This is a genomic window from Chromobacterium amazonense (genome assembly GCF_001855565.1).
Taxonomy (GTDB): domain Bacteria; phylum Pseudomonadota; class Gammaproteobacteria; order Burkholderiales; family Chromobacteriaceae; genus Chromobacterium; species Chromobacterium amazonense.
This window is the reverse complement of the sequence record NZ_MKCR01000011.1, coordinates 1-57671: the sequence shown is the minus strand read 5'-3', so window position 1 is coordinate 57671 and position 57671 is coordinate 1. Positions and strand designations below refer to the sequence as shown.

Annotated in this window: 45 protein-coding genes, 1 tRNA gene, 3 rRNA genes and 1 pseudogene (1 of these 50 running past the window's edge); 17 read left to right on the top strand and 33 right to left on the bottom strand. The window is 63.3% G+C overall.

Translation table 11 applies throughout. The features are described from left to right. The 3 genes in view from BI343_RS07305 to BI343_RS07295 are tightly spaced (at most 55 nt apart) and all read left to right on the top strand, a layout consistent with a single transcriptional unit that may run on beyond the window. On the top strand, window positions 1-993 hold the 3' portion of the coding sequence (locus tag BI343_RS07305) for a glycosyltransferase family 2 protein (RefSeq protein ID WP_071109224.1). 18 nt of this gene lie to the left of the window's left edge; the window shows 993 of its 1011 coding nt (coding positions 19-1011); its start codon lies beyond the left edge, outside the window; it ends in the stop codon at window positions 991-993. Next, the gene (locus BI343_RS07300) at window positions 990-1379 is read left to right on the top strand and encodes a GtrA family protein (RefSeq protein ID WP_043620637.1); all 390 of its coding nucleotides are present in this window, start codon (window positions 990-992) and stop codon (window positions 1377-1379) included. Before BI343_RS07305 ends, BI343_RS07300 begins: the two co-directional genes overlap by 4 nt. A gap of 55 nt (window positions 1380-1434) precedes the next feature. Further along, window positions 1435-2244: a ChbG/HpnK family deacetylase gene (locus BI343_RS07295; RefSeq protein ID WP_071109223.1), complete on the top strand. Its 810-nt coding sequence runs from the start codon at window positions 1435-1437 to the stop codon at window positions 2242-2244. 9 nt (window positions 2245-2253) lie between these two features. On the opposite strand, the gene BI343_RS07290 is transcribed toward BI343_RS07295, so the two are convergent. After that, window positions 2254-2928 carry a TIGR01621 family pseudouridine synthase gene (locus tag BI343_RS07290; protein ID WP_071109235.1) on the bottom strand — a complete coding sequence of 225 codons (675 nt, stop codon included), beginning with the start codon at window positions 2926-2928 and terminating at the stop codon, window positions 2254-2256. Between the two features lie 235 nt (window positions 2929-3163). Here BI343_RS07290 and BI343_RS07285 point away from each other — a divergent pair, with 235 nt between their 5' ends. Then, window positions 3164-3631: a pilin gene (locus tag BI343_RS07285; protein ID WP_083340858.1), complete on the top strand. Its 468-nt coding sequence runs from the start codon at window positions 3164-3166 to the stop codon at window positions 3629-3631. A gap of 73 nt (window positions 3632-3704) precedes the next feature. Here the strand turns inward: BI343_RS07285 and BI343_RS07280 are convergent, their stop codons facing one another. Next, complete coding sequence (locus BI343_RS07280) at window positions 3705-4178, bottom strand: acyl-CoA thioesterase (protein ID WP_071109222.1); 474 nt, start codon at window positions 4176-4178, stop codon at window positions 3705-3707. A gap of 96 nt (window positions 4179-4274) precedes the next feature. Between BI343_RS07280 and BI343_RS07275 the strand changes: the two genes are divergently transcribed. Further along, window positions 4275-4997 carry a putative metalloprotease CJM1_0395 family protein gene (locus BI343_RS07275; protein WP_083340860.1) on the top strand — a complete coding sequence of 241 codons (723 nt, stop codon included), beginning with the start codon at window positions 4275-4277 and terminating at the stop codon, window positions 4995-4997. A gap of 1 nt (window position 4998) precedes the next feature. Here the strand turns inward: BI343_RS07275 and BI343_RS07270 are convergent, their stop codons facing one another. After that, window positions 4999-7365: a heavy metal translocating P-type ATPase gene (locus BI343_RS07270; protein WP_083340857.1), complete on the bottom strand. Its 2367-nt coding sequence runs from the start codon at window positions 7363-7365 to the stop codon at window positions 4999-5001. 80 nt (window positions 7366-7445) lie between these two features. On the opposite strand from BI343_RS07270, the gene BI343_RS07265 reads away from it, so the two are divergent. Beyond that, entirely contained in the window at window positions 7446-7952 is a 507-nt protein-coding gene (locus tag BI343_RS07265) for a Cd(II)/Pb(II)-responsive transcriptional regulator (protein WP_043620648.1), read from the top strand. Between the two features lie 76 nt (window positions 7953-8028). Here BI343_RS07265 and BI343_RS07260 read toward each other — a convergent pair whose 3' ends face one another. Next, complete coding sequence (locus tag BI343_RS07260) at window positions 8029-8694, bottom strand: LrgB family protein (protein ID WP_106076092.1); 666 nt, start codon at window positions 8692-8694, stop codon at window positions 8029-8031. 7 nt (window positions 8695-8701) lie between these two features. Beyond that, window positions 8702-9145: a CidA/LrgA family protein gene (locus tag BI343_RS07255; RefSeq protein ID WP_071109220.1), complete on the bottom strand. Its 444-nt coding sequence runs from the start codon at window positions 9143-9145 to the stop codon at window positions 8702-8704. A 104-nt stretch (window positions 9146-9249) separates the two neighbouring features. Here BI343_RS07255 and BI343_RS07250 point away from each other — a divergent pair, with 104 nt between their 5' ends. Continuing rightward, entirely contained in the window at window positions 9250-10140 is an 891-nt protein-coding gene (locus BI343_RS07250) for a LysR family transcriptional regulator (RefSeq protein ID WP_071109219.1), read from the top strand. Between the two features lie 42 nt (window positions 10141-10182). On the opposite strand, the gene rlmB is transcribed toward BI343_RS07250, so the two are convergent. Together rlmB and BI343_RS07240 are read right to left on the bottom strand one after the other, a co-directional pair. Further along, the gene (rlmB, locus tag BI343_RS07245) at window positions 10183-10932 is read right to left on the bottom strand and encodes a 23S rRNA (guanosine(2251)-2'-O)-methyltransferase RlmB (RefSeq protein ID WP_071109218.1); all 750 of its coding nucleotides are present in this window, start codon (window positions 10930-10932) and stop codon (window positions 10183-10185) included. Window positions 10933-10995: 63 nt separating this feature from the next. Further along, window positions 10996-14265 (bottom strand): bifunctional diguanylate cyclase/phosphodiesterase, encoded by a 3270-nt coding sequence (locus tag BI343_RS07240; protein ID WP_071109232.1) that lies wholly within the window; start codon window positions 14263-14265, stop codon window positions 10996-10998. A 287-nt stretch (window positions 14266-14552) separates the two neighbouring features. Here BI343_RS07240 and mfd point away from each other — a divergent pair, with 287 nt between their 5' ends. Together mfd and BI343_RS19270 are read left to right on the top strand one after the other, a co-directional pair. Further along, complete coding sequence (mfd, locus tag BI343_RS07235; RefSeq protein WP_071109217.1) at window positions 14553-17942, top strand: transcription-repair coupling factor; 3390 nt, start codon at window positions 14553-14555, stop codon at window positions 17940-17942. A 224-nt stretch (window positions 17943-18166) separates the two neighbouring features. Then, window positions 18167-18334, top strand: a pseudogene (locus tag BI343_RS19270) (DinB family protein); the annotation flags it as partial. Here BI343_RS19270 and BI343_RS07230 read toward each other — a convergent pair. Together BI343_RS07230 and BI343_RS07225 are read right to left on the bottom strand one after the other, a co-directional pair. Next, window positions 18331-19533 (bottom strand): GGDEF domain-containing protein, encoded by a 1203-nt coding sequence (locus BI343_RS07230; protein WP_052246587.1) that lies wholly within the window; start codon window positions 19531-19533, stop codon window positions 18331-18333. The pseudogene BI343_RS19270 and the gene BI343_RS07230 sit on opposite strands and share 4 nt — an antisense overlap. 322 nt (window positions 19534-19855) lie before the next feature. After that, on the bottom strand, window positions 19856-21247 hold the full coding sequence (locus BI343_RS07225) for an amino acid permease (RefSeq protein ID WP_071109216.1): 1392 nt from the start codon (window positions 21245-21247) through the stop codon (window positions 19856-19858). A gap of 231 nt (window positions 21248-21478) precedes the next feature. Between BI343_RS07225 and BI343_RS07220 the strand changes: the two genes are divergently transcribed. Beyond that, a complete protein-coding gene (locus tag BI343_RS07220) occupies window positions 21479-22291 on the top strand; it encodes a substrate-binding periplasmic protein (protein WP_071109215.1) in 813 nt (270 codons plus the stop codon). 36 nt (window positions 22292-22327) lie between these two features. Here BI343_RS07220 and adhE read toward each other — a convergent pair whose 3' ends face one another. From adhE to BI343_RS20570, 5 genes are all read right to left on the bottom strand, one after another. Then, window positions 22328-24991 carry a bifunctional acetaldehyde-CoA/alcohol dehydrogenase gene (adhE, locus tag BI343_RS07215; RefSeq protein WP_043620667.1) on the bottom strand — a complete coding sequence of 888 codons (2664 nt, stop codon included), beginning with the start codon at window positions 24989-24991 and terminating at the stop codon, window positions 22328-22330. A gap of 364 nt (window positions 24992-25355) precedes the next feature. After that, window positions 25356-26402, bottom strand: coding sequence for a carbonic anhydrase (locus BI343_RS07210; protein WP_052246589.1), 1047 nt, complete (start codon window positions 26400-26402; stop codon window positions 25356-25358). A 100-nt stretch (window positions 26403-26502) separates the two neighbouring features. Then, a complete protein-coding gene (locus BI343_RS07205; RefSeq protein ID WP_083340856.1) occupies window positions 26503-27366 on the bottom strand; it encodes a DMT family transporter in 864 nt (287 codons plus the stop codon). An 87-nt stretch (window positions 27367-27453) separates the two neighbouring features. Continuing rightward, window positions 27454-27870: an ester cyclase gene (locus tag BI343_RS07200; protein WP_043620670.1), complete on the bottom strand. Its 417-nt coding sequence runs from the start codon at window positions 27868-27870 to the stop codon at window positions 27454-27456. Next, window positions 27867-27998 carry a hypothetical protein gene (locus tag BI343_RS20570; protein WP_261172768.1) on the bottom strand — a complete coding sequence of 44 codons (132 nt, stop codon included), beginning with the start codon at window positions 27996-27998 and terminating at the stop codon, window positions 27867-27869. Before BI343_RS20570 ends, BI343_RS07200 begins: the two co-directional genes overlap by 4 nt. Window positions 27999-28250: 252 nt before the next feature. Here BI343_RS20570 and BI343_RS07195 point away from each other — a divergent pair, with 252 nt between their 5' ends. From BI343_RS07195 to BI343_RS07185, 3 genes are read left to right on the top strand one after another with little or no spacing between them, the layout of a single operon-like run. Then, a complete protein-coding gene (locus BI343_RS07195; RefSeq protein ID WP_071109214.1) occupies window positions 28251-29216 on the top strand; it encodes a LysR family transcriptional regulator in 966 nt (321 codons plus the stop codon). Window positions 29217-29257: 41 nt separating this feature from the next. Then, window positions 29258-30439 carry an FAD-dependent oxidoreductase gene (locus BI343_RS07190; protein ID WP_071109213.1) on the top strand — a complete coding sequence of 394 codons (1182 nt, stop codon included), beginning with the start codon at window positions 29258-29260 and terminating at the stop codon, window positions 30437-30439. Between the two features lie 55 nt (window positions 30440-30494). After that, on the top strand, window positions 30495-32219 hold the full coding sequence (locus tag BI343_RS07185) for a DUF4153 domain-containing protein (RefSeq protein ID WP_139165674.1): 1725 nt from the start codon (window positions 30495-30497) through the stop codon (window positions 32217-32219). Between the two features lie 183 nt (window positions 32220-32402). Here BI343_RS07185 and BI343_RS07180 read toward each other — a convergent pair whose 3' ends face one another. The 7 genes from BI343_RS07180 to hemE form a co-directional block, all read right to left on the bottom strand. Continuing rightward, window positions 32403-33407: an NAD(P)H-dependent glycerol-3-phosphate dehydrogenase gene (locus tag BI343_RS07180; RefSeq protein WP_071109211.1), complete on the bottom strand. Its 1005-nt coding sequence runs from the start codon at window positions 33405-33407 to the stop codon at window positions 32403-32405. A 9-nt stretch (window positions 33408-33416) separates the two neighbouring features. After that, window positions 33417-33857 (bottom strand): SH3 domain-containing protein, encoded by a 441-nt coding sequence (locus tag BI343_RS07175; protein WP_071109210.1) that lies wholly within the window; start codon window positions 33855-33857, stop codon window positions 33417-33419. Between the two features lie 10 nt (window positions 33858-33867). Further along, a complete protein-coding gene (gene secB, locus BI343_RS07170) occupies window positions 33868-34320 on the bottom strand; it encodes a protein-export chaperone SecB (protein WP_071109209.1) in 453 nt (150 codons plus the stop codon). A 110-nt stretch (window positions 34321-34430) separates the two neighbouring features. Then, window positions 34431-34688: a glutaredoxin 3 gene (gene grxC, locus BI343_RS07165; RefSeq protein ID WP_043620686.1), complete on the bottom strand. Its 258-nt coding sequence runs from the start codon at window positions 34686-34688 to the stop codon at window positions 34431-34433. A 55-nt stretch (window positions 34689-34743) separates the two neighbouring features. After that, window positions 34744-36138, bottom strand: a complete 1395-nt coding sequence (dacB, locus tag BI343_RS07160) for a D-alanyl-D-alanine carboxypeptidase/D-alanyl-D-alanine endopeptidase (RefSeq protein WP_244886595.1) — start codon at window positions 36136-36138, stop codon at window positions 34744-34746. A gap of 10 nt (window positions 36139-36148) precedes the next feature. Continuing rightward, window positions 36149-38332 (bottom strand): primosomal protein N', encoded by a 2184-nt coding sequence (locus BI343_RS07155; protein WP_071109207.1) that lies wholly within the window; start codon window positions 38330-38332, stop codon window positions 36149-36151. A gap of 554 nt (window positions 38333-38886) precedes the next feature. After that, window positions 38887-39951, bottom strand: a complete 1065-nt coding sequence (gene hemE / locus BI343_RS07150) for a uroporphyrinogen decarboxylase (RefSeq protein ID WP_071109206.1) — start codon at window positions 39949-39951, stop codon at window positions 38887-38889. A 355-nt stretch (window positions 39952-40306) separates the two neighbouring features. Here hemE and fumC point away from each other — a divergent pair, with 355 nt between their 5' ends. After that, the gene (gene fumC / locus BI343_RS07145) at window positions 40307-41680 is read left to right on the top strand and encodes a class II fumarate hydratase (protein ID WP_071109230.1); all 1374 of its coding nucleotides are present in this window, start codon (window positions 40307-40309) and stop codon (window positions 41678-41680) included. Between the two features lie 6 nt (window positions 41681-41686). Here the strand turns inward: fumC and BI343_RS07140 are convergent, their stop codons facing one another. From BI343_RS07140 to BI343_RS07125, 4 genes are all read right to left on the bottom strand, one after another. Continuing rightward, window positions 41687-42532: a type 2 periplasmic-binding domain-containing protein gene (locus tag BI343_RS07140; RefSeq protein ID WP_071109205.1), complete on the bottom strand. Its 846-nt coding sequence runs from the start codon at window positions 42530-42532 to the stop codon at window positions 41687-41689. Window positions 42533-42574: 42 nt separating this feature from the next. Beyond that, window positions 42575-43090, bottom strand: coding sequence for a chromate transporter (locus tag BI343_RS07135; RefSeq protein ID WP_071109204.1), 516 nt, complete (start codon window positions 43088-43090; stop codon window positions 42575-42577). After that, window positions 43087-43644, bottom strand: a complete 558-nt coding sequence (locus BI343_RS07130) for a chromate transporter (RefSeq protein ID WP_071109203.1) — start codon at window positions 43642-43644, stop codon at window positions 43087-43089. Before BI343_RS07130 ends, BI343_RS07135 begins: the two co-directional genes overlap by 4 nt. A 68-nt stretch (window positions 43645-43712) precedes the next feature. Beyond that, complete coding sequence (locus BI343_RS07125; RefSeq protein ID WP_043628975.1) at window positions 43713-44597, bottom strand: LysR family transcriptional regulator; 885 nt, start codon at window positions 44595-44597, stop codon at window positions 43713-43715. Window positions 44598-44701: 104 nt separating this feature from the next. On the opposite strand from BI343_RS07125, the gene BI343_RS07120 reads away from it, so the two are divergent. Continuing rightward, the gene (locus BI343_RS07120; protein WP_071109202.1) at window positions 44702-45298 is read left to right on the top strand and encodes a short chain dehydrogenase; all 597 of its coding nucleotides are present in this window, start codon (window positions 44702-44704) and stop codon (window positions 45296-45298) included. Window positions 45299-45302: 4 nt separating this feature from the next. Here the strand turns inward: BI343_RS07120 and BI343_RS07115 are convergent, their stop codons facing one another. Beyond that, window positions 45303-45764: a GNAT family N-acetyltransferase gene (locus BI343_RS07115; RefSeq protein ID WP_071109201.1), complete on the bottom strand. Its 462-nt coding sequence runs from the start codon at window positions 45762-45764 to the stop codon at window positions 45303-45305. A 134-nt stretch (window positions 45765-45898) separates the two neighbouring features. Between BI343_RS07115 and BI343_RS07110 the strand changes: the two genes are divergently transcribed. After that, complete coding sequence (locus BI343_RS07110) at window positions 45899-46612, top strand: substrate-binding periplasmic protein (protein ID WP_139165673.1); 714 nt, start codon at window positions 45899-45901, stop codon at window positions 46610-46612. Window positions 46613-46749: 137 nt separating this feature from the next. On the opposite strand, the gene parE is transcribed toward BI343_RS07110, so the two are convergent. Further along, window positions 46750-48714 carry a DNA topoisomerase IV subunit B gene (parE, locus tag BI343_RS07105; protein WP_071109199.1) on the bottom strand — a complete coding sequence of 655 codons (1965 nt, stop codon included), beginning with the start codon at window positions 48712-48714 and terminating at the stop codon, window positions 46750-46752. 113 nt (window positions 48715-48827) lie between these two features. Beyond that, complete coding sequence (locus BI343_RS07100; protein ID WP_189338848.1) at window positions 48828-49355, bottom strand: RNA pyrophosphohydrolase; 528 nt, start codon at window positions 49353-49355, stop codon at window positions 48828-48830. Window positions 49356-49541: 186 nt separating this feature from the next. Between BI343_RS07100 and pssA the strand changes: the two genes are divergently transcribed. Next, the gene (pssA, locus tag BI343_RS07095) at window positions 49542-50885 is read left to right on the top strand and encodes a CDP-diacylglycerol--serine O-phosphatidyltransferase (RefSeq protein WP_071109198.1); all 1344 of its coding nucleotides are present in this window, start codon (window positions 49542-49544) and stop codon (window positions 50883-50885) included. 155 nt (window positions 50886-51040) lie between these two features. Here pssA and BI343_RS07090 read toward each other — a convergent pair whose 3' ends face one another. The 5 genes from BI343_RS07090 to BI343_RS07065 all read right to left on the bottom strand — a co-directional run bounded on the left by BI343_RS07090 (window position 51041) and on the right by BI343_RS07065 (window position 57529). After that, window positions 51041-52003 (bottom strand): ion channel, encoded by a 963-nt coding sequence (locus tag BI343_RS07090; RefSeq protein ID WP_244886594.1) that lies wholly within the window; start codon window positions 52001-52003, stop codon window positions 51041-51043. A gap of 97 nt (window positions 52004-52100) precedes the next feature. After that, a 5S ribosomal RNA gene (gene rrf, locus BI343_RS07085) occupies window positions 52101-52215 on the bottom strand. A gap of 123 nt (window positions 52216-52338) precedes the next feature. After that, window positions 52339-55326 (bottom strand): 23S ribosomal RNA (locus BI343_RS07080). 411 nt (window positions 55327-55737) lie between these two features. Continuing rightward, window positions 55738-55814 (bottom strand) — tRNA-Ile (locus tag BI343_RS07070). Window positions 55815-55995: 181 nt separating this feature from the next. Then, window positions 55996-57529 (bottom strand): 16S ribosomal RNA (locus BI343_RS07065). Together the 16S, 23S and 5S rRNA genes with 1 tRNA gene alongside form the textbook arrangement of a ribosomal RNA operon. Window positions 57530-57671: the final 142 nt, after the last annotated feature.

Below are 57671 nucleotides of genomic sequence, written 5' to 3'. Positions count from 1 at the left end.
CACGGCTTCACTCCGCCCTATCTGCTGGCGCTGCGCGCCGCCGAGCGCCCGGCCGACCCGCTGGTCAGCTGCATCATCCCGGCTTACAACGAATCCGAAAACATCGTGCCTATGCTGGAGACGCTGCACCGCTTGCTGACGCAGCAAGGCCTGCGCCATGAGCTGGTGGTGGTGGACGATGGCAGCCGCGACGACACCGTGCCCAAGGTGCTGCAGGCCAGCCAGCGCTTGCCGGTGACGCTGATCCAGCTGTCGCGCAACTTCGGCAAGGAGATCGCGCTGACCGCCGGCATCGACCACATCCAGGGCGACGTGGCGGTGCTGATTGACGGCGACTTCCAGCATCCGCCGGAAATGGTGCCGGTGTTTCTGGACAAATGGCGCGAAGGCTACGACATGGTGTACAGCGTGCGCGCCAACCGCGACAACGAAACCCTGGCCAAGCGCGCCTTCACCCGCGTGTTCTACGCGCTCTTGAACACCGGCGCGCCGCTTAAGATCCCGGAGAACACCCAGGACTTCCGCGTGCTGGACCGCTGCATTCTGGACGCGCTGCGCCAGATGCCGGAACGCAATCGCTTCATGAAGGGCCTGTACAACTGGGTGGGCTTCACCCAGTTGGCGCTGGAAACGCAAACGCAGGAGCGCCGCGCCGGCAAAAGCAGCTTCAATTTCCGCAATTTGCTGGGCCTGGGCCTGACCGGCCTGACCGCCTTCTCCAATATGCCGCTGCGCATCTGGACGCTGGTCGGCTTCTTCATCTCGCTGCTGTCCATAGGCTACGCGCTGTGGGAACTCTTGCACACGCTGCTGTTCGGCAACCCGGTCAGCGGCTGGCCGACCCTGGCCGTCGCCGTCACCTTCCTGGGCGGCGTGCAGCTGCTGTCCATCGGCATCCTGGGCGAGTACGTCGGCCGCATCTTCAATGAAGTGAAGGGCCGTCCCACCTACCTGATCAGCCGGGTCCACAAACGGGAAGACGATCAGGCATGACGCGGCAACTGTTCTGGTTCGGGGTGGTGGGGGTCTCCGCCATGCTGCTGCATTTCGCCCTGGTGACGCTGGCGCTGGTGCCGCTGGGCGTGGCGCCGCTCGTCGCCAATGTGCTGGGCTTCCTCGGCGCGTTCCAGATCAGCTACTGGGGCCATCGCCGCTTCACTTTCGAAGCGGGCCATGTGCCGCATCGCCAGGCGTTGCCGCGCTTCTTCGGCGTGTCCTGCCTCAGCTTCTGCGTCAACGAGGCGCTGTACTTCCTGCTGCTGCGCTACGCGCCGCTGGATTACCGCGCCTCGCTGGCCATCGTGCTGTTCGCGGTGGCGGTATTGACTTTCGCGCTGGGCAAACTGTGGGCTTTCGCTGCGGCGCCACATACAAATTAATGCCGTGACAAAATTGCTTCGTAAACTTTTGTCAAAGCCGCAAGTCATACCGTCCATGACGAAACGATTGACTCTCTGCGCCGATGACTTCGCCCAGTCCGGCAGCATCAGCGCCGGCATCCTGCAACTGATCGACGCCGGGCGCCTGTCCGCCACCAGCGTGCTCAGCCAGTCGCCGCACTGGCCGGAACTTGCTGGCGAGCTCAAGGCGCGGGCGGACCGGATCGATGTCGGCCTGCATTTCAACCTCACGCATGCGTTTGGCGCGCCGGCCAAGCCGCTGTCGCATTGGCTGATGAAAAGCCAGCTGCGCCAGCTGTCGCAACCAGCGCTGCGCGATGAGATGCTGGCCCAGATCGACCGCTTTGCCGAGCACTTCGGCCGTCTGCCGGACTTCGTCGACGGCCATCAGCATGTGCATGCGCTGCCGGTCATCCGCGACGCGCTGTTCGACGCCATACAGCACCGCTGGCCGGAAGACAAGCTGCCGTATCTGCGCGCCCCGGACAAGCTGGGCCATCCCGGCGACAACCGGCTCAAGTCATTGATTTTACGCAGCGTCTGCACCAATTTCGACGAACAGGCGCAACAGCGAGGCTTCGCCACCACGCCGTGGTTTGGCGGCATGTATTCGCTGACGCCGCAGGCCGACTTTGCCGGTCTGATGCAATCCTGGCTGGCGCGCAGCCCCAATCACGCCCTGATCATGTGCCACCCGGGCCTGCCGGGCCATGACGCCGACGATCCGATCGCCGCCTGCCGCAGCCGTGAATACGATTGTCTAGCCAGCGATGCCTTCGCCGAGCTATGCCAGCGCAATCGGATCAGCCTGACCCGCTTTCAGCCGGAAACCGTCGCCCCCTGATCCGGGTGTTTACGCGCCCGGCCAAGGTTGCGACCACGGCTCGCCCAGCTGCGCCAGCAAGGCGCGGCAGGCATCGCCGGTGAACCATTCGCCGCAGCCAGGCGGCTGGATAAAGGCAAAACGTTCCCCATCCAGCTCAAAGCGCAAGGCGTAGGCATGCAGATAGCCGCGGTCGGCCGGCGTCCCGCCGTACAATTCATCGCCGAGTATCGGCGCGCCTAGCGATTTCATCGCCACCCTCAGCTGGTGCGTCTTTCCCGTGCGCGGCCGCAGCAAAAACAGCCGGACCCCTGGCTGCAGGGAGTGGCTGAAGCACTGCGTCACCGCCGGATTGGCCTGCGTCGGCGCCAGGCGCCACGCGCCGCCGCGCCCCTTGACCATATCCCCGCTGATCCTCCCCTGCTTCTTGGCCGGCTTGCGGTCCGACAAGGCCAGGTAGTACTTCTCCACCTCCCGCTCCGCCAGCGCCTCGCCCAGCGCGCGCGCCACTTCCGCGGAACGCGCCACCAGGATCAGCCCCGACGTGATGCGATCCAGCCGGTGCACCGGCCACAGCGCCTCGTCGCCCAGCCCGGCCCGCAGCGCCTCCATCAGCCCCGGCGCATCGCCATCGCGATGGAAGCTGACGCCGGGATGCTTGTCCAGCAGGTAGAAACGAGAATCGGTATGGATCAGGGTGTACATGGCAACGCCCAGGCGCATGAAAGCGCGCATTCTATACCAGACTTGCCCGCTGTCATTAGCTCAGCCAACGCTCCACCTGTTGATGAATGACAAAAAAATTATGAAAAGGTTGATTTGTCCCGTATTGCATCTTGCCAATGATCAATAAATAAATATCATGTCATAACAAGCAGAAAATGCCCTTCCTTGGCAGAGGAGAGGCATGTTATGACAACAATCCACTAAGGAACCTTCCGTGAAACACTCCAAACAACAAGGCTTCACCCTGATCGAACTCATGATAGTCGTCGCCATTCTTGGCATTTTGGCAACCATTGCGATTCCGGCCTACCAGGACTACACCAAACGCGCCCATGTCACCGAGGGGCTGCAACTAGCCACCTCTGCCAAAAGTGCAGTCACTACCTATTACTCTGTAAACGGAAAACATGCGGTTGGCAATGACAGCAAGGCCATCCATGACGCGCTTGGCCTGGCGGAAGCAGAAAAGATCAAAGGTAATGCCGTCACATCCATTACTGTTGAAAACCAAGGACTGATCACCGTCGCCTACAATGATAAAGTTGAAAATGGCAAAAAACTGCAATTAAAACCTAATGTTGATGCCAACTCTGGTAGCTTTGTCTGGGATTGCCAAATACCGAAAATCGACGGCATCAATCCGAAGCACGCGCCAAGCAACTGCAAGCCTGAAGAGGCATAAGGTCTACCACTGTATCTGGTCACAATAAAGTTTTTCCACCCTACAGGGCCTCATTATGAGGCCCTGTAATATTTCAACTACCCTTGCGCTGCTGCATCTCAATGCGCAACTGCTTGCGCATCTCCGCCGCGCGGAAGCGCTGGCGTTGCTCCTCGATCTCCAGCACCAGCGTCGGCACCGTCATCGGCTTGCCGTCCTGGTAGGCCACCATGGTGAAATAGCAGCTGTTGGTGTGGCGCTGGGCGCGAGTCTGAATGTTCTCCGCCACCACCTTGATGCCCACCTCCATCGAGGTGCGGCCAACGTGGTTGACGCTGGCCAGGAAGGTCACCAGCTCGCCCACATGAATGGGCTGCTTGAACAGCACCTGGTCCACCGACAGCGTGACCACATAGCAGCCGGCGTAACGGCTGGCGCAGGCATAGGCCACCTGATCCAGCAGCTTCAGCAGCACGCCGCCGTGCACATTGCCGGAAAAGTTGGCCATATCCGGCGTCATCAGCACCGACATCGTCAACTCGCGCTGCCCCTGGCTCTGTTCGCTCATCCTTGTCTCCCTCGTTTCAATACCCGATATTCTGCCACGTAGATTGGAATAAACAGCGACGGCTTCTATACTGGAATGCTAGAAGAAAGTTGCGCCATGTCCATCTCCAGCATTTCCGGCGGCTATGGCGGCTACACCTTGCCCGTCCATGGCGCCAATTGCCAATGTCCCGCCTGCCAGCAATTGCGGGCGGATGCTTCCATCGTGCCCGCCGCAAACGCAGATGGCGCCCAGTCCAACTCGGCCAACACCGTATCCGGCGCGAGCCAAAGCGCCGCGGCGGACAAGCAAGGCAATCCGGACAGCCAAAACGGCAAACCCGCCGCCAACCAAACTCAAAACGCCAACCCGGCCGCGCCCAAGGCGCCCGATGGCACGCCGCTGAATGACGCGCAGCAAAAGGAAGTGACGGAACTGAAGGCGCGCGATACCGACGTGCGACGGCATGAGGCGGCGCACCAGGCAGCTGGCGGCTCGCTTGCCGGCGCCGCCAGCTTCACCTATGAGCAAGGGCCGGATGGCAAGCAGTACGCGATAGGCGGCGAAGTGCCGATTCAATTGAGCCGCGGCAGTACGCCGCAGCAGACGATACAAAACGCGGAAACGGTGCGCGCCGCGGCGCTGGCGCCGGCAGATCCATCAGGACAAGACCGGGCGGTGGCCGCTGAGGCTGCGCAAGTGGAGCAACAGGCGCGCCAGCAACAGCTGACGCAGCAAGGCGGCAACGCCAAGCTCAGCCCATTGGAAAAAGCCCAAAAAGCCAGCGCCCCGGAGGGCAGTCAAACCCAACCGGGGCAGCATATCGATACCTACGCCTGAATCAGGCCTGGACTTTGCGCGCCAGCCGCAGGCCGTTGCCGATGACGATCAAACTGGTGCCCACATCGGCGAACACCGCCATCCACAGGCTGGCCACGCCGGCCAGCGCCAAACCGAAAAACACCAGCTTGATGCCCAAAGCAATGGCGATGTTCACCTTCAATACGCGCGCGGTGCGGCGGGCATGGGCGATCAGGTCGGCCAAGCGCGACAGCTTGTCGTCCATCAGCGCCACGCCGGCGGTTTCCAGCGCGCTGTCCGAGCCGGCCGCGCCCATGGCGATGCCCAGATCGGCGCGCGCCAGGGCCGGCGCGTCGTTGACGCCGTCGCCCACCATCGCCACTTTGCCGTCCTGCTGCAGCGTTTCGATATGGCGCAGCTTGTCCTGCGGCAGCAGGCCGCCGTGCGCGGCGTCCATGCCGGTCAGGCGGGCCACCGCGGCCGCCACTTGCGGGCTGTCGCCGCTGAGCATCACCGTGCGCACACCCAGGCGATTCAGCCGATCTATCGTAGCCGCCGCTTCCGGCCGCACTTGGTCCGCCACCGCCAGCACCGCCAGCGCCTGGTCGCCGCTCAGCAAGACCAGCGCGCCCTCCCCGGCGACATCCAGCGCCTGCAAGGTCTGTTCCAGCTGCGACGACAAAGCGCCCTGCTCTTCCGCCAGGCGACGGCTGCCCAATTGCATGGAGCGGCCATCAACCAGGCCGCTGACGCCGCGGCCTATCAGTTCGCGCACCTGTTGAGATGCCGGAGCGGCCACGCCGCGCTTGGCGGCCTCGTCCAGCACCGCGCGCGCCAGCGGATGGGTGGAATGGCTGTCCAGCGCCGCCGCCCAAGCCAGCACGGCTTCTTCGCTATCGCCGGCCAGCGGCAGTACGCGGGTAATGCTGGGCTCGCCGCGGGTCAGCGTGCCGGTCTTGTCCAGGCATACGGTATCGATGCGGGCAGCCATTTCCAGCGGCGCGCCACCCTTCACCAACAGGCCGTGGCGCGCGGCGGAAGCCAGCGCGCTGACCACCGTCACCGGCGTGGCGATCACCAGCGCGCACGGGCAGGCGATCACCAGCATCACCAGCGCGCTGTAGATCGCCTGGTGCCACGGCAGCAGGCCGGCAAGCGGCGCGCCCACCGCGAACAGCGCGGCCAGCGCCAACACCACCGGGGTATAGCCGGCGGCGAAACGGTCGATGAAGCGTTGCGTCGGCGCCTTGGCGGCCTGCGCGTCGCGCACGGTGGCGATGATGCGCGCCAGCACCGAGCCGGACGCCGCGGCGGTGGTTTCGATCTCGATCACGCCGCTGCCGTTGATGCTGCCGGCAAACACGCCGTCGTCCGGCCCCTTGTCCACCGGCAGGCTTTCGCCGGTGATCGGCGCTTCATTAAAATTGCTATGCCCGGACACGATGCGGCCGTCCAGCGGCACCCGTTCGCCCGGACGCACGCGCATGCGGCTGCCCACCGCCACCTCGGCGGCCTGCGCCTCGCGCCAACCGGCGCCATCGGCCACCCAGGCGGTTTCCGGCGCCAGCGCCATCAGCGCGCGCACCGCCTCGCCGGCGCGGGACAGCGACATCGCCTCCAGCCGCTCGGCGATGGCGAACAGGAACAGCACCATCGCCGCTTCCGGCCACTGGCCGATCAGCATGGCGCCGATCACCGCCACCGACATCAGGAAATGGATATTCAGGGTGCGGGTGGACAAGGCGATCCACCCTTTTTTCAATGTGGCGGTGCCGCCCAGCAGGATGGAGGCGAGCGCCAGCGCGGCTACACCGTACTGGCCATCGCCCAACGTCCAGGCCGCCACTTCCGATGCCGCCGCGGTCAGGCCTGAGGCCAGCAACAGCAGATTGGCGCGGCGGGTGGAGACGACAGGCGCCGACGCTTGTTCACCACCCGACAATTCCACCGCCTGCATGCCGACTTTGGCGATCGCGCGTTTGACGTCGTCAAGGTTCGGCAGATCGTGTTGCAGCAGCAATACGCGCTCGATGAAGTTGAACTCCAACGCCACCACCCCGTTCATGCCGGACAGGGCCTTTTCGATCAGGCGGGCTTCGGTCGGGCAGTCCATGGCCTGGATCTGCAGCCGGGAACGCTTGGCGCCCTGCCCCTGGCCCAGTTGCACGCGGGCCGGCGCGTCATCGTGACGGTGCGAACAGCCGGTACCATGGCCGTGATCATGTTGATGGTCGCGCTTGTGGTCATGGCTGCGATCGTTGCCGTGATCGTGCTTGCGCTCGCGGCGCTGCGCGTCGGCCAGCGCCAGGCCTGCCTCCACCTTGGCCGAGCAGCAATCGCCGCCATGGTTGTGCAGCTTGTCCTGATGCGGTTTGCCCGCCTTGCGGTAACGCGTAACGCTTGACATATGCGCCTCCATTGATAGTCTGGGCACATTGCACACCCTGTAGTCGCTACAGGGTCAAGCGTTTTTGAGCGGGAGGCAGGATGTTGATCGGTGAACTGGCCAAAAAGACTGGCTGCGACGTGGAAACCATACGCTATTACGAACGCGAACGGCTGCTGTCCGCGCCGCAGCGCTCTGCATCCGGCTACCGCCATTACAACGCGGAACAACTGGGCGAGCTGAATTTCATCCTGCATTGCCGCTCGCTGGGCATGTCGCTGGCCGACATCCGCAACCTGGCGGCGTTCAAAGCCGATCATGAGCACGACTGCGAGGACATCAATCTGCTGATCGACCAGCAAATCGCCAAAGTGCACCAGCAAGCGGAAGCACTGCGGCTGCTGGAGCAGCAGCTGTTGGCTTTACGCGACAAATGCCACGACAGCCACGCCGCCGCCGACTGCGGCATTCTGCAAACGCTGGTGGAGGCGGCCGAGGGCGAACCCTGCGTCTGCCACACGCCGTTCGGCCAGGACAACCACGGCCATAGCCACGATCACGACCACGCGGCCAAAAAAAATGGCCGGACCCAAAAGGGCCGGCCGTAATCAACGCTCGTTTTGGGGAAGAGGAGAAACCCACTGATCACCACCCCACCGGCAATCAGGTCACAACACAAACTCGTTACAGCCAGTATCCAATCAACGGCGCGGCAAACACCGTCGCCACCCCGGCCAACATCATCGTCAGACTGGCCACCACGCCTTCCTCGGCGCCTATCTCATTCGCCTTGGCCGTGCCGGCCGCATGAGCCGCTGCGCCGAACAAAGCGCCCCGCGCCAGCGTGGAACGAATCGGCAACACCGTCAGCATCAGCTGACCCAGCATCATGCCGCACACCCCGGTCACCACCACGAACAGCGCGGTCAGGTCGGCCGAGCCGCCCAAGGTCTGCGCCGCCGCCAGCGCGAACGGCGTGCTGATCGATCGCGGCGCCAGGCTTTTCTGCATCATGTCGGACAGATCCAGCCAGCGCGCCAGTTCCACCGAACTCAACACCGCCACCGGAATGGCCACCAGCACGCCGCAGCTAAGCGACAGCCAATGCCTGCGGATGATGGCGCGCTGCTCGTAAATCGGTATCGCAAACGCCACCGTCGCCGGCCCCAGCAGCCAGGTCAGCCAACGGGTATCGGCAAAATAGGTGTGGTACGGCACGCGCGCCAACACCACCAAGCCGATGATCAGCAGCGGCACCGCCAGAATCGGCGTGCTCCACCAGCTGCGCGTTTTCAGGTAATACTTCTTGACCCCCCAGTACAACACCACGGTGAGTACGAAGGAGATCAAGGCAATCTCATGCTCCATGGACTTCAGCCCTCATCTGCGCCTTGCGGTTGCTGGCGCGGCGGCGCATCCAGACTTCCAGCCGGTAGCAGCGGTCCACCACCAGAGCGGTCGCCACCATCACCAAGGCTGTGGAAGCCACAATCACCAACAACAGGCGGACACCGGCGGATACAATCACTTCCGGATACTGCACCACCGCCACCACCGCCGGGATGAAGAACAGCAGCATCTCCGCCAGCAGCCAGCGCGCGCCGTGCCGAAACCAGCTCACCGGCAGCAGGCCGGACCAGAAGCCCAGCAGCACCAGCAGCATGCCCAGCACGCCGGCCGGCATGGCCGGCAGAAAACGGTGGCTCAGCTGACTGGCAGCCAGCCACACCAGGCTCAGCAGCGCAACCTGGCTACAGGTTTGCAACAGCGGCATCAGGCGGTAAAACAGGCGGCGTGCCATGATTCGGCTTCCATCGACTTACGGAGTTGAAGCTAGTATAGCCAGCCGTATTTCATTCTAAAAATGAATTAAAATTATCGTTACGATTCCAATCAGGAATGCAAATGGACATCCGCGCCTTGCGCTATTTTGTCGAACTGGTGAAATGCCAAAGCTTCACCCGCGCCGCTGACGCGCTGTTCGTCACCCAGCCCACCATCAGCAAGATGGTGAAACAGCTGGAAGAGGAGCTCGGCATGCCGCTGATCCTACGCGAGGGGCGCAGCTTCAGGCTGACCGACGCCGGCCGCGTCACTTACGAGCGCGGGCTGGATGTGCTGTCGGCGATGCATCAGCTGAAAAACGAGCTGACCGACCTGTCCGGCCTCAGCCGCGGCGAGCTGGTGGTCGGCCTGCCGCCCATGGTGGGCGTGGCCTTCTTCGCGCCGGTGGTCAGCCACTACCGCCGGCTGTATCCGCAGATTGAATTGAAAATGGTGGAAGACGGCGCGCTGGCCATTGAAAACCGCATCAAGAGCGGCGAGCTGGAAATCGGCGTGGCCGTGCTGCCGGTGGACAGCCAGCTGTTCGAACATTACTCGGTGGTGCGCGACCCGCTATGCCTGGTGGCGCCGGCCGGCTCGCGCTGGCAAGGCCAATCGCTGGTGCGCCTTGTGGACATCGCCGACCAGCCGCTGGTGCTGTATCCGGAAGACTTCACGCTATGCCGCCGCGTCACCGACGCCTTTCGCGAGCTGGGCAAAACGCCCAATATCGTCGGCCGCAGCGCGCACTGGGACTTCATCGTCGAACTGGTGGGCGCCAACCTCGGCGTCACACTGCTGCCGCGCAGCATCGTGGCGCGGCTGGACAGCGGGCAATACGACGTGATCCCGCTATACGACAACAAGCTGTACTGGCACCTGGGCCTGATCTGGCAGCGCGGCGGCTACCTGTCCCACGCCGCCCGCGCCTGGCTGGCGCTGACGCGGGAAAGGCTAGGCGGACAGGGATGACAAAAGGCAGCACTCGCGGCCTTTTTCTGACTGAATCATATCTCAACCCTGCGTCTTCAGCACCCGCTGGCGGCGGCTTTCCGACAACACCATGCCGGACGACACCGACACGTTCAGGCTCTCGACGGTGCCGAACATCGGGATGGACACCGGCACGTCGCAGTGCTCGCGCGTCAGGCGGCGCATCCCCTCGCCTTCCGCGCCCATCACCCAGGCCAACGGGCCGGAGGCGTCGAAGTGGTACAGGTCGGTGTCGGCTTCCATCGTGGTGCCGGCAATCCATACTCCGGCATCCTTCAAGTCGCGCAGCGTGCGCGCCAAGTTGGTGACGGTGATGTAAGGCACCACCTCGGCCGCGCCGCAGGCCACTTTGGATACCGTGGCGTTCAGCGTGGCGGAGCGGTCTTTGGGGGCGATCACCGCGTGCGCGCCCATCGCGTCCGCCACCCGCAGGCAAGCGCCCAGATTGTGCGGATCGGTGACGCCGTCCAGGATCAACAGCAGCGGCGGCTCGGACAGGTTTTCCAGCACGTCGTCCAGGTCCACGTAGTTCATGCTGGCGTCTATCATCGCCACCACGCCCTGGTGGCGAGCGTTGCCGCTCATGCTGTCCAGCCGTTCCTTGTCCACGATGTGCAGCTTGACCTTCTCCTCGCCAGCCTTGTCCAGCACCGCCTTGGCGCGGGCGTCGTGGCGGCCGCCGGCCAGCCAGATTTCCAGCAGGCTCTTGGGGTTCTGCCACAGTCGGGCGTTGATGGCGTGGAAGCCGTGTATCAGGCGTTTGTTGCTCATGGCGGAGATTCTCTAATTTACAATTCCCGCCATTGTAGCCGCAAGCCGCCCCACGGCCCAGCTTCACGCCGGAATGCCCGCCGCCTGCGCCTGTTGCCGCCAGCCCGCCACCAGCGCGGCGAACTCCGCCGCCGGCAGCGGCCGGCTGAAGTGGTAACCCTGCAGCGTGTGGCAGCCCTTGCCTTGCAAGAAGGCCGCTTGCGCCTCGTTTTCCACTCCTTCCGCCACCACATGGAACTTGAGCTTCTTGGCCATGGCCAGGATGGCTTCGGCGATGGCGGCATTGTCCCCATCGTCGGGCAGGCCATCGACAAAGGACTGGTCTATCTTCAGCGTGTCCAGCGGGAAGCGCTTCAGATACGACAGCGAGGAATAGCCGGTGCCGAAATCGTCGATGGACAGCCATACGCCCAACGCTTTCAGTTGCGCCAGCAACTGCACGGCTTCGTCCGGATTCTGCATCAGCATGCTCTCGGTGATTTCCAGCTCCAGCCGGCTGGCGGGCAGGCCCGCGGCCTGCAAGGCGCCGGCCACCTTGGCCGGCAGCGACGGCTGGCCGAACTGGCGCGGCGACAGGTTCACCGCCAGCCGCGGTACCGCCAGGCCCTGGCGGTCCCAGGCCGCCAACTGGCGGCAGGCCTCGGCCAGCACCCAGTCACCGATGGGCTTGATCAGCCCGGTTTCCTCGGCCAGCGCGATGAAGCGCACCGGCGGCACCAGGCCCAGCTGCGGATGGCGCCAGCGCAGCAACACCTCCGCGCCCTGCAGCGCGCGGCTGTCGGCGGCCAGTTGCGGCTGGTAATGCAGTTCGAATTCGCCGCGCTCCAGCGCCATGCGCAGGCCGTTTTCCAGCAGCAGGCGCTCGAAGGTCTGGGTGTTCATGCCGGCGTCGAAGAACTGGTAGGTGTTCTTGCCGGAGTCCTTGGCGCGGTACATCGCCACATCCGCGTTTTTCAGCAAGGTCTGGGCATCCTCCCCATCATGCGGGAAAACACTGATGCCTATGCTGCCGGTGATGAACACCTCATGCGCCTCCAGGCTCAGAGGCCGGCCGAGTTCAGTCAAGATGTCGGCGGCCACGTCTCCCAGCTCGGTATGGCTGTCGAAACCGCTCATCAGCAGGGTGAATTCGTCTCCGCCCAGCCGCGCCAGCATGCCGCGCTCGCCCACCACTCGCGCCAGACGCAGGGCGATCTCGCATAGCAGCAGGTCGCCGGCCTGGTGGCCGAAGGAGTCGTTGATCAGCTTGAAGCGGTCCAGGTCGATGAACATCACCGCCAATTGGCCGCCCTGGCTGGCCATGCGCGCCAGCGCTTCGTCCAGTTGCGCGGTGAGGCTGCTGCGGTTGGGCAGCCGGGTCAGCGGGTCGTGATTGGCCAGGAACTGCAGCCGCGCCTCGGCCTCCTTGCGCTGGGTGATGTCGGAGAACACCGCCACGTAATTGCATAGCTCGTCGTCCTCGTCGCGCAATGCGGAGATGGACAGTTCGGCCGGATACCACTCGCCATTCTTGCGCCTGTCCTGCATCTCGCCCTGCCAGTGGCCGCTGCCAGCCAGCGCCTCCCGCATGGCCTCCCGCTCCTGCTCGCCCAGGCCGAAAATGCGCGAAGGTTTGCCCAGCGCTTCTTTTTCCGCATAGCCGGTAATGCGGGTGAAGGCGTCGTTGACGGCGATGATGCGGGCGTTGGCATCCAGAATCAGGATGCCCTCCGCCGAATTTTCGAACACCTTGGCCGCTAAGCGCAGATTGGTATCGGCCAGCAGCCGATCCGAGATGTCCATCACCACGCCGATAACCGCCTTGCGGCCATCCAGCTCGAACAGGCGGCTATGCACCTCCATGTCCACCACCACGCCGTCCTTGCGCAGCCCGCGGGTGGAATAGTGCATCACCGCGATATTCTCGCGGAAGCGGCGCAACAGTTGCTGGCGCAGCCGCACCGCTTCGCCCGGGACCAATAGCTGGGCCATGGTCATGCCCACCATGTCCTCCGGCGCATGGCCCATGATCTCGGCCAGCTTGGGATTGGCATACACCAGCCGCTCGTCCTGCATGATGTAGATGCCGACCAGAGACTGCTCCACCAACGCCAGATAGCGCTCCTCGGCCTCGCGTTTGGCGCGCTGCTCGCGCTTGCTCTGCGTGATGTCGGTATCGACGCTGCCCACTCCGGCGGGCCGCCCGTCGGCGTCGAACAGGGGAAACTTGGAGGCCAAAAGATAGGTTTCCACGCCGTTGAGCACGAAATGCTCCTCGAACTGGCGCGGCGCCAGCAGATTCAGCACCTGCTGGTCCTGCTCGCAGATCTGCCGGGCATCGTCCAGATCGAACACATCCTCCGGCCGCTTCCCCGTCAAATCTCCCGGCGAAACGCCCACCCGCCGCGCATAGGCGGCGTTGACCAGCAAATAGCGGCCATCCATGTCCTTCAACGACATCATGGTCGGGCTGTTGTTGACCAGAGAATCGATACGCGCGCGGAACGTCTTCAAAGCCGCCTCGTCGGCGCGGTGTCCATCCATCAGAATCGCCACCAGCAAGCCGGAAACATTCAGCGCCAGCGCCAGCAGCAGATCGGTGGAGACATGGCCGATGATGGCGTGGCTGGCGGCGCCGGAACCGGCTGACGCCAGCGACAGACTGACCGCCACCGCGCCGGCGGTCAGCGCGGCGCCGCCCAAGCCGGTGCGGCAGGCTGCCCACAGGATGAAGGGAAAAAACAACAACTGATTGGGAATGTTCAGATTGATCTCGCTGGACTGCAGCAAGCCGGCCTCCAAAGCCACCAATGCCAGAATCAGCCCCTGCTCCAAACGCACCGTCCAGGACGCCGCATGGGGCGATGGCCACGCCAGGGGCACGCACAAGAACAGCGCGGAAGCCAGGGCTGCCCAACCTTGCCAGACCCATGGCCAGGCAAGATGATGGCCGCCGCCTGCGCTCCAGACGTAGACGCCGAGCGGCAAGGCCGCCAGCGGCGCCGGATAGACGATCAAGGCCAGCAGCAGATCGCGCAGCTGATTCGGCGTGGCCGGACGCGGCCGCCAGGCCGTCAGGCGCCCCAAGCGCAGGCCGGGCGGAATCAAATACAAGGAGCCGGCCAGCAGCATGCCCCATAGCGACGGCATCAGCCACAGCGCCGGCAACAAAGCAGCCAACGGCCACCACCAGCCGCGCCGCGCGCCGCGCGCGAGCTGTTGCCAGGCAAACAGGCCGTGCGGCAAAAAACTGGCAAGTGTCAGTGCCGCCTGGGGACTGCGCGGCCACAAGGCCACGCCGCAAACAAACCCCAGGAAAACCAACCCCTCCTCCACCCTTTGTGTGGTTCTCACGCTTCCATCCTTTAGCTGTCGTCCGGTTTGCCGGATCTTGGCCACGTCCAAGCCATGCCAATTTCATTTATTTCGGCATGGATAGCAGTGTTATGCATTATTTTTTTGAATGTCTAATCCTGGCCTCATGTTGTTTTTCTTCTAATTGAGATAAATGACATTTGAGCCAAACGCATACGATAGCCGGGTTTGACCGCGCCGGCTAGCGTTCGCCGCCGGGGAAACGCCGCGCGCGCTGTTATAATCGCCACAAGCACAACTCCGCACAGAAGCAGATCAAGTTGGATATGCACTCGACCCTGCCGCCCGCCGGCCAGAAAACCCGTTGCGGCCGTCTGCCAGACGGCCTGGACAGCCATGCCATCGCCGCCTTGGCCGCGCAGCGCCAACCGCTGTTGATCCTGACCGCCGACGCCCAGGCCGCGCAAAGGCTGAAGGCCGAGCTGCCGTTCTTCGCGCCGGACCTGTCCATCGCCCTGTTCCCGGATTGGGAAACGCTGCCCTACGACCACTTCTCGCCGCACGGCGACCTGGTCAGCGAGCGACTGGCCACGCTGTGGCAGATCCGACAGCGCGAATGCCAGGTGGTGATCGCGCCGGTCAGTACCACCTTGAGCCGGCTGGCGCCGGTGAGCTATCTGCTGGGCCGCACCTTCTTCCTGAAAACCGGCCAGCAGCTGGACGTGGAAAAACTGCGCGGCGATCTGGTCACCGCCGGCTACCAGCACGTGACGCAAGTCATGGCGCCGGGCGAGTTCTCCGTGCGCGGCAGCCTGATCGATCTATATCCCATGGGTTCGCCGCTGCCGTACCGGATCGATCTGTTCGATGCCGAGATCGACAGCCTGAAGACCTTCGACCCCGACAGCCAGCGCACGCTGTACCCGGTGCCGGAAATCCGCCTGCTGCCGGCGCGCGAATATCCAGCCGACGAAAGCGGCGTCACCGCCTTCCGCCAACGCTACCGCGAGAAGATGGAAGGCGATCCGAGCAAGAGCCGCGTCTACAAGGATGTCTCGCAGGGGCTGTGGCCGGCCGGCATCGAGTACTACCTGCCGCTGTTCTTCGACGAGACCGCCACCTTGTTCGACTACGTCGGCGACGACGCGCTGGTGGTGCTGCACCACGAGGTGCAAGCCGCGGCGGAAAGCTTCTGGCGCGACGCGCAAAGCCGCTACGACATGGCCCGCGGCGATACCGATAGACCTGTGTTGCCGCCGGCCGACATCTTCCTGCGTCCGGACGAGCTGATGGCGCGGCTCAAGCCCTATGCCCGCATCGAATTCGCCGGCGACGGCGAAACCGGCGCCGCCGCGCTGCCGGAGCTGGCGGTGGACCGCCGCGCCGAGGCGCCGCTGCACAAGCTGCAAGCCTTCATCGCCGCTGGCGACAAGCGCATCCTGCTGGCGGCGGAAAGCCTGGGGCGCCGCGAAACCATGCTGGCCTTCCTGGCCGAAAGCGGCATCAAGCCGACCCCGGTAGACAGCTGGGCCGACTTCATCGCCGGCAAGATGCCGCTGGCGCTGACCGTAGCCCCGCTGTATTCCGGTTTCGCGCTCGCCGAGCCAACCATCGCCGTGGTGACGGAAAGCGAGCTGTACCAGCACGTGGCGCGCAGCCATACTCGCCGCAAACACCAGAAGGCGGCCTCCGACGCCATGCTGCGCGATCTAGCCGAGGTCAAGGCCGGCGACCCGGTGGTGCACGAGGCGCACGGCATCGGCCGCTACGTCGGCCTGGTGACCATGGACCTGGGCGAGGGCGAAACCGAGCTGATGCAGCTGGAGTACGCCGACGGCGCCACGCTGTACGTGCCGGTGTCGCAGCTGCAGCTGATCTCCCGCTACGCCGGCGGCGCCACCGACGACATCCAGCTGCACAAGCTGGGCAACCCGGCCTGGGACAAGGCCAAGAAGCGCGCGGCGGAAAAGGCCCGCGACACCGCGGCCGAACTGCTGAACCTGTACGCCCAGCGCGCCGCGCGCGAAGGCCACAGCTTCCAGCTGTCCCATGCCGACTACGCCGCCTTTGCCGCCGGTTTCGGCTTTGAAGAAACCGTGGATCAGGCCAGCGCCATCGAGGCGGTGATCCAGGACATGTGCTCCGGCAAGCCGATGGACCGGCTGGTCTGCGGCGACGTCGGCTTCGGCAAGACCGAAGTGGCGCTGCGCGCCGCCTTCGTCGCGGTAATGGGCGGCAAGCAGGTGGCGGTGCTGGTGCCCACCACCCTGCTGGCCGAGCAACACTTCCAGAACTTCTCCGACCGTTTCGCCGACTGGCCGGTGCGCATCGCCGAACTGTCGCGCTTCAAAAGCGGCAAGGAAACCAAAGCCGCGCTCGCCGGCCTTGCCGAAGGCAGCGTCGACATCGTCATCGGCACCCACAAGCTGGTGCAGCCGGATATACAGTTCAAAAACCTGGGCCTGGTCATCATCGACGAGGAGCACCGCTTCGGCGTGCGGCAGAAAGAGCAGCTGAAGCGGCTGCGCGCCAATGTCGACGTGCTGACGCTGACTGCGACGCCGATTCCGCGCACGCTGTCGATGGCGCTGGAAGGCCTGCGCGACTTCTCCGCCATCACCACCGCCCCCAGCCGCCGTCTGGCGGTGAAAACCTTCGTCAGCCCCTTGAGCAACGGCGTGATCCGCGAGGCTGTGCTGCGCGAGCTGAAACGCGGCGGCCAGGTGTTCTTCCTGCACAATGAAGTCGACACCATAGAAAACATGCGGGAAAAGCTGGCCGAGCTGATCCCGGAGGCGCGCATCGGCGTCGCCCACGGCCAGTTGCGCGAGCGCGAGCTGGAACAGGTGATGCGCGACTTCCTGCAGCAGCGCTTCAACCTGCTGCTGTGCTCCACCATCATCGAAACCGGCATCGACATCCCCAACGCCAACACCATCCTGATCAACCGCGCCGACAAATTCGGCCTGGCGCAGCTGCACCAGCTGCGCGGCCGCGTCGGCCGCTCGCACCACCAGGCCTATGCTTATCTGCTGACCCCGGACGGCATGACCCGCGACGCGCAAAAACGCCTGGAAGCGATCCAGCTGTCCGGCGAACTCGGCGCCGGCTTCTACCTGGCGATGCACGATCTGGAAATCCGAGGCGCCGGCGAAATCCTGGGCGAAGGCCAATCCGGCGAGATGCAGGAAGTGGGCTTCAGCCTGTTCACCGAGATGCTGAAGCAAGCGGTGCGCGATCTGAAAAAGGGCCGCGCGCCGGACCTGGACGCTCCCTTGGGCATCACCACCGAGATCAATCTGCACAGCCCGGCGCTGCTGCCGGACGCTTACTGCCCTGACGTGCACGAGCGGCTGCTGATCTACAAACGCCTGGCCAGCTGCGAAACCGAGGGCGAAATCGACGACATCCACGAAGAGCTGATCGATCGCTTCGGCCTGCCGCCGCAGAGCGTGAAAACGCTGATCGAAAGCCACCGCCTGCGCCTCGTCGCCAAGGAGCTGGGCGTGCAGAAGCTGGACGCCAGCGAAGTGGCGGTGCAGCTCACCTTCATCAAGAACCCGCCTATCGATCCGGTAAAGATCATCATGCTGATCCAGAGCAAGAAGAACTACCGTTTGGCGGGGCAGGACAAGCTGCGCGTGGAGCAGGCGCTGCCGGAGGTGGCGCAGCGGATCGTGAAGGTGAAGGAGGTATTGAAGGAGTTGAGCGCGTAGGCTGGCTTGATTTCCATCAGTGCCGCTAATGAGCGGCCGGCTCGATTGAACTGACTGTTCTCCTATCCACGCGATCTCTTCTGATGAATCCGCTCCGCGGATAATGATTAAATGCCGGCTCCGCTCGGCAAACGGGTGAGGGGGCTGTGCGGCCAGCCCCCTATCGCTGAGCGAATCAAAGATTCGCACGCAGACAACCCCAGGCCGCCCCTGCAGCCCGCGAAACCCCGACAAAAAACCGCTGGGCTATGCTGCTGCACATCGTCAACCACAAGAATTATCATCGCGGTTTTGTCGCGGACATGCTGTACCAGCTGCCGGCCACGCCGCCCACGACCGACCTGCCGGTCTGCCTGCGCGACGTGCATCGCGAGGCCGCTCTAGCTCTCTAGACAGCCGCTACCGCAGACGCGGCCACCCGCTCCATCTCCACCCGGTTGCGGCCGTTGTGCTTGGCCTGGTACAGCAGCAAGTCCGCCTCCAGAAACAGGCTGGCCAGGCTTTCATGCTCAGCAGGCCGCAAGCTGGCCACGCCTATGCTGGCGCTAATGCTCAAGGACAACTCGCCGATGCGCGGCTGCAAAGCGCTGATGGCCAGCCTGAGCCGGTCCGCCGCATGGTAAGCATCGAGGCGCCCGGTCTGCGGCAACAGCGCCACAAACTCCTCGCCGCCATGCCGTCCCAGCAAATCGCCCAGGCGCGCCTCGCGGCGCAGGCAATCGGCCAATTGGCGCAGCACCTCATCGCCCACTTGATGGCCGTAGCGGTCATTGATGCTCTTGAAATGGTCCAGGTCAATCAGCAACAGCGACAGCGGTTCCCCCCTGTCGACCGCTCGGCGAAATATGCCGTCCGCCTTTTCCAAAAACGTGCGATGGTTGAGCAGGCGAGTCAGGCCATCCTGATCGGCCTGCTGGCGCAGTTGCATCAGCAGGCGTTCATAACTGATGAACAATATGCTGAGGCTGAAGCAGAAAGTCAGCCAAAACAGACATAGCGACGAAAACAGATTGAACAGCCCGCCACGCTCGGCAAACCCCGGATCGCCCATCCACCAAGCCACGGCGAAGCGGCAAGCAGAGATCAGGATGATCAGCGTGGCCAAACCTGCCGCCAGCCAGTGCCCAACCGGCGTCGCCTGGCAGCGCGCGCGCAGAAACTGGGCAAAAATCAAAGACCAGTAAACCACATGAGAAAACGAAGTCACCATCACCCGGTGACCGTAATTCGCCTCGCCGCCCAACTGCGCGAACGCCAGCATCACCACTGCGGCGCTGCCCAGGCAAAACACGCCCCGGTCCCTCAAGCCGAACAGCTGGCGCGTGGCCAGCAGCGCCATCGGGTGGAACATCAGCAACAACAGCGTGACCAGCAGCAAGCTGGGCCATGGCGCCAATGGGAAAGGCAGGAAAGCGAGGGTGGAGCCGGCGGCGCTGATTACGCCGCTCAGCCCCAGCGTCAGCAGCGCGGGCTCGCGCCGGTTATAGCGCCAGAACAGCAGCACCACCAAGGTCAGCATCAGCGTATAGCCGGTGGTGCTGAGCAAAGTAGCTTTGAAATCTAGAATGCTTTGAACGGATTGGATGGTCATGGATGCAGGCCGTGCGACGCCGGCGCCTGCTCGCCATCTGCGTCAACTCCGCGCCCCGGAATCAAAACGTTCACAACATAACAGATCGTTTCGCTCAACGCTTAAGACAATTGATGCTTTTGACATCTTCTATCCGCCACTCGTGTCTTTGCCGCAACGCCCGGATGGCTGACGCCTGGCGCCTTCAGCGATTCAACAACCGCATCGACCTGCCCCCGCCAGCCATCAGGTTCCGACATGCCATGAGTTGCGCAACAGCTAACACATAGCGGCCTGAAATGAACAACCCGCCAAACGGCGGGTTGTCGCGTCAAATCCAAGCTCAGCGTCCCTGCTGCGCCAGCCGCCAGGCGGCGTCCTGCTTGTGATAACCGAGCAGGTAGTACACCGCTACCAGGAACACCAGCCAGCCTGGGCCGACGATCAGCGCGACGCGCGTGTCCGGAAAGTAAGCCATCAGGGCAATCACCAACGCCAGGAAGCCCAGCGTCAGGTAGGAGCCATAAGGCCACAGCGGCATGCGGTGGCTGATGGAGGCCAGTTGCTCGGCCGACAAGCCGCGGCGGAAGCGCAGTTGCGCCAGCAGGATGATCAGCCAGGTCCATACCGCGCCGAAGGTGGAGATGGCGGTCAGCCAGGTGAACACCTCCTTGGGCGCCAGGTAATTCAGCAGCACGCCGAAGAGCAGCGCGGCGATAGACAACAGCAGCGCCGGCACCGGCACGCCGCTTTTCGAAACCTTGGCGAACAGCGGCAGCGCCTGTTTCTGCTCCGCCAGATTGAACAGCATGCGGCCGGTGCTGTAGATGCCGCTATTGCACGAGGACAAGGCGGCGGTCAGCACCACGAAGTTGATGATGCCAGCGGCGGCCGGAATGCCCAGGCTCTCGAAAGTCATCACGAAGGGGCTGCCGCGCGTGCCCAGCTCGTTCCACGGGTAGATGGACAGAATCACGAACAAGGCGCCGATGTAGAAGATCAGGATGCGCCAGAACACCGAATCCACGGCGCGCGCCAGCGCCTTCTTCGGATTTTTGGCCTCGCCGGCGGTCAGGCCCAGCATTTCCACGCCCAGGTAGGCGAACATCACCATCTGCAAGGACATCAGCACGCCGGAGAAACCATGCGGCATGAAGCCGCCGTGCGCCCACAGATTGGCGATGCCGGTGGCGACGCCGTGGTTGCCGAAACCGAAGACAATCATGGCGAAGCCGCCGGCTATCATCAGCACGATGGTGACGATCTTGATCAGCGCGAACCAGAATTCGAATTCGCCGTAAGCCTTCACCGCGATCAGGTTGACGCCGCCCATGGCCAGCATCGCCGCCAGCACCCAGTACCAGGACGGCACATCCGGAAACCAGATGCCCATGTAGACGCCGACGGCGGTGATTTCCGCCATGCAGGTCACCAGCCACAGGAACCAGTAGTTCCAGCCAGTGAGATAGCCGGCCAAGGGGCCGAGGTAGTCCTGCGCGTAGCGGCTGAACGAGCCGGCCACCGGATTGTGGATGGCCATTTCGCCCAGCGCGCGCATGATCATGAAAATGGCGAGGCCGCCGATGCCATAGGCCAGCATGATGGCCGGACCGGCCATCTTGATCGCGGTGGCCGAGCCCAGGAACAGGCCGACGCCTATGGTGGCGCCCAGCGCCATCAGGTTGATATGCCTTTCCTCCAGACCTCGATGCAGGGTCCGTTCTGTGGATTGCATGGTGTTCTCCTAATTTCTCTCGCCCAATCGGCGCGGCGAAATTAGCACATACAACTTGCCATGTCATCGATATATTTTGTTTGAATAATATGAAATTATTCCAACCAGCAAAACTTAACGTCGTTGAAATGCAGGAAAAGAGCGGAAAGCACCAAAGACGCAAACCGACAAATCCACTCCTATCCACTTAGGAAAACCTATGATGCAATAGACGGAAACAAGGAGGGACGCGTGATACGAAGCCTGCCTGGCCTTTGCCTGATCCTGTCGCTGGCCGCGGCGGGCAGCGCCCTGGCCGACACGTCTCATACCGTGACGCTGACCACGCTGGACTGGCCGCCCTACACCGGCAGCCAGCTTCCCGAGCAAGGCCTCAACAGCGCGGTGATCCGCGCCGCCTACGCCGCCATGGGCTACGAGGTGCGCATCAGGGTGGTGCCCTGGCAACGCGCCGTAGCCGAGGCCAGCCTCAATCCCCAGGTGGCGGGCTACTTTCCGGAATACGACTCCACCGCCGGCCGCAAGTCCTTTTTCTTTTCCGACCCGATTGGCCGCAGCCCGCTTGGCTTCGCCGAGCGCATGAATAGCCGCTATCAGTGGCAACAACTGGCGGAGCTGTCGCGCCTGCGCATAGGCGTGGTGCAGGGTTACGTCAATACCGCGGAACTGGACGAGCGCATCGCCACCAAACGCCAGAATGCGGACGAGGCCTTGGACGATACCCAAAACCTGTTGAAACTCGATCGCCACCATATCGACCTGGCGGTGATAGACCGTTATGTATTCGACTACCTGATGCAGAACGATCCGAAATTGAAAACTACGCGCGGCAATCTGCGGATGAATCCGCATCTGTTGGAAGAGAAACTGCTGTACGTCTGCTTCAAGCCATCGGCCGAAGGCAAAAGGCTGGCCGACATCCTGAACCAGGGACTCAAACGCATCAATGTCGAGGCCCTCACCCACCGCTATCTGATGGACAACAAGCTGGGTGGCGTTCCGCCGCCGCAGCCTAAAGCGGCAATGAAAAAACCGGCCGGCTGACGCCGACCGGTTGGGTCTGATACAGGTCTAACTCAATCAGGCCTTGGCCTTGCCCTTGGCCGGCTTGGCTTCAGCCTTGGCAGCCGGCTCCTCGCGCTCCCAGGCTTCCTTGTACGGACGGCCATAGTAGCTGTCGAGCAGCAGTTGCTTCAGCTCGCTGATCAGCGGGTAGCGCGGGTTGGCGCCGGTGCACTGATCGTCAAAAGCAGCCTCGGCCACTTCGTCCACCTTGGCCAGGAAGTCCGCTTCGGCCACGCCGGCGGCCTGAATCGACGACGGGATGCCCAGCGTTTTCTTCAGTTCGTCCACCCATTCGATCAGCTTCTCCACGCGCTCGTGGTCGCGGCTGGCTTCCAAGCCCAGGTGACGGGCGATTTCAGCATAGCGGGCCACGCTCTTCGGCCGGTCGTACTGGCTGAAGGCGGTCTGCTTGGTCGGCACGTCGGCGGCGTTGTAGCGGATCACATTGCTGATCAACAGCGCGTTGGCCAAACCGTGGGCCAGGCCGAACTCGGCGCCGATCTTGTGCGCCATGGAGTGGCACACGCCGAGGAAGGCGTTGGCGAAGGCGATGCCGGCGATGGTGGCGGCGTTGTGCACTTGTTCGCGCGCCTTCGGATCGTTGGCGCCGTTCAGGTAGGACGACGGCAGGTATTCCTTCAACAGTTTCAGCGCTTGCAGCGCCTGCGGGTCGGAGTACTCGTTGGCCATCACCGACACATAGGCTTCCAGCGCGTGGGTCACCGCGTCGATGCCCCCGAAGGCGGTCAGCGACTTCGGCATGTCCATCACCAGATTGGCGTCGACGATGGCCATGTTCGGGGTCAGCTCGTAGTCGGCGATCGGGTATTTCACGCCGGTCACCTCGTCGGTTACCACGGCGAACGGGGTCACTTCGGAGCCGGTGCCGGAGGTGGTCGGCACCGCCACCATCATCGCTTTCTGACCCAGTTTCGGGAACTGGTAGATGCGCTTGCGGATGTCCATGAAACGCAGCGCCAGATCGGCGAAATGCACTTCCGGATGCTCATACATCACCCACATGATCTTGGCCGCGTCCATCGGAGAGCCGCCGCCGATCGCCATGATCACGTCCGGCTTGAAGGCGTGAGCCAGGTCGGCGCCCTTGCGCACGACGGCCAGGGTCGGGTCGGCCGGAACTTCGAAGAACACTTCCACTTCCAGACCCATCTTCTTCAGCAGGCGGATCGGTTCGTCGACAAAGCCGTGTTCGAACAGGTACTGGCCGGTGACGATCAGGCAGCGCTTCTTGCCGGCCAGGTCTTCCAGCGCCACCGGCAGGGAGCCGCGACGGAAGTAGATGGACTTCGGCAGCTTGTGCCACAGCATGTTTTCAGCCCTCTTGGCGACGGTTTTCTTGTTGATCAGGTGCTTGGGACCGACGTTCTCGGAGATGGAGTTGCCGCCCCAGGAGCCGCAACCCAGGGTCAGCGACGGCGCCAGGCTGAAGTTGTACAAGTCGCCGATGCCGCCTTGCGAGGACGGGGTGTTGATCAGGATGCGGGCGGTCTTCATCTTGTCGCCGAAGTAGCGCACGCGCTCCTCCTGCAGGTCCTGGTCGGTGTACAGCGAGGACGTGTGGCCGATGCCGCCCATGGTCACCAGCGCGGCGGCCTTGTCGCAAGCGTCGATGAAGTCCTTGGCGCGATACATGGCCAGGGTCGGGGACAGTTTTTCGTGAGCGAAGGCCTCCTGATCGGACACCTCGGTCACTTCGCCGATCAGCACCTTGGTGGTGGGCGGCACGGTGATGCCAGCCATGGCGGCGATCTTGGCGGCGCTCTGGCCGACGATGGCGGCGTTCAGGCTGCCATCCTGCAGGATCACCTTGCGCACGGCCTCGGCTTCGCTCTTGGACAGAATGTAGCCGCCGTGCTTGGAGAAGCGCTCGCGCACCGCGTCGTAAATCTGGTCGACGATGATGACAGACTGCTCCGAGGCACAGACCACACCGTTGTCGAAGGTCTTAGACATCAGGATGGAGGCCACCGCGCGCTTGATGTCAGCGGTTTCGTCGATCACGGCCGGGGTGTTGCCGGCGCCGACGCCGATGGCGGGCTTGCCGGAGGAGTAGGCGGCCTTCACCATGCCCGGGCCGCCGGTGGCCAGGATCAGGTTTACGTCGGGGTGGTGCATCAGCTGGTTGGACAGGGCGACGGACGGCTCATCAATCCAGCCGATGATGTCCTGCGGCGCGCCGGCGGCGACGGCGGCTTCCAGCACCAGGCGGGCGGCTTCGCAAGTGGAGCGGCGCGCGCGCGGGTGCGGCGAGAAGATGATGCCGTTGCGCGTTTTCAGCGAGATCAGCGCCTTGAAGATGGCGGTGGAGGTCGGGTTGGTGGTCGGCACGATGCCGCACAGCACGCCGATGGGTTCGGCGATGGTGATGGTGCCGAAGGTGTCATCCTCGGACAGCACGCCGCAGGTCTTCTCATCCTTGTACTTGTTGTAAATGTACTCGGAGGCGAAGTGGTTCTTGATCACCTTGTCTTCCATCACGCCCATGCCGGTTTCGGCGACGGCCATCCGCGCCAGCGGAATGCGGGCGTCGGCGGCGGCCAGCGCGGCGCAACGGAAGATATGGTCAACCTGCTCTTGCGTGAACTGCGCGAAAGCGACTTGCGCCTTCTTTACGCGGGCCACCAGGGCGTCGAGTTCGATTTGATTGCTAACAGCCATTTTGTCTCTCCAGAAACCAAATGAAAATATCGAGCGCCTGATTGTTCGTTTTCGACTTAAAATTTTCACAATCGAAAAAACAACCGGCAAAAAACCCATTTCGCGCCATCAAACCATGACGGCGCCATCAAACCCTTTGTAGCAGAGCCATTACATCCGCCCGACTATACCCCTATAAAATTCAGGGGCTTTACTGGCAATCGACCATGACTCGCTCGATTCCCTGCCATCGTAGTCCGTTTTCGGATATTCGTTTTTGCGCACGGCCAAACAATTTTCAGTTTTCCATGAAAAAGAGCGCCAAATCGGCGCTCTCTGCATGGTCTGGATCAGAACGGTTGTAACGGCATCGCTACCGGGCCGCTCAACGCCCCATGAAGCCATAGTGGAAATAGCGGCCGCTGCTGCTCAGCTCGCGGATGCGCGCAGGATCGGTTTCGCCATTGATATTGGTGATCACCAGCCGGCCGCGGCCCTGCTTCAGGTCGTTGTTGTAATCGTAATACCCCCCAAGCACCGCCAGCTTGCCGGCTTCCACCTCGCCGGAGAACTTGAGGATGGCGCCCTCCACCTGATTGTTGATGTTGATCAGCGCGCCGTTGGTGGCGCCGATTCCCTTGGGGATCTCGATACTGTCCAGCTCTTTCTGGATGGACGGCTCCATATTGCTGTAGTCGCCGGCCGCCGCCTTGATCGCGCCGCAGCCGGTATGGCTGACGAACATCAGCAAGGGCGTGTGCAGGTGGCGCACGCCGTACTCGACCGAGCCCTCGGACGTAGCAAGCTGGTTGCCCATATTGCTGATCACGAACAAATCCGCATCGCCGCCCGACATGCCCAACTGGCCGCCCGGGCTGGAGCAAGCCACCACCGTGGCCTTGGGCATGGCGCGATCGCCGAGCTTGGCCAGATAGCCCGGATTATGTTTGCTGATGGCGACGCTATTGGCCTTGAGAATGCTCGACACCACATCCTTGACCTGGGCGGCCTCGCCCATGGCCTTGGCGCCGCCCTGCGCCATCTTGGCCTTCTTGGATTTGGCGCGATGCGCCGCTCTGGGCTTGGCGCCCGGGGCCCGGACTTCGGGACTCGGTTGCGATAGGTCGCGGGCAGGCGGCTGGCCCATGGTGACGCCCGGCGCCATCGCCTCCGGCTTGGCTTTGCCCGGCTTCTCCTCCTGAGCCTTGGCCGGCTCGGCCTTCTTACCCATTTCCGCCGCGGGCTTGGCCGCCTCGGCAGGCTTGGCTTCCGCCGGTTTGCCCGGCGCAGGCTCCGCGGCTCGCGCCCCGGCCTCCGTCGCCGGCTTGTTGAGTTTCAGCGGCAGCTTGATCACTTGCTGCACCTGGTCCTGTCCCTGCTCCTGCTCCGCCGCCAAGCCAGGCCGCCAGGCCAGCAACAAGGGCAATATCATGCAGGTTCCGATCCGCCGTGGGCTCATGCTCGATTCCTTAGGTCATTCCCAATCGTTTCTATTCTGCATCATCGACCATGGACGGGGAAGCCGCCAGTCTTCATGCCGCGCGCCGCTGGCTCAGCCACACCCCGGCGAACACCAGCGCGCCGGCCGCTGCCTGCCAGGCTTCGAAACGCTCATCCAGCAGCAGCCAGGCCAGCAGCACGGTGAATACCGGAATGAGATTATTGAAGGCCCCGGCCTTGGCCACCGGGATGCGCGACACGGCCCAAGTGTACAAACCGTACGCCCCCAGCGTGATCACCGCGCCTAGGTACAGCACCCACAGGCTGGGAATCAGATACAACGTATCCGGCCACGCGCCCCACGGCGTCAGCATGGCCAAGCCGAACCAGACGCAGCCGGTGAGCGTCTGGATGCCAGTGATGGCCAGCGGCGAATAGCGCGCCGACATCCGTTTGGCGATCAGCACATAGCCGCAGGCGCACACCATGGCGCAGAACTCCAGGGCATTGCCCAGCGAAGGATTGGGCGCGCCCGGCCCCGCGCGGCTGTCCATGCTGAGCCAGATCACCCCGGCAAACGACAAGGCGATGCCCAGCCACACCTGGCGCGGCTGGCGCTCATGCAGGAACACGCTGGCGCCTATGGCCATCAGCATCGGCAGCGTGGCCGTGATCACGCCGGCCTGCGAGGCGCTGGTCAAGGTCAAGGCGTTGGCCTCGAACAGAAAGTACAGGCAGGGTTCGGCCAGGCCCATCGCCAGCAGCCAGCGCCAATCGCCCTTGCGGTAATGCCAGCTGATGCGCCCCCCCATCGCCAGCGGCAACAGACACAACGTTGCCACGGCCATCCGCGCGAACAGCACGGCCAGCGGGTGGTAGAACTGGAAAACGTATTTCAGCACGATGAAGGCGCTGGACCATAAAAACATGGCCAGCGTCAGGGCGAGGTAGGGCAAGGCGTCTCCTGTAGCGGTAGTCGGGCCGTCTGCGCAGCCCTAAGGAGACATTGTTTCAGAATCCGATGACGGCTGTCGAACGCTGTCTCACTCCAACTGCCGCGCTAGGCCCATCCGGTCCGCCTGTATCCAGTATTCGACGATCTTGCCGTCCGCCACCCGGTAGCAGGCGCTGTCGATCAGCGCCAGCGGCTCGCCGCTGGCCGGCACGCCGTTGATTTCGGCCTGGTGATGGCCAAACTGGGTCCAGCGCGCGTAGGCGCGGTCGCCGTTGACCAACAGCTCGTCTATGCGCAGCTCGAAATCGCCGAACAGCCGCAGGAACTCGCGCACATGCTCGGCGTAATTGGCCGGGCTGCGCGCCAGCGTGCGCGGATTTTCCGATTCCAGCTGATGCGCCGCCACACTGCTTGCCATATACAAAGCAGCCGCATCCGGGTTGCGGCCGGAGCGCACCTCGGTCAGAAAGCCTTGCACCACGGCTCGGGTTTGTTCGCTGCTCATCGTTTTCCTCCGGCGCGGATGCGATCCAGTATCTCGGACTCGTCCCGGCACACCTGACGGGCATGAATCGTCATGCCCTGCCACCACCAATCAGCCCACGTTCTGAACAGCGCTTTCATCTTGTCCATGTTCGCTCCCTCTTCGCTTCACCCCATAGGCCAGCCACCGCGTTCACCCTTGCCGGCCCTCTACCCAGCGAATGCGCTCGCTGACTTGGCTTTCATCGCTCAGCCGCCGCCACACTCCGCGGCTCAGCGCCCGCCACCATCGTCTGATCATCGACATTACGGCCTCCACTGTTCAATTAATCATCATGCCAAAATGCTATATAGCGTTTGAAGATTGAAAAAGCCCATATGACATGACACACTGTTCAATAAATGAGAACAAACCACCTACCCGATGCCCAAGCGCTGCTGGCTTTCGACGCCTTGGTCCGCTGCGGAAGCTTCACCGCCGCCGCCGAGGAGCTCGACTGCACCAAGAGCCGGGTCAGCCAACTGGTCAAGGCCCTGGAAAAAGACCTGGGCTCCGTGCTGGTGCTGCGCAACACCCGCCGCGTGGCGCTGACCGAAGCCGGCAGGCGCCTGGCCGCGCACGCGCGCGAGCTGCGCAGCCTGCTGGAGCGCGCGCGCATAGACATCAACGAGGCGGAGGGAGAAGTCAGCGGTCCGCTGGTGATCAGCTCCATCACTTCGTTCGCCCAGTACCTGCTGGCCCCGATTCTGGCCGAGCTGGCCGTTCTGCATCCCGGCCTGAAGCTGAACCTGCAAGTGGAAAACCGGCTGCAAGACCCGATAGCCGAAGGCCTGGATTTCTGCATCCGCACCCGTAACGTCCATGACGACGCGCTGGTGGCCAAACCGCTGGGCTTTGTGCGCGAATGGGCCTACGCCTCGCCGGACTATCTGGCCAAGGCGCCGCCGCTGGCGGAGCCGGAAGACCTGGCGCGCCACCGCATCCTGCTGGACACCAGCCGCCCCAAGCTGCGAGCCACGCCGGAATGGCTATTGGAAAAAGACGGCGTGCAAAAACAGATCGGCATACAGCCGGTGTTCAGCAGCCACCAGTACGCTCCGCTCTTGTCCGGGGCCATCGCCGGCAGCGGCATCGCCCTGTTGCCGAGCTATGTCGCCAGCGAGCACCTGAAAAGCGGCCGCCTCGTGCCGGTGCTGCCGGGCTGGAGCCATGATTGCTGGCCGGTGTTCCTGGTCTACCCGTATCGTCACCCGCTGCCGCGCAAGTACGAGGCTTTCATCCAGTACGTGGTGCCGCGGATGCGCGCGCTGCTGGACGACAGGCTTGATCCAGGCCAAGGCGCGGCCATGCCGTCGTTGTCAGAATGACGCCCATTTGCGCCGATGGCCGGCACAGCAAGGAGAATGCAATGGAACATCGCGACATCGTCATCGTCGGCGGCGGCATGGTAGGCAGCGCGCTGGCCGCCGCGCTCTCCGGCAGCGGACTGTCGGTCACGGTGCTGGAGCGCGAAGCGCCGGCGCCGTTTGCCCCGGACCAAGCGCCGGACTTGCGCGTCTCGGCCATCAGTCCGGCCTCGGCCGCCTTCCTGCAGCGCATCGGCGCCTGGGACCAGGTGCTGGCGATGCGCGCCGCGCCGTACCGGCGCATGCAGGTATGGGAACAGGACGAGTCTTGCGGCACGCTGTTCGACGCCGCCGAGGCCGGCGTGCCGGAGCTGGGCCACATCGTGGAGAACCGCGTGGTGCAGCTGGCCGCCACCGAGGCCTTGCTGGCCAAGGGCGATATCGACTACCGCTGCCCGGCCGTGGTGTCGGACATTGTCTACCGTCCCCAAGCCTCTCAGTTGACGCTGTCCGACGGCAGCCAACTGCAAACGAGGCTCTTAATCGCCGCCGACGGCGCGCGCTCCCAAGCGCGCGAGGCGGCCGGCATCGGCATCACCTGCTGGGATTACCCGATGCACGCGCTGATGCTGGCCTGCCATCTGGATGGCGAACAGCAGGACATCACCTGGCAGCGCTTCACCCCCAGCGGCCCGCTCGCCTTCCTGCCCCTGTGCGGCGACGCCGCGTCCCTGGTGTGGTATCACCGGCCGGAGGAGGTCAGGCGGCTGCTGGCGCTGCCCGATGACGCGCTGATCGCCGCCGTCAGCCAGGCCTTCCCGCGCAAGCTGCCCGGCATCAAGCGCATCGCGGCGCGCGGCAGCTTCGGCCTGACCCGCCGCCACGCCCAATGCTATGTCCGCGACGGCGTGGCGCTGGCCGGCGACGCCGCCCACACCATCCACCCGCTGGCCGGCCAGGGCGTCAACCTGGGCTTCCAGGACGCCGCGCAACTGGCCAAGACCATTCTGGACGCTCACGCCAAGGGGGAGGACTGGGCGAGCGAGAAGACGCTGGCGCGCTACCAGCGCGCGCGCAAGCCGGCCAACCTGGCGATGCAGACGGGCATGGACGCCTTCTGCTACGGATTCGGCAACGACATCCCGCCGCTGAAGGCGCTGCGCGGACTGGGACTCAGGCTGGCGGACAAGGCCGGCCCGTTGAAGCGCGAGGCGATACGCTACGCGCTGGGGCTGCGCGCCTGATCGATTATCCCATTCGTGCTAGGATCGGGAGAATTCCTCCCCTCCCGGCATGTCCATGAACCCATTCCACATTCGCGCCGCCATCGGCCTGCTGCAAGGGATCGCGCTTTACGCGCTGTACCGCGCGGCGGACCATGGCGGCTGGCTGTCCCTCCACCCGCTGCTGTTCTCGCCGCTGCTGCTGGCCGCCGCGTCGCTGCCTCTGCTGTGCCAGACCGGACTCGGCGCGCTGCGTCCCTCCCGGCTGGCTGCCTGGCTGACCGGACTGGCGCTGGCCGTCGCCGCCATCGGCGTACACGACCGCTGGCGCGTCTGGGTGGAGCAAGCCGCGCGCGCGGACCTGATGCCGGGCGCGCTGGCAGTGCTGGGCGTCTTCTTGCTGCTGTTCATCGCCTGGCCGCTGATTCTGGCCGGCGAGGGTGAACGGCGCTGGCGGGCGTCCTATCCCGCCTATTTCGACACCGCCTGGAAGCTTGGCCTGCAGCTGATGTTCTCCGGCCTGTTCGTCGGCGTGTTCTGGCTGATCCTGAACCTGGGCGCCGAGCTGTTCGCCCTGGTGGGCATGGACGGCCTGCGCCGGCTGATAGGCGAAGCCGAGTTCGCGATACCGGCCAGCACGCTGGCGCTGTCGGCCGGCCTGCATCTGAGCGATGCACGTCCCGGCATCATCCAGGGGCTGCGCTCGCTGCTGCTGACCCTGCTGTCCTGGCTGCTGCCCCTGCTGGTCGTGCTCATTGCCGCCTTTCTCGCGCTGCTGCCCTTCACCGGGCTGGACAGCCTGTGGAAGACCGGCCACGCCTCCGCGCTGCTGCTGGGCGCGAGCGGACTGCTGATCTTCCTGCTGAACGCGGCCTACCAGGACGGCCGCGAGCAACCCGGCCGCGTGATCCGGCTCAGCCTGCGCGCCGCCTGCCTGCTGCTCGCGCCGCTGCAAGCGCTGGCCGCCTACGCGCTGGCGCTGCGCGTCGGCCAGTACGGCTGGTCGCCGGACCGGGTGTTCGCCGCCAGCCTCGTCATCCTCGGCGCCTGCTACGCCGCAGGTTATGGCTGGGCAGCCATTCGGCGCCGGGCCGGGTTCGCCGGCGTGGCCTGCGCCAATATCTACGCCGCCTGGTTGTCGCTCGCCCTGCTGGCCGCCGTGCTGACGCCGCTGGCCGATCCGGCGCGGATTTCGGTTGCCAGCCAGCTGGCGCGGCTGCAAGCCGGCCGCGTGGCGGCCGAGCGATTCGATTTCGATTTCCTGCGCGACCGCGGGCTGCGCTATGGCCATGCCGCGCTGCTGCGGCTGAGGAACGATCCCGCCCTCAGCGGCTCAGTCCGCCGCAAAGCAAGCGACGCCCTCAGCAAGGACAAGGCCAAACCCAAGCCTCCGGCCCAGGCCATCCACCCGCGCGGTCCGGTGCCGCTGCCGGCCGGCTTTCTGGCCCAGGACTGGAAGCAAGCCGCCAAGCGGACCGGCGAACTGCCGTCCTGCCTGCTGGACGGCCGCAATGAGTGCGACGCTTATGTCGGCGACTACAGCGGCGGCGGCAAGCAGGAGGTGCTGCTGGCGGAGCCGCTGCCGGCGCGGCTGACCTTGTTCCAGCGTAATGCCCAGGGGCTGTGGACGCTCGCCGCCGCGTACGACCTTCCCGCCGGGTGCCCGGCGCCGCTGGAGGCGCTGGCGGCGGGAGGCGCGCATGCCCTGCCGCCGCAGCTGCCCGACCTGGAAGCCGGCGGGCTGCGGCTGCGGCCGCGCTACCCCTACGCGCCGCCGGCGTGCCCCGGCGCGAAAAAATGACTTCGTCCTGGGATGGACGGCGATGCGCATCGGCATCGATCCCATCCACACCGGCCAGACCATCCCGCGCGTGGCAGAAGCCCCTGCGGAACGGCTAAGACACCGCGCCGGCGGAAACGCTGGCCGGCGGGCATGAAAAAGGCCGCTGCCCGGCGAGGGGAGCGGCCTAGTTGCCTTTCGAGCCTAATCCAGCAAGACGCCGGATTCGGATTTGGGCGAGCGCCTGAGCAGGCCGTCCACCACGGTTTGCGGATCGTGGCCCTGGTACAGCAGGCCGCACACGGCGGCGGTGATGGGCATGTCGACCTGCAGGCGTTCGGCCATGGTCAGCACTTCCCGCGCCGTGGCCACGCCTTCGGCGACATGGCCCAGCTCCTGCAGCACTTGTTCCAAAGGCTTGCCTTCGGCCAGCTTCAGGCCCACCTGACGGTTGCGCGACAATTCGCCGGTGCAGGTCAGGATCAAGTCTCCCATGCCGGACAGACCCATCATGGTGTGCTGGCTGGCGCCCAACGCGACGCCCAGCCTCGTGATCTCGGCCAAGCCGCGGGTGATCAGCGCGGCGCGGGCGTTCAGGCCGAAGTGCAGGCCGTCGGCCACGCCGGTGGCGATCGCCATCACGTTCTTGACCGCGCCGCCCACTTCCACGCCCACCAGGTCGTCATTGGCGTACAGCCGCAGGCGCGGACTGTGCAGCTCGCGCGCCACATAGGCGGCGAATTCGGCGTCGTCGGAAGCGATGGTCACGGCGGACGGCAGGTCTTGCGCCACTTCGCGGGCGAAGCTGGGGCCGGACAGCACGCCGCAGCGGTGATCGCTGGGCAGCTCCTCCGCCACCACCTGATGCGGCAGCAGGCTGGAGCCGGATTCAAAGCCCTTGCACGCCCACAAGATGGGCGGCAGGGCGATGCCCAAGGCCGTCAGCGCGCGCAGCGTGGGCCGCAGGCCGGACATCGGCGTGACGATCAACAGCAGCTCGGCGCCGTCGACCGCCTCGGTCAAATCGGCCGATACATTCAGCGCGTCGGGAAACGGACAATCAGCCAGATAGCGCCGGTTGACGCGCTCGTCTGCCATCTGTTGGATTTGCGCGGGGTCGCGGCCCCACAGCGTCACCTGATGGTGACGGGAAAAAGCGATCGCCAGCGCGGTTCCCCAAGCGCCGGCGCCAAGTATGGCCAGTTTCATGGCAAGCCCTTACAAACCCCAGAGGTCGGTGATTCGAGCATAGCCGACGCTGCCGTCGCGGTGGCGGACTTTGACCCAGCCCGCCTGCGGCGCGTCCTGCATCTCCACCACGCCGTCCTTGGGCACGGTGAACAGCAGCTTGCCGTCCTCGCCGGCCTTGTCGCGCACGCCGGCCTGGGCCGACACCACCAGCAGCCAGCGCTGCTTGGACAGCGCGGCGGACGGAATCCAGGCGATGCCGCCGGTGGCGTCGCGCACGCGCGCCCATTCCTTTTGGCTCTGCAGCACTTCCACCGGGTAATAGCGGCTGACCACGAACAGTTTCTTGGCGGTCAGCGTGGGCGCCTCGTATAACGCGACGCCGGTTTCCTTGACCGAGCGGAACTCCAGAGCCTGGGCGGCCTGGGCGACGCCCAGAACCAGCAGCAGCGTGATGACGAAGCGCTTCATGCGGTCAGCCTCAGGCGTTGCCGGCTTCGGCCTGCTGCGCACGCTGTTGCATGTACAGGGCTTCGAAGTTGATCGGGGCCAGCAGCACCGGCGGGAAGCCTGCGCGGTTCACCACGCTGGACACCGCTTCGCGGGCGTACGGGAACAGGATGTTCGGGCAGGCCACGCCCAGGATCGGGTCCAGGTCTTCGGCCGGGATGTTGCGGATCTGGAAGATGCCGGCCTGGGCCACTTCGCACAGGAACAGGGTCTTTTCCGGCAGCTTGGCGGTCACCGTGACGGTCAGGGTCACTTCGTAGAAACCGTCGTCCAGTTGCTGGCCGGCGCTGGCCAGCTGCATGTCGATTTCCGGCTGGGCTTGTTCCAGGAATACCTGCGGCGCGTTCGGCACCTCCAGCGACAAGTCCTTCACATAGATTTTTTCGATGGAAAACGCCGGTTGCAGCTCTTGTTGTTCGCTCATGTTCTATCTCACAAAAAACCGTCTCGATGACGGTAGAATTTTATCGGTCCAACGGCGGGCATCATCGCACGAAAGCCGGCCACGGCCAACACCGCGGATGGCCGCGTCGCTCAGTCAGCCAGCAGCGTGTCGAGCTTGCCGGCCTGGTTCAGCGCCACCAGGTCGTCGCAGCCGCCGACATGGGTCTCGCCGATGAAGATTTGCGGCACGGTGCGGCGGCCCGTCAGCGCCATCATTTTGTCGCGCTCTGCCGGGTCGAGATCGATGCGGATCTCGGTGATGCCGCTGACGCCCTTGCTGGCCAGCAATTGTTTGGCGCGGACGCAGTAGGGGCAGACCGCGGTGGTGTACATCGTTACCGGTTTCATGTTCATTGCCTGGGTAAAATATCGATCGCTGACGATTATAGCCTGAGTTGGCCGCTCAAGGCTTTGCGCTGGGTCGCATCGCCGCGGTATTGAAACTCAAGGCTAGGTCGGACACCAGCGAGTCCAGCGCCGGGCCGGACGACTTGGCCCGCGGGCCGTTGACGATGGCGACGATGGCCAGCCGCCTGCCGTCCGCCGCCTGCCAGTAGCCGGCCAGCGCCTTGACGTCGTCCAAGGTGCCGGTTTTCATGCGCAGGCGCGGACCGAGATCGGCGAAGCGCTTCTTCAGCGTGCCGTCGGTGGCGGCGATGGGCAGGCTGGCGATGAACTCGCCGGCGAATGGCCCGCGCGCCGCGTCCAGCAGCACTTCGCCCAGCAGCCGGGCCGTCACCCGCTCGCGACGCGACAGGCCGGAGCCGTTTTCCAGCTGCAGCGCGTCCGCGTCGGCGATGCCGCGGTGCCGCAGCTCGTCGCGCACGGCGCGCTCGGCCGCCGCGGCGGTGTCGTCCCCGCCCCCCGCCTCGCGCCCCAGCGTCAGGAACAGCGTGCGCGCCATGGTGTTGTTGCTGTATTTGTTGATGTCGGCCAAGGCGACCGACAAGGGCTGAGACTGCCAGGCGGCCAGTTCGCGCGCGCCGGCCGGCGCCGTTCCCCGCTCCACGCGCAAGGGACCGACGCCGCCCAGCGCTTGCCACAGCGCCGCGAAGTCCTGGCCGGCGAATTCGTCGTGCTCCAGCACATTGACGTAAGCGCGCTGGCCGTCGCAGGCTTGCGGCAAGCTGCCCGCAACGCTGACATGGCGGCCATCGTTGACGATGGAAACAAAACGCCGCACATCGGGGCACGGCTCGGCGCCGCCCGGCTTCAGCTCGCTGCGGACCTCCACGCCGGCCAACGGCGGATCGAGCACCACGCGCGCGCTCTGGCCGTCGCGGTAGAAGGTGAGCCAGGCTACCTTCAGATTCACCAGATGGGTATCGGGAGCGACCACGAAAGCGCGCCCGGCGTCGTCGTCGAAATCATCGGCGCCACCGACTTTGCCGAAGGCGCGCTTGTCCAGCAGCAGCCGCCCATCCAGCTGGCGGATGCCGCGCAGGCGCAGACTGTACAACAGGCTCAACAGATTGCCGTTGTCGAAGCGCGGATCGCCGCCGCCCAACCAGTACAGATCGCCCTTCAGCGCCCCGCCCTCCACCGGCGCGGCCGACAGCAAGGCGGTCTTCCAGCGGTAATCCGGCCCCAGCCGGTTCAACGCGGCCCAGCCGGTCAGCAGCTTCATGGTCGAGGCCGGGTTGACCGGCTCGTCGGCGCGGTGGCTGGCCAGCGGCGGCCCGCCCTCCACCGGCGCCGCCCATACGGCCACCTCGTCCGGCTTCAGGCCATGCAGATCCAGCGCCGAAGCCTTGGCGCCCAGCCCGGCCAAAATCAGCGCGACAAGCGCGTATTTCATTTTCATCCTTTCACCAATCCTGCGGATCGACATCCAGCGACCAGCGCAGGGCGCGGCCATGCGTCTTAGCCAAGCCATCCAGCAGCGGCGGCAAAGCATCCAACAGGCGATGCAGCGCGGCGCGCTGCGGGGACTCCAGCACCAATTGCGCGCGCTCGCGCTGCGCCAGCCGCGCCATCAGCGCCGGCGCCGGACCCGAGATCAGCACGCCTTCCGCCAGCGGCTCCAGCGCCTGGCGCGCTTCCCGCAAAAAAGCCGTGGCCTGCGCCAGCTGCGGACTGTCGGCGCGCAGCAAGGCCTGAAACACGCCGGGAGGGAAACCGGCCTGGCGCCGCTCATTCAGCAGGCTGGCGGCGTAGCCGTCGAAATCATGCGCCACCAAGGCCTGGTATAAGGGGTGGTCCGGCCATTGCGTCTGCACCAACACCTCGCCCGGCGACTCCGCCCGCCCGGCGCGGCCGGCCACTTGCATCAGCTGCGAAAACAAGCGCTCCGAGGCGCGGAAATCGGCTGAATAGAGCCCGCCGTCCGCCCCCAGCACCGCCACCAGCGACAGCGTGCCGAAATCGTGACCTTTGGCCAGCATCTGGGTGCCCACCAGGATGTCCACTTCGCCGCCGTTCACCTTGCGGTAAATCTCGTCCCACGCATCCTTGCGGCTGGTGGTGTCGCGGTCGATGCGCAACACCCGCGCCTCCGGCAGCATGCGCTGCAAGGCCGATTCCAGCCGCTGCGTGCCCTCGCCCAGCGGCTTGATGTCGGGATCGCCGCAATCCGGGCAGGCCGGCGGCACCGGCTCCTCCCAGCCGCAATGGTGGCAGCGCAGCTTGCGCTCCATCAGGTGCACCACCAGCTTGGCCGTGCAATGCGGACAGCCGCTGGTCCAGCCGCAGGCGGTGCAGGCGACCACCGGCGCGAAACCGCGCCGATTGATGAACACCAGGCTCATCTCCTTGCGCGCCAGCCTGGCTTTCAAGGCCTCCAGCACCGGCTCGGACAGACCCTCGGCCAATTTTTTGCGGCGGGTGTCCACCAAGCGCACATCCGGCAAGCGGGCCGAACCATGGGCGCGGCGATGCAGCGCCAGCTTGCGGTAGCGGCCAGCCTCGACATTGGCCACCGTCTCCAGGCTGGGCGTGGCCGAGCCCAGCACGATGGCGATGCCGGCGCGGCGCGCGCGCCACACCGCCAGGTCGCGCGCATGGTAGCGCAAACCGTCCTGCTGCTTGAACGAGCCGTCATGCTCCTCGTCCACCACGATCAGCCCCAGCCGCGGCAGCGGCGTGAACACCGACAGCCGGGTGCCGATCACCACATCGGCCTCGCCATGCCAGGCATCCAGCCAGCCCTGCAAGCGCTCGCCATCGGCCAGATGGCTGTGCTGCACCACGATGCGGCTGGCGGGGAAGCGGCGCGCGAAGCGGTCGATCAGCTGCGGCGTCAAATTGATTTCCGGCACCAGCACCAGCACCTGGCGGCGCGCGGCCAAGCTGTCCGCGATCAACCGCAGATAAACCTCGGTCTTGCCGCTGCCGGTAACGCCATGCAGCAGCCAGGGCTGGAAGCCCTCGCTGCGGCGCAGCGCGTCCAGCGCCGCCTGCTGCTCGTCGTTAAGCGCCGGCGATTCGCCCAGTCGCAAGGCTGGTGGCTCTAGCGCCACGCGCTCGGCCTTGCCTTCGGCCAGCCAGTCGGCCAGCCATTTGCCGGCCTGCGGCGTGTGGGCCTTGGCGGCCTCCAAGGTCAGCGGCCCGTCCAGCAAGGCCTGCCACAAAGCCAGCCTGGCCTTCTGCCGCGCCGGCGGCGGCTCCGCCAGGCCCTGCGCGGTCAGCGCGAACGGGCGGCGGTCCGGCCGCTTGATGTCGCGCGGCTCGCGCAGCGTGGTCGGCAAGGCGGTGAACAAGGTCTGCCCCAGAGGGTGGTGGTAATAATCGGCGGCGAAACGAACCAGGGCGAGAAACTCCTCGGGCAGCGGCGGCAGGCCATCAAGCACCATTTCGATGCGTTTGAGTTTGGCGCTGTCGCAATCCGACACACCCTCCCCCGGTATCGGCGTGACCACGACGCCACACAGCCGCCGCGAACCGAAAGGGACGCAGACGCGCATGCCGCTCATGACAGGCGATTCAGTCAGGTAACTGAACGTTCCTGCCAGCGGCACGTCGACCGCCACTTGAACAGAATCCCGCTCCGACATTTATGCTCTTCCTCGGCAAACCCTGCTGCGACAAGGCTTTGCCTTCGCTGTGCACAGATCTTGTGGATAACTTTGTGAACAACCCTGGCGATAACCAGCAAAAAGCCGCTAAATCAGTGTTTCCGTTGGATTGCACAAAAATTAATCAAATGTAAAAGTCTTTTATTTTCAACAGCTTAGCTTGTTGCCATTTTTTTTGCCGCCCATGCTTGACAAGGCAGGACGCAGGGACTAGGCGGTGTGCATAACTTCTGGAACACCAGCCGCCTCGGCTGTCAACCCGCATGTTGGGGCCTCGACATCGACGACTTGATTCGTACTCGAACAGCCTAGCGGCGGGCAAGAATACCCCGCCACTCGGCAATGGCTTAGCGCCGTGCAAGCGATGCAAATTTAATAAAAATTTAAAAAAATCAAGCGCCTTTCGCCAGGCGCCGCTAAGAAATTCTGCAATTGAATCTTCAGTCTGTTTGAAGACAATCCTTCAAACACCGTCCAACGCACCAAGATGGCGCAGCCGCCCCAGGCCGCGCCGTCTCGCCCGTCGACGCCGCTCAATCGCAATGATAGGGGCGGGACAAACGATGGACGGCGTCGACCAAGGCGCCGGCATGAGCCGGATCGGCAAATTGAGAAATGCCGTGCCCCAGATTGAACACATGACCGCTGCCCTGGCCGTAGCCGGCCAGGATGCGCGCCACTTCTCGCTCGATGGCGGCTGGCTCCGCGAACAAGGCATTGGGATCGAAATTGCCTTGCAGCGCCACCTTGGCGCCGACGCGCGCGCGCGCCTGGCCGATGTCGATGGTCCAGTCCAGGCCCACGCAATCGGCGCCGATGGCGGCGATGTCCTCCAGCCACTGCCCGCCGCCCTTGGTGAACACGATAATCGGCACGCGGCGGCCATCGGCTTCGCGCTTGAGGCCGGCGACGATGCGCTGCATATAAGCCAGCGAAAACTCACGGTAAGCGGCATGGCTGAGCGCGCCGCCCCAGGTGTCGAAAATCTGCACCGCCTGCGCGCCGGCGTCGATCTGCGCGTTCAGGTAGGCGATCACCGACTGGGTGTTCGCCTCCAGAATGTGGTGCAGCAGCTCAGGCCGGCTGTACAGCATGGCCTTGACGTGGCGGAAGTCGTCGGAGCCGCCGCCCTCCACCATATAGCAGGCCAGCGTGAAGGGGCTGCCGGAAAAACCGATCAGCGGCACGCGGCCGTCCAGCGCCTGGCGGATGCTGGAAACGGCGTCGAAAACGTATTGCAGCTTGTCCAGCTCGGCCGGGACCAGCGCGCGGATGGCGGCTTCGTCGCGCAGCGGGCGCTGGAATTTCGGACCCTCGCCTTCGGCGAAATACAGGCCCAGGCCCATGGCGTCGGGCACGGTCAGGATGTCGGAGAACAGGATGGCCGCGTCCAGCGGGAAGCGCTCCAAGGGCTGCAGCGTCACTTCGGTGGCGTAGTCCGGGCTGGTGCACAGGCCCATGAAGCTGCCGGCGCGGGCGCGGGTGGCGCGGTATTCCGGCAGGTAGCGCCCGGCTTGGCGCATCATCCAGATCGGGGTGTATTCAACCGGCTCCTTCAGCAGAGCCCGCAGGAAGGTATCGTTTTTCAGCTGGGTCATGGCGTCACGCGGCTATGGAAATCGCCGGCCATTATAGCGCAGCGCGCGCCGCCGCCCGACTGCGGCCGCGCAAAAAACAGCGGCCCCGCCTAAATGGCGCTCGCCGGCGAAGCCCTGCCGCGAGATGCGGGCGACGACGCAGAGAATCGTCTCGCCGCAGCCCGTGCCTGTTGCCGAGCATGCTTATAGGATATACGCTGGCCATCCGGCTGGCTCACCAGCGACACAGTCAAGCGGCCGAGCGCACCGGCAAAGGCACGATGCAGAACGGTCTGCGGACGGGCCGCTGAACCGGCGCGGCACCCACCGCTCCGTCAGCCATTCCGCAGCGAAGGAGGATGACGTGAAAAAAACCATGCGCGCCGAGCGCGACAGTTTCGGTCTGATAGATGTGCCCGCCGATGCGCTGTGGGGGGCGCAAACCCAGCGTTCGCTGGCGCACTTCCATATTTCCAACGAAAAGATGCCGCGGGAACTGATCCTGGCGTTGGCCCGGGTCAAACGCGCCTGCGCCATCGCCAACCTCGAGCTGGGCAAACTCGACGCGGCCAAGGCCGCCGCCATCGCCGATGCCGCCGAAGAGGTGCTGGCAGGCCGCCATGATGGCGCGTTCCCGCTGTCGGTCTGGCAGACCGGCTCCGGCACCCAGAGCAATATGAATATGAACGAAGTGCTGGCCAACCGCGCCTCCGAGCTGCTGGGCGGCAAGCGCGGCGAAGGCCGTCTGGTTCATCCCAACGACGACGTCAACCGCGGCCAGTCGTCCAACGATATTTTCCCCACCGCGATGCACGTCGCCGCGGCGGAGCAGCTGCACGCCAGGCTGCTGCCCGCGCTGACCTTGCTGCGGCAGGCGTTGGAAGCCAAATCCGCCGAATTCGCCGACATCGTCAAGATAGGCCGCACCCATCTGCAGGACGCCACGCCGCTGACGCTGGGTCAGGAGATCTCCGGCTGGGCGACGCAGCAGGGCCTAGCCGACGAGGCCGTGCGCGCGACGCTGCCCATGCTGTGCCAGCTGGCCGTTGGCGGCACCGCGGTCGGCACCGGGCTCAATACCGATCCGCGTTTTGGCGACAAAGTAGCCGCGCGGCTGGCCGCGGAATGCGGCCTGCCGTTTGCCAGCGCCGGCAACAAGTTTGCCGCCCTGGCCGGCCACGAGCCGCTGCTGTTCGCCCACGGCGCGCTGAAAACGCTGGCCGCCGCGCTGATGAAGATCGCCAACGACATCCGCTGGCTGGCGTCCGGCCCGCGCAGCGGCCTGGGCGAGCTGACCCTGCCGGAAAACGAGCCGGGCAGCTCCATCATGCCGGGCAAGGTCAACCCTACCCAATGCGAGGCGATGACCATGCTGTGCTGCCAGGTGCTGGGCAACGACGCGGCGCTGGCCATAGGCGGCGCCTCCGGCAATTTCGAGCTGAATGTGTTCAAGCCGCTGATCATCCACAACTTCCTGCAAAGCGTGCGGCTGCTGGCCGACGGCATGGACAGCCTGCGCCAGCACTGCGTGGACGGCATGGCGGCCAACCGCGGCCGCATCGCCGAGCTGATGGCGCGCTCGCTGATGCTGGTCACCGCCTTGAACCCGCGCATCGGCTACGACAAGGCGGCGGCCATCGCCAAGCACGCCCACCACCACGGCACCACCTTGCGCGAAGCCGCCTTGGCGCTGGGCTATCTCAGCGCGGAACAGTTCGATGCCTGGGTCAGGCCGGAAGACATGATTTAAGCGTCCTCACGGATGGAACCACAGCTCGCGCCGCGCCAGCGGCGTGTCTTCCGGCAGCAGCGGATTGTCCAGCTCGATCACGGTGCGTCCGGACAACTTCAAGGCGCGCAGATGATCGCTGTTGAAGGTCTTGAACAACTGGTCAAAGCTGCCGTCGCGCACGCTCTTCTCCAGGCCCTGCCGCAGCATCCGCGCCAGTTCCGGCCGCTGCGGCGAAACAAAGAAATAAAAGGCGGTGGGGTAATGGAGCAGTAGATACGGATCCAGCATCAGCCCCTTGCCAGACGGCGATGCCAGCTCCTGCTGCACCTCGATCACGCTGCGCGGGAAGTAATCGTAGCGGCGCTGGCGCAGCATGGAAAAAAGATTTGGGTAGTCCGGGCTGGTCAGCACCGGCAGGCCGGCATGCTGCAGGATCTGGGTATCCGGCCAGTCCTGGCCCTGCCCGGCCCTGAACGCGCGCAATTGCCGCAGCGTCTTGACGTCCTTGAACAGCTGCGGCCGGTCGGCGTTGATCAAGGGCACGCGCCAGCCTATCAGCCCCTTGTCCAGCGGGATGCGCACGGTCAACAGCTTGCGTTCGCGCTCGCGGCTGGTCATGCCCCAGAACAGATCGACGCTGCTGTCCGGACGCTGCATCTGCTCCATCGCCCGGCCCTGATTCATGTCGCGCGCGGCCAGCAGTTGGCAGCGCTGGCTCATCTGGCCGCAAGCGAGCTGCAGCAAAGCCTGGATATATGGCCAGTGCGGATCATTGTCGCCGGAGACCAGCGCGTAGTTGATCTGCACGCCGCCCGCCTGAGCCAGCGACAAGCCACTGCACAGCAGCAGCAGACACAGCACCTTAGCCATATGCGGTCCATTACCTGGCGATAAGGCTATTATGGCCGCAGATCACAGCCAGCCCAAGCCGCCCGCCACGCCGCCCAGCAACAGCAACCACAAGGGGTTCCAGTTGCGCTTCCAGGCCAACAGCGCCACCGCGGCGCTCAGCCCCCAGCCGGCGAAGCCGCGATTGGCCGCCTGCAACAGCAAACAGGCGCTGGCGCCGATCAAGCCGACCGTCAGCGGCAGCAAGGCGCGGCTCAACAGCCCAGTCAGCTCGCCGCCGCGATGGCGCGCCCACCAGCGCGATACATAAAAACTCAGCAAGGACGACGGCAAACAAATGCCCAGCATGCTGACCAGCGCGCCGCCCACGCCGGCCACATGCCAGCCCACCAGGCTCACCACCAGCACATTCGGTCCCGGCGCGGCCTGGGCCAGCGCGAACAATTCCGCCAGCTGCGCCGCGCTCATCCAGCCATGCGCCACCACGATGCGCTGCAGTTCCGGCAGCACCACATTGGCGCCGCCCACCGCCATCAACGACAACCAGCCAAACTCCCACAACAGCGTCAACAAGATCATTCGCCGCGCCCTCCCTTGCTCAGCCAGGCCAGGCCCAGCGCCAGCGGTATCGTGGCCAACAGCACCCACAGCAAGGGCAAACGGAACAGCGCGATGGCGGCGAAGGTGACGATCACCACCAGCGCGCTCCACCCGCGCCGCTCCAACCTGGGCAGCAGGCGCAGCGCCATCGCCAGCAGCAGGCCGGCCGCGGCGGAAGCCAGCCCGTGCATCACCTGCTCCACCAGCGGCAGCTGGCGATAATGGCCATAAAGAGACGCCAGCAGCAGAACGATGACCAAAGGCGCCAGCAGCAAGCCGGACACCGCAGCCATCGCCCCCATCGCCCCGTGGAAACGCGCGCCGACCGACACGGCCATATTGACGATATTGGGACCGGGCAGCACCTGGCACAGCCCCAGCTGCTCGGCGAAATCGCTCTCCGACAGCCAGCGCCGGCGCTGCACCAGCATGCTGTGCGCCTGCGGCAGCACGCCGCCGAAGCCGGTGATGCCGACGGAGAAGAAGCCGGCGAACAGGTCGCGCCGGCGCGGTTGGATCAGTTCGGTATTCATGCTTTGACACTACTCTTGGGCCGGGAACACTACAAACGAGAATTTCTGACAGGGGCGGTCAATAAAACTCACAGCGCGCCCAGGCGCTCGACGATGAAGTCGACGAAGACACGCAGCTTGGGAAGTTGATGCCTATCGGGAAAGTACAAAAGATGAACAGGCTTGGGAGGGGGAAGAAAGCCGGGCAATACTTCGACCAGCCGCCCCGTTGCGATGTCCTGCCTAAGCAAGGCCTCGGCCAGCAATACCAGCCCTGAGCCCGCTAAGGCCAGTTCACGCAATGCCTGGCCATGGTTGCAATCTATCCGCCCGACTCTTGGCGAGGCACCGTAAGTGTGAGCAAGTTGCTCCCAACCATCACCCTTGCGCCAATTACTAAACCCCAGACAGTCATGATCAGCCAGGTCTACGGGGTGCTGCGGCACTCCTCTGCGCGCCAGATAATCCGGCGAGGCGGCGATCATGAAACAGTAAGGCTGAAGCGGGCGCGCCACCATGCTGGAGTCTTGCAAATGCCCGACTCGGAACAGGGCGTCGTAACCGCCGATCACGGGATCCACCAGTTCGTCTTCCAGGCTCAGTTGCAGGGAAATGTCCGGATACCTCGCCATGAATTCGCCCAACAACGGCGCCAGACGGCATGCGCCAAACACCACGGAGGCATTGACGCGCAAATGTCCCCTCGGCTGTTGCTGCAGTATCGCCAGACCATCCTCCGCCGACTGAATGTCAGCAAGAATGGCCTTGCACCGCTGAAAATAGAGCGCGCCCAATTCAGTCAGCTGTTGCCGCCGAGTGGTGCGCACCAGCAGCTTACCGCCCAGCCGCGCCTCCAGCGCAGCGATATGCTTGCCCACCATGGGCTGAGAGAGGCGGTAAGCCTCCGCTGCTGCGGTGAAGCTGCCCTTGTCCACCACGGCGACAAACAACTCCATGCTGAGCAATCTATCCATTGATTAAAAAATCCTGGTTATCAATCTTGTTCATCATAACGGATTAATCATTGGGAAGAATCACTGCACACTAGGCGCATCGTTACCCGCAATGGAAACACACCATGAAAATCCTGCTAGTCGGCGCCAGCGGCACTCTTGGCCGCGCCATCCACCAAGCACTGTCTCACCATGATGTGATCACCGCTGGCCGCGCCAGCGGCGATCTGAGAGTCGACATCACTGACAGCGACAGCATCGCCAGATTATTTGAACAAACAGGCCGGCTTGATGCCATCGTCAGCGCAGCCGGAGAGACACACTTCGGTCCGCTGACGGAGACTACCGCCGCGGACTTCCGCATCGGTCTGGAAAACAAGCTGCTGGGACAGATCAACCTCGCCTTGACCGGCCAGCATTATCTGAACGACGGCGGCTCCGTCACGCTGACCAGCGGCATCGTCGGCGCCCAACCCATCCGCCACGGCAGTAACACTACAACCGTCAACCGCGCGCTGGAAGGCTTCGCCGCCGCCGCTGCGCTGGAGCTGGCACGCGGGCAACGCATCAATGTCGTCAGCCCTAATGTGCTGCAAGAATCGATGGCGGCTTATGCGCCCTATTTCCCCGGCTTCGAGGCCGTGCCGGCGGCTCGCGCCGCCCTGGCCTATGTGCGCAGCGTGGAAGGCATCGCCAACGGGCAAACATTGGCTGTGTGGTAAATCTTCATGCGGCCTGCCGCAACTTGAGATGCAACAGAGGAAACGGCCTGCCGGCGCTATCCAGCGCCGAGCGGCTAGCCACTGTGAAGCCCATGCGGCGGTAAAAGGCCAGCGCGGCGGGGTTATCCTCGTTGACATCCACAGCCGTAGCCGCCAGCTCCGTCACCGCGTGCGTCAGCAAACGCTTTCCCAAGCCTCTGCCGGCGCATTCGGGATCGATGAACAGCATCTCCAGCTTGCCGGCCATCGTGCCGGCAAAGCCCGTCACCCGCCCCTTGCCATCGCGGGTCACGCGTAAGGCCAGGCCGATGTATTCCGCGGCTTCAAATGCAGCCGCCACCTCTGGCCGCATGGCGACGATGTCGTCCTCGCTTAAAAAATGATGGGTGGCGCGTACCGATCGCTCCCACAGGCGGAGCATGGATTGAAAATCCGCGGCATGCGCGGAGGTGATGGAGAGAGACATCGCGGCATCCTTTCTAAAGAACATTTCACCAAAAGACAACGGTAGGAATCCTGCGCTCCGCGCTTGAGTCGCGAACGCGCCGACTATACTGCATCTGCCGCCCCCTGAGCCTTGGGCGCGCAAGGGGAGGTTCGATGAGACTAACCTGGCTGGGCATGCTGGCTTGGATATGGTGGTTGCAGACTGCGCACGCCGAACCGGTGCAGTCCTCCAACCAGGCGATAGAGCCATGGGGCGACGCCGCCAGCGGCGATGGCTTGGCGCCGCGCTTCCTGCGCTGGCTGGCCGCGCAAAGCGGCCTGCAGCTGCGCCAGGACATCCGGCCGCTGCCGCGGGTGGTGGAAGACCTCAAAAGCGGCCAGAACGCGCTGGCGCTGATTACCGCGTCGACGGAGCGCGATGGCTTCGGCCTGGAAGTATGCCGCCCGACGGCAATCCGGCTGTCAGTGATCTACCGCGATGCCGGCCGCACGCTGAGCCTGGCCGATCTGCAGCGCCGCCCGGTCGGCATCTTGCGCGGCACCCACACCCTGGACAGATTCCTTGCCGAGAGCGGCGCGGACAGGGTATTCGTCCGCGATCTGCACCAAGGGTTCCGCATGCTGCGCGCCGGCCGGCTGGACGCGATGATGTGCGTCCGTCCCGGCTGCGGCCACACCCTGCGCGAGCTATCGACGCCAGCTGACAAGTGGGCAGAGCTGCCCATCAGCAGCGAGCCGATGGCCGTCTATGTGTCGCGCGCCCACCCGCTGGCGCACGATGCCGCCATGCTGGACAGATTGCGCGCCGCCTGCGCATCGCCGCAGGGCAAGCAGGAGCTGGCCGCGCTGCTGGCGCGCTACGACTGAGCGTCGAATCCTGGGCTTGGGTTGCGCCTGCGCGCCGAGGCGCAGGGCCTCCGCGAAGCCTTGTCAGCAAGGCAGCACGCAAAAAAAACCGCCGGCTTGTCGCCAAGCGGGCGGCTTCGCGGATGCGCCAAAAGCGATCAGATATCGGCTTCCACCTCGTTGCCCTTGGCCTCCATCCAACTGCGGCGGCTGGACGCTTCGCCCTTGCCCATCAGCATGACGAACATGTCCAGCGTTTCCTTCAGCATGCCGGGGCGCACCTGCACCTTGACCAGGCGGCGGGTGTCGGGGTTCATGGTGGTATCCTTCAATTGCTCCGGGTTCATCTCGCCCAAGCCCTTGAAGCGGGAGATGGTCCAGGCGTTCTCGCGCACGCCCTCGCTGCGCAGACGGTCCAGGATGGCGGTCATTTCGCCCTCGTCCAGCGCGTACAGCTTGCGCGGCGGACGGGTCTTGCCCTGGCCCGGCACATCGACGCGGAACAGCGGCGGCTGGGCGATGTAGATATTGCCGTTTTCCACCAGGCGCGGGAAATGGCGGAAGAACAGCGTCAACAGCAGCACCTGGATGTGGGAGCCATCGACGTCGGCGTCGGACAGGATGGCGATCTTGCCGTAGCGCTGGCCGGACAGGTCCGGCTGGTCGTTCGGGCCATGCGGGTCCACGCCTATCGCCACGGAAATGTCGTGGATTTCGGCATTGGAGAACAGTTGGTCCTTGTCCGTCTCCCAGCTGTTCAGCACCTTGCCGCGCAAGGGCAGGATGGCCTGGTATTCCTTGTCGCGCGCCAGCTTCGCCGAACCGCCGGCCGAATCGCCCTCCACCAGGAACAGCTCGTTGCGCTCGATGTCTTCGCTCTCGCAGTCGGTCAGCTTGCCCGGCAGCACCGCCACGCCGGAACCTTTCTTCTTCTCCACCTTTTTTACCGACTTCAGGCGGCTCTGCGCCTGGCGGATGGCGAGTTCGGCGATCTTCTTGCCGGCCTCCACATGCTGGTTCAGCCACAGCTCCACCGGATCGCGGGCGAGGCCCGAGATCAGCTTCAGTGCGTCGCGGCTGGTCAGCTTGTCCTTGGTTTGGCCCTGGAACTGCGGGTCCAGCACGCGGGCGGACAACACGAAGCGCACGCGGCTCCACACGTCTTCGGCCATCAGCTTGACGCCGCGCGGCAGCAGGTTGTGGTGGTCGACGAAGCTTTTCACCGCGTCGAATACCCCGGCGCGCAGCCCGGCCTCATGCGTGCCGCCCGCCGGGGTGGGGATCAGGTTGACGTAGCTCTCGCCGCTGGCGCCGTCTTCGAACCAGGCCATCGCCCATTGCGCGCCCTCGCCCTTGGCGAACTGCTCGTGGTCGTCGCCGATATAAGCCTCGCCGGCGAACAGCGGCGCCACCGGCTCGTCGCCATTGCACAATTCGGCCAGATAGCTCTTCAGGCCTTCCGGATACTGCCAGACTTTGACTTCATCGCCGCTGGGCTTTTCCACCGTCAGCGTCACTGCCACGCCGGGCAGCAGCACCGCCTTGGCGCGCAGCAGCCGCTCCAGCTCCTGCATCGAATAGCGCGGGCTTTCGAAGTATTTGCCGTCCGGCCACACCCGCACGCGGGTGCCGCTGGTGCGCGGGCCGCAGTCAGCCACGCGGGCCAGCGGTTCGATCACATCGCCGCCGGAAAACACCAGACGGTGCACACCGCCATCGCGCTTCACCTCGACTTCCAGCCGGGTGGACAGCGCATTGGTCACCGACACGCCGACGCCGTGCAGGCCGCCGGAGAAGGCATAGGCGCCGCCGTCCTTCTTGTTGAACTTGCCGCCTGCGTGCAGGCGGGTGAAGACCAGCTCCACCACCGGCACGCCTTCTTGCGGATGCAGGCCTACCGGAATGCCGCGGCCATCGTCCTCCACGCTGAGCGAGCCGTCCTGATGCACGGTGACGGCGATCTTGCGCGCGTAGCCGCCCAGCGCCTCGTCGGCGGCGTTGTCTATCACTTCCTGGCAGATGTGGGTGGGGTCGGTGGTGCGGGTATACATGCCCGGCCGTTCTTTGACCGGCTCCAGCCCCTTCAGCACCCGTACCGAAGATTCGTCGTATTGTTGAGTCATGTTGTGGTCTTACCCTGTCGGCGTTTCACGTCGACGCCGCCCATATGGGACGGCTCAAATAAAGACAGCGGGCATTGCCCGCCGTCGCTGTGCTGCAAAATTGCGCGGCCCGCTCACTGCTCGCTCTGCGCCGCGGCGATGCGCGCCAAATAGGCGTCGTGACTCTCCACGCCCCGCAGGAAGCGCGACAGCTCGGACAAGGCGCGCTCGTACACATCGCGCTTGAACTCGATCACCGCGTCCACCGGCGCCCAATAATCGTTCCAGCGCCAGCCGTCGAACTCCGGATGCGTGGACGCGCGCAGGCAAACATCGCTGTCGCGACCCACCAGCCTGAGCAGAAACCAGATCTGCTTCTGCCCTTTGTAACTGCCGCGCCATTCGCGGCGAACCCAATTGGTCGGCACCTCATAACGCATCCAGTCGCGGGTGCGTCCCAGGATCTTCACGTGCTGTGGCAGCAAGCCCACCTCCTCCAGCAGTTCGCGGTACATGGCGGCCTCCGGGCTTTCGCCCGGTTTGATGCCGCCTTGCGGGAACTGCCAGGAATGCTCGCGCACGCGCTTCCCCCAGAACACCTCGTTTTTGGCGTTGGTGAGGATGATTCCGACGTTTGGGCGGTATCCGTCCCGGTCCAGCATGGAAAAAACCTGCAATTCGTCTCGTTACCGGAATTTTTGCACATTTCGGCCCGCCTTGCCACGCGGCCCGCCAGCCGGCGGCGCGTCAAAACGCTTGACCGGCGTCACTTGCGGCCTCGCCCACTCCCCCAAATTGGCCAAACGATGCTACGATGCGTCGATTGAACGTCAATCAACTGCGCATTCATGGCATTTCTGCTCAATCGACCCACGTTGACCCGCCTGCCCTGGCTTCCGCTGCCGCCGCAAGACTTCACCACGCTGCTGCAGACCAGCGATTTTCGCCTGCGGCTGCTGGAAGCGATCGCCGCGGCGACCCGGCGCGTCTACCTGTGCGCGCTGTATCTGGAAAACGAGGAAGCGGGCCGGGAAATCCTGGACGCGCTGTACCAGGCCAAGCAACGCTGGCCTGAGCTGGACGTGCGCGTGATGGTGGATTGGCATCGCGCTCAACGCGGCCGCATCGGCGAAGACCAGTCGCACTGCAACGCCAGCTGGTACCGCGAGGAAGCGGCCCGCCGCGATCTGGACATTCCGATCTACGGCGTGCCGGTGCAAACACGCGAGTTGTTCGGCGTGTTGCACCTGAAGGGCTTCGTCATCGACGATACCGTGTTCTACAGCGGCGCCAGCCTGAACAATGTCTATCTGCACAAGCTGGACAAATATCGCTTCGACCGCTACCACCTGATCCGCAGCCCGCAGCTGGCCGATGCCATGGCCGATTTCATGGCCGAGCAGTTCTTCAACGACCCGGCGGTATTCCGGCTGGACAAACCCGCGCCGTCCACCCGCAGCATCCGCAAGGAAATCCGCCAGTTCCGCGACAAGCTGGTGCACAGTCAGTACCGGCCCGCCGCATCGCCCCCGGTCTCTGCGGAGCAACTGGCCATCGCCCCAATTGTCGGCATCGGCAAGGGCAACCGGCTGAACCGCACGATACTCGATATCATCGCCAGCGCGGACAGCAAGCTGTTCATCTGCACGCCGTATTTCAACTTTCCGCGCGCCGTGGTGCTGGAAATCAACCGCGCCCTGCGCCGCGGCGTGGAAATCGACATCGTCGTCGGCGACAAGACCGCCAACGACTTCTACATCCCGCCGGAGCAGCCATTCAGGGTGATCGGCGCGCTGCCCTATCTGTACGAGATGAACCTGCGCCGCTTCGCCAAGCGCCAGCGCCAATATGTGTCGCGCCAGCAACTGCGCATCCATCTATGGAAAGACGGCGACAACACCTATCACCTGAAGGGCATCTGGAGCGACGCGCGCTACATCCTGCTGACCGGCAACAACCTGAATCCCCGCGCCTTCCGCCTGGATCTGGAAAACGCGCTGCTGCTGCGCGATCCGCAAGGCGCCCTGCGCGCGCAGGGTGAAGCCGAACAACGCAGCATTCTGCGCCACACCACGCCGCTTGCGCACTACCGCCAGCTGGAAGACGTGAAGCACTACCCGGAACAGATCAAGAAACTGCTTACCCGCTTGAGCCGCGTGCGGATCGACCGCATGCTCAATCTGATGCTGTAAGCGCCCCGCCCCGCTTTCGCGGGGCTTTTTTTTTCGCCCGCGCCGCGCCAGCCGGCGCTGCGGCGGCGCTTAGGCGAGCGCGCGAGCGACCTGGCCATGCGGCATCATCATCCCAGCATGGCCTGCCGGTATTCGCCAAGCCGCCCGAGCACGACCTAGTCTTTAGCGGATGGCAACGGCCGCACCTCCTGCAGGCGCTGGTAGTCGACATGATCGTTTTCATGCTCATCGGTATAAATCAGATCGGCGAAAGCATGATTCCAACGAATATCCTGATGCGAAAACGTATGCCGCGCCACCATAGGCTGAATGGTGGTTTCGTCCATGCCGTTGATGGACAAGATCAGCTGCGCCTTGACCGCCGCCAGCGAGTCGGCATCGCGTTGATACAAGGGGCTGCGCTCGTCTATCTTATGCATCAGCGTCCAGCCGAGCACAAACATCGGGTGCTCATCCCGCACCAGCGTCAGGTCGTACAGTTTGCGAAAGGTCGTTCCTTCGGCAGTCACCTCCTGCTGCAACAAGCGCAGGCGGGCACTGGCATCAATGATCACGTTATTTCTGGCATTGGCCGCGCGCAGCATCAACACCGGTTCACCGTTCAATGGACGGACGACGGGGCTGCTGGTAAACACGATGCGCGCCCTGGGCCGCGAGAAGCGGGCAAACGTCACGCCGGTAATCAATGCAATGCTCATCATGCCGATGAAAATCTCCAGCATGGAAATCCAATGCGTATACAGCGTTTGCGGATGCATATCGCCATAGCCAACCGTCGCCAGCGTCTCGACGCTGAAAAAGAATGCACCCAGAAAACCAGGCGGAAACTGGTTGGCGATGCCGCCGGCTTGCAATTGATAGAGTCCGGCAAACAATAGATTCAATGCGATGAAAGCCGCCGCGATAAACAGGTAAAAACGCGGCCAACTGATGGTCATGCAGTAGTGATAGAGGTCATGCAGGGAGTGGCGCGGCAGGCTGTGAATGAACAGGCTGCGGCCGCCCGCCTCTATGCGTCGCGCGGGTTTGCTGCTGCGAATAACCATCTGGCGCCACCATGTCGAAGTCTGCAAAGGCTGATTGTGTGAGGGATGGAAACAGACGTCAATGGCGGCCATTCGCGCAAGCGAAAGCGCAATGGCGGACACCTGGGAGTTTGGGCGCGCGCAAAGCGCAAAGCCCAGCTCGGTTGAGCTGGGCTTTGTCGTATCGGGCGTCTGGCGGTGTCCTACTTTCACATGGCGAATGCCACACTATCATCGGCGCTAAGGCGTTTCACGATCCTGTTCGGGATGGGAAGGCGTGGGACCACCTCGCTAAGGCCACCAGACATAAACTGTACAAACTGCAAGAAGCCTGAACCAGAGTCGCTCTCTGATTCTGAATATTCGGTATTTGATGTTCTTCGCACATCCACTCTCGTCACTTAGCCTCGCTAAGCCACTCAAATGATAGGATCAAGCCTCACGAGCAATTAGTATCGGTTAGCTTCACGCCTCACAGCGCTTCCACACCCGACCTATCAACGTCCTGGTCTCGAACGACTCTTCAGGGAGGTCAAGCCTCCAGGGAAGTCTCATCTTCAGGCAAGTTTCCCGCTTAGATGCTTTCAGCGGTTATCTCTTCCGCACTTAGCTACCCGGCGATGCGACTGGCGTCACAACCGGTACACCAGAGGTGCGTCCACTCCGGTCCTCTCGTACTAGGAGCAGCCCCCGTCAAACTTCCAACGCCCACTGCAGATAGGGACCAAACTGTCTCACGACGTTTTGAACCCAGCTCACGTACCACTTTAAATGGCGAACAGCCATACCCTTGGGACCGGCTACAGCCCCAGGATGTGATGAGCCGACATCGAGGTGCCAAACACCGCCGTCGATGTGAACTCTTGGGCGGTATCAGCCTGTTATCCCCGGAGTACCTTTTATCCGTTGAGCGATGGCCCTTCCATTCAGAACCACCGGATCACTATGTCCTGCTTTCGCACCTGCTCGACTTGTCGGTCTCGCAGTTAAGCTACCTTTTGCCATTGCACTATCAGCACGATTTCCGACCGTACCTAGGTAACCTTCGAACTCCTCCGTTACACTTTGGGAGGAGACCGCCCCAGTCAAACTGCCTACCATGCACTGTCCCCAATCCGGATCACGGACCAAGGTTAGAACCTCAAAGGGGTCAGGGTGGTATTTCAAGGTCGGCTCCACCAGAACTAGCGTCCTGGCTTCTTAGCCTCCCACCTATCCTACACAAACCACTTCAAAGTCCAATGCAAAGCTACAGTAAAGGTTCACGGGGTCTTTCCGTCTAGCAGCGGGGAGATTGCATCTTCACAAACACTTCAACTTCGCTGAGTCTCAGGAGGAGACAGTGTGGCCATCGTTACGCCATTCGTGCGGGTCGGAACTTACCCGACAAGGAATTTCGCTACCTTAGGACCGTTATAGTTACGGCCGCCGTTTACCGGGGCTTCGATCAAGAGCTTGCACCCCATCACTTAACCTTCCGGCACCGGGCAGGCGTCACACCGTATACGTCCACTTTCGTGTTGGCACAGTGCTGTGTTTTTGTTAAACAGTCGCAGCCACCGATTCTCTGCGACCTCTCAAAGCTTCGAACGCGAAGTCCTACACTCTAAGAGGCATACCTTCTCCCGAAGTTACGGTATCAATTTGCCGAGTTCCTTCTCCTGAGTTCTCTCAAGCGCCTTAGAATTCTCATCCTGCCCACCTGTGTCGGTTTGCGGTACGGTTCTTGTGTAGCTGAAGCTTAGTGGCTTTTCCTGGAAGCGTGGTATCAGTCACTTCAGGTCCGTAGACCCTCGTCATCACGTCTCGGCCTTAAGGGGCGGCGGATTTGCCTACCACCCCAGCCTACCGGCTTAAACAGACTATTCCAACAGTCTGATGACCTAACCTTCTCCGTCCCCACATCGCACTACACAAAAGTACGGGAATTTTAACCCGTTTCCCATCGACTACGCTTTTCAGCCTCGCCTTAGGGGCCGACTCACCCTACGCCGATGAACGTTGCGTAGGAAACCTTGGGCTTTCGGCGAGCGGGCTTTTCACCCGCTTTATCGCTACTCATGTCAGCATTCGCACTTCTGATATCTCCAGCATCCCTTACGAGACACCTTCACAGACCTACAGAACGCTCCCCTACCACGCATCGGCTTCCCTTAGCCTGCTTGTTTCCCTCATGGCCTGGCGACCATTGGGGTGGGCTTTGTCATCGCTTCGCGATGACAAGCTTGCAACAAGCTAAGGTGAAGCCGACGCATCCGCAGCTTCGGTTATCAGTTTGAGCCCCGTTACATCTTCCGCGCAGGACGACTCGACCAGTGAGCTATTACGCTTTCTTTAAATGATGGCTGCTTCTAAGCCAACATCCTGGCTGTCTAGGCCTTCCCACTTCGTTTACCACTTAACTGATCATTTGGGACCTTAGCTGGCGGTCTGGGTTGTTTCCCTCTTGACGATGGACGTTAGCACCCACCGTCTGTCTCCCATGCTCGCACTTTCCGGTATTCAGAGTTTGCCATGGTTTGGTAAATCGCAATGACCCCCTAGCCATAACAGTGCTTTACCCCCGGAAGTGATACATGAGGCACTACCTAAATAGTTTTCGGGGAGAACCAGCTATCTCCGAGTTTGTTTAGCCTTTCACCCCTATCCACAGCTCATCCCCTAGTTTTGCAACACTAGTGGGTTCGGACCTCCAGTGCGTGTTACCGCACCTTCATCCTGGCCATGGATAGATCACTCGGTTTCGGGTCTACGCCCAGCAACTAAAGCGCCCTATTCGGACTCGGTTTCCCTACGCCTCCCCTATTCGGTTAAGCTCGCTACTGAACGTAAGTCGCTGACCCATTATACAAAAGGTACGCAGTCACGGAACACGTCCGCTCCCACTGTTTGTATGCATCCGGTTTCAGGTTCTATTTCACTCCCCTCCCGGGGTTCTTTTCGCCTTTCCCTCACGGTACTGGTTCACTATCGGTCGATCACGAGTATTTAGCCTTGGAGGATGGTCCCCCCATCTTCAGACAGGATTTCGCGTGTCCCGCCCTACTTCTCGTATGCTTAGTACCAAGAATGCGTTTTCGTGTACGGGGCTATCACCCACTATGGCGGTCCTTTCCATAACCTTCCACTAACGCAATCTCTATCACATACAGGCTGTTCCGCGTTCGCTCGCCACTACTTACGGAATCTCGGTTGATTTCTTTTCCTTCAGCTACTTAGATGTTTCAGTTCGCTGAGTTCGCCTCCTCAGACCTATGTATTCAGTCTGGGATGACCCCTAAGGGCCGGGTTTCCCCATTCGGATATCGCGGGATCAAAGCTCTATTGCCAGCTCCCCCGCGCTTTTCGCAGGCTTACACGTCCTTCATCGCCTGTGATCGCCAAGGCATCCACCAGATGCACTTAGTCGCTTGACCCTATCATTTCAGTAACCTAGATCACTAAAACAACAAGTGTGTTTGTGCGACGACTGCACCGCCCCTTTTGAGTTGGCGACGCAGCCTTAGATACAATCAAATACCCAAGATGACGATTTGTCCGCGTAAAGAGTTAACTCTACGCTTTCATTTCGCCGTCTTATATATTCGGCTTCTTCAGTTTGTTAAAGATCGGGCGTTTTACAACGCAAACAGAATCAAACTTCTCAATTCGATTTTGTTTGCGGTGTGGTGGAGGATGACGGGATCGAACCGACGACCCCCTGCTTGCAAAGCAGGTGCTCTCCCAACTGAGCTAATCCCCTCTTTTTGGGTGATGCTGCGTTGCTCAGTCGCTCATGTGCATAAGCACATGTCGCTCCCTCGCGCCTTGCCTGACCCAAAAAATACTGGTGGGTCTGGTAGGACTCGAACCTACGACCCCTGCGTTATCAACACAGTGCTCTAACCAGCTGAGCTACAAACCCAGTAGTCGCTTCATACCACATCCTTTTCGATCAAAATCAAGCAGATCCAGGCGAAAGCTGACGACGTGTACATCCAGTACACGAGGAGGCTTTCAACGCAGAGCTGCGCAGATTTTCATCGAAAATGCCCTTAACTTGAATAACCGATAGGCTGTAAGTACTTGACGATCGCCTTCTCTAGAAAGGAGGTGATCCAGCCGCAGGTTCCCCTACGGCTACCTTGTTACGACTTCACCCCAGTCATGAATCCCACCGTGGTAAGCGGCCTCCTTGCGGTTAGCCTACCCACTTCTGGTGAAACTCACTCCCATGGTGTGACGGGCGGTGTGTACAAGACCGGGAACGTATTCACCGCAGCATGCTGATCTGCGATTACTAGCGATTCCGACTTCACGCACTCGAGTTGCAGAGTGCGATCCGGACTACGATCGGTTTTATGAGATTGGCTCCACCTCGCGGCTTCGCGACCCTCTGTACCGACCATTGTATGACGTGTGAAGCCCTGCTCATAAGGGCCATGAGGACTTGACGTCATCCCCACCTTCCTCCGGTTTGTCACCGGCAGTCTCATTAGAGTGCCCAACTTAATGATGGCAACTAATGACAAGGGTTGCGCTCGTTGCGGGACTTAACCCAACATCTCACGACACGAGCTGACGACAGCCATGCAGCACCTGTGTTACGGCTCCCTTTCGGGCACCAAGATATCTCTACCAAGTTCCGTACATGTCAAGAGCAGGTAAGGTTTTTCGCGTTGCATCGAATTAATCCACATCATCCACCGCTTGTGCGGGTCCCCGTCAATTCCTTTGAGTTTTAACCTTGCGGCCGTACTCCCCAGGCGGTCAACTTCACGCGTTAGCTACGCTACCAAGGATTCAAACCCCCAACAGCTAGTTGACATCGTTTAGGGCGTGGACTACCAGGGTATCTAATCCTGTTTGCTCCCCACGCTTTCGTGCATGAGCGTCAGTGTCATCCCAGGGGGCTGCCTTCGCCATCGGTATTCCTCCGCATCTCTACGCATTTCACTGCTACACGCGGAATTCTACCCCCCTCTGACGCACTCTAGTCGTGCAGTCTCCAATGCGTTCCCAGGTTGAGCCCGGGGCTTTCACATCAGACTTGCACAACCGCCTGGCCACGCTTTACGCCCAGTAATTCCGATTAACGCTTGCACCCTACGTATTACCGCGGCTGCTGGCACGTAGTTAGCCGGTGCTTATTCTTCCGGTACTGTCATCCCCGCCAGGTATTAACCAGCGGGATTTCCTCCCGAACAAAGTCCTTTACAACCGAAGGCCTTCTTCAGACACGCGGCCATGGCTGGATCAGGCTTGCGCCCATTGTCCAAAATTCCCCACTGCTGCCTCCCGTAGGAGTCTGGGCCGTGTCTCAGTCCCAGTGTGGCGGATCATCCTCTCAGACCCGCTACTGATCGTCGCCTTGGTGAGCTCTTACCTCACCAACTAGCTAATCAGACATCGGCTGCTCGTATAACGCGAGGCCTTTCGGTCCCCGCTTTCCCCCTCAGGGCGTATGCGGTATTAATCCGGCTTTCGCCGAGCTATCCCCCATTACACGGTACATTCCGATGCATTACTCACCCGTTCGCCACTCGCCACCAGGAGCAAGCTCCCGTGCTGCCGTTCGACTTGCATGTGTAAAGCATGCCGCCAGCGTTCAATCTGAGCCAGGATCAAACTCTTCAGTTCAATCTCATAGCAACTTCTGGCACGCAAGTTCAAAGAAATAACTGGTATTTCCTATCTCTTGCAGTGCAAGTTTTTGGCTTTCGCCAAGCACTTACACCTATCGGTTATTCGTTCTGTTAAAGAGCTGTGCTGGTCGCTGCGA

Excerpts from the sequence above, each read along its gene's own strand:
- BI343_RS07130 (WP_071109203.1), bottom strand. The coding sequence starts at position 43,644 with ATGAATACCGAACTGATCCAACCGCGCCGGCGCGACCTGTTCGCCGGC.
- grxC (WP_043620686.1), bottom strand. The coding sequence starts at position 34,688 with ATGAAACCGGTAACGATGTACACCACCGCGGTCTGCCCCTACTGCGTC.
- BI343_RS07135 (WP_071109204.1), bottom strand. The coding sequence starts at position 43,090 with ATGATCTTGTTGACGCTGTTGTGGGAGTTTGGCTGGTTGTCGTTGATG.
- BI343_RS07090 (WP_244886594.1), bottom strand. The coding sequence starts at position 52,003 with ATGGCCGCCATTGACGTCTGTTTCCATCCCTCACACAATCAGCCTTTG.
- dacB (WP_244886595.1), bottom strand. The coding sequence starts at position 36,138 with ATGAAATACGCGCTTGTCGCGCTGATTTTGGCCGGGCTGGGCGCCAAG.
- BI343_RS07230 (WP_052246587.1), bottom strand. The coding sequence starts at position 19,533 with ATGACCATCCAATCCGTTCAAAGCATTCTAGATTTCAAAGCTACTTTG.
- BI343_RS07210 (WP_052246589.1), bottom strand. The coding sequence starts at position 26,402 with ATGATATTGCCCTTGTTGCTGGCCTGGCGGCCTGGCTTGGCGGCGGAG.
- BI343_RS20570 (WP_261172768.1), bottom strand. The coding sequence starts at position 27,998 with ATGGACAAGATGAAAGCGCTGTTCAGAACGTGGGCTGATTGGTGGTGG.
- BI343_RS07190 (WP_071109213.1), top strand. The coding sequence starts at position 29,258 with ATGGAACATCGCGACATCGTCATCGTCGGCGGCGGCATGGTAGGCAGC.
- BI343_RS07185 (WP_139165674.1), top strand. The coding sequence starts at position 30,495 with ATGAACCCATTCCACATTCGCGCCGCCATCGGCCTGCTGCAAGGGATC.
- BI343_RS07270 (WP_083340857.1), bottom strand. The coding sequence starts at position 7,365 with ATGTCAAGCGTTACGCGTTACCGCAAGGCGGGCAAACCGCATCAGGAC.
- BI343_RS07175 (WP_071109210.1), bottom strand. The coding sequence starts at position 33,857 with ATGAAGCGCTTCGTCATCACGCTGCTGCTGGTTCTGGGCGTCGCCCAG.
- BI343_RS07280 (WP_071109222.1), bottom strand. The coding sequence starts at position 4,178 with ATGAGCGAACAGAGCCAGGGGCAGCGCGAGTTGACGATGTCGGTGCTG.
- BI343_RS07195 (WP_071109214.1), top strand. The coding sequence starts at position 28,251 with ATGAGAACAAACCACCTACCCGATGCCCAAGCGCTGCTGGCTTTCGAC.
- BI343_RS07250 (WP_071109219.1), top strand. The coding sequence starts at position 9,250 with ATGGACATCCGCGCCTTGCGCTATTTTGTCGAACTGGTGAAATGCCAA.
- BI343_RS07200 (WP_043620670.1), bottom strand. The coding sequence starts at position 27,870 with ATGAGCAGCGAACAAACCCGAGCCGTGGTGCAAGGCTTTCTGACCGAG.
- BI343_RS07110 (WP_139165673.1), top strand. The coding sequence starts at position 45,899 with ATGAGACTAACCTGGCTGGGCATGCTGGCTTGGATATGGTGGTTGCAG.
- BI343_RS07255 (WP_071109220.1), bottom strand. The coding sequence starts at position 9,145 with ATGGCACGCCGCCTGTTTTACCGCCTGATGCCGCTGTTGCAAACCTGT.
- pssA (WP_071109198.1), top strand. The coding sequence starts at position 49,542 with ATGGCATTTCTGCTCAATCGACCCACGTTGACCCGCCTGCCCTGGCTT.
- BI343_RS07125 (WP_043628975.1), bottom strand. The coding sequence starts at position 44,597 with ATGGATAGATTGCTCAGCATGGAGTTGTTTGTCGCCGTGGTGGACAAG.
- BI343_RS07295 (WP_071109223.1), top strand. The coding sequence starts at position 1,435 with ATGACGAAACGATTGACTCTCTGCGCCGATGACTTCGCCCAGTCCGGC.
- BI343_RS07225 (WP_071109216.1), bottom strand. The coding sequence starts at position 21,247 with ATGCAATCCACAGAACGGACCCTGCATCGAGGTCTGGAGGAAAGGCAT.
- parE (WP_071109199.1), bottom strand. The coding sequence starts at position 48,714 with ATGACTCAACAATACGACGAATCTTCGGTACGGGTGCTGAAGGGGCTG.
- BI343_RS07275 (WP_083340860.1), top strand. The coding sequence starts at position 4,275 with ATGTCCATCTCCAGCATTTCCGGCGGCTATGGCGGCTACACCTTGCCC.
- secB (WP_071109209.1), bottom strand. The coding sequence starts at position 34,320 with ATGAGCGAACAACAAGAGCTGCAACCGGCGTTTTCCATCGAAAAAATC.
- BI343_RS07140 (WP_071109205.1), bottom strand. The coding sequence starts at position 42,532 with ATGGCTAAGGTGCTGTGTCTGCTGCTGCTGTGCAGTGGCTTGTCGCTG.
- BI343_RS07120 (WP_071109202.1), top strand. The coding sequence starts at position 44,702 with ATGAAAATCCTGCTAGTCGGCGCCAGCGGCACTCTTGGCCGCGCCATC.
- BI343_RS07300 (WP_043620637.1), top strand. The coding sequence starts at position 990 with ATGACGCGGCAACTGTTCTGGTTCGGGGTGGTGGGGGTCTCCGCCATG.
- BI343_RS07290 (WP_071109235.1), bottom strand. The coding sequence starts at position 2,928 with ATGTACACCCTGATCCATACCGATTCTCGTTTCTACCTGCTGGACAAG.
- fumC (WP_071109230.1), top strand. The coding sequence starts at position 40,307 with ATGCGCGCCGAGCGCGACAGTTTCGGTCTGATAGATGTGCCCGCCGAT.
- BI343_RS07180 (WP_071109211.1), bottom strand. The coding sequence starts at position 33,407 with ATGAAACTGGCCATACTTGGCGCCGGCGCTTGGGGAACCGCGCTGGCG.
- BI343_RS07155 (WP_071109207.1), bottom strand. The coding sequence starts at position 38,332 with ATGTCGGAGCGGGATTCTGTTCAAGTGGCGGTCGACGTGCCGCTGGCA.
- adhE (WP_043620667.1), bottom strand. The coding sequence starts at position 24,991 with ATGGCTGTTAGCAATCAAATCGAACTCGACGCCCTGGTGGCCCGCGTA.
- rlmB (WP_071109218.1), bottom strand. The coding sequence starts at position 10,932 with ATGAGCAACAAACGCCTGATACACGGCTTCCACGCCATCAACGCCCGA.
- BI343_RS07115 (WP_071109201.1), bottom strand. The coding sequence starts at position 45,764 with ATGTCTCTCTCCATCACCTCCGCGCATGCCGCGGATTTTCAATCCATG.
- BI343_RS07100 (WP_189338848.1), bottom strand. The coding sequence starts at position 49,355 with ATGCTGGACCGGGACGGATACCGCCCAAACGTCGGAATCATCCTCACC.
- mfd (WP_071109217.1), top strand. The coding sequence starts at position 14,553 with ATGCACTCGACCCTGCCGCCCGCCGGCCAGAAAACCCGTTGCGGCCGT.
- BI343_RS07265 (WP_043620648.1), top strand. The coding sequence starts at position 7,446 with ATGTTGATCGGTGAACTGGCCAAAAAGACTGGCTGCGACGTGGAAACC.
- hemE (WP_071109206.1), bottom strand. The coding sequence starts at position 39,951 with ATGACCCAGCTGAAAAACGATACCTTCCTGCGGGCTCTGCTGAAGGAG.